The sequence below is a fragment of the Streptomyces ovatisporus genome (assembly GCF_042653885.1).
In the GTDB taxonomy this organism is placed as follows: Bacteria; Actinomycetota; Actinomycetes; order Streptomycetales; family Streptomycetaceae; genus Streptomyces; species Streptomyces ovatisporus.
The window spans coordinates 457476-515146 of sequence record NZ_JBHSFH010000004.1; the positions used below are offsets into that span (position 1 = coordinate 457476).

General features: G+C 70.0%; 46 protein-coding genes, 1 pseudogene and 1 riboswitch (1 of these 48 only partly in view). Of the genes and pseudogenes, 26 read left to right on the plus strand and 21 right to left on the minus strand.

All coding sequences use genetic code 11. From position 1 onward, the window contains the following. On the plus strand, nt 1-647 hold the 3' portion of the coding sequence (gene manD, locus ACFPA8_RS06860; RefSeq protein ID WP_386443804.1) for a D-mannonate dehydratase ManD. The gene continues 595 nt to the left of window position 1, outside the view; the window shows 647 of its 1242 coding nt (coding positions 596-1242); its start codon lies beyond the left edge, outside the window; it ends in the stop codon at nt 645-647. A 61-nt stretch (nt 648-708) separates the two neighbouring features. Here manD and ACFPA8_RS06865 read toward each other — a convergent pair whose 3' ends face one another. From ACFPA8_RS06865 to ACFPA8_RS06900, 8 genes and pseudogenes are all read right to left on the minus strand, one after another. Next, nucleotides 709-2061, minus strand: a complete 1353-nt coding sequence (locus tag ACFPA8_RS06865; RefSeq protein WP_386443807.1) for an ABC transporter substrate-binding protein — start codon at nt 2059-2061, stop codon at nt 709-711. 392 nt (nt 2062-2453) lie between these two features. After that, nucleotides 2454-3152, minus strand: a complete 699-nt coding sequence (locus ACFPA8_RS06870) for a class I SAM-dependent methyltransferase (RefSeq protein ID WP_386443810.1) — start codon at nt 3150-3152, stop codon at nt 2454-2456. A 320-nt stretch (nt 3153-3472) separates the two neighbouring features. After that, nucleotides 3473-3736 (minus strand): annotated as a pseudogene (locus ACFPA8_RS06875) (sulfite exporter TauE/SafE family protein); the annotation flags it as partial. A gap of 26 nt (nt 3737-3762) precedes the next feature. Beyond that, nucleotides 3763-4875: a PP2C family protein-serine/threonine phosphatase gene (locus ACFPA8_RS06880; protein ID WP_386443813.1), complete on the minus strand. Its 1113-nt coding sequence runs from the start codon at nt 4873-4875 to the stop codon at nt 3763-3765. Nucleotides 4876-5048: 173 nt separating this feature from the next. Then, complete coding sequence (locus ACFPA8_RS06885) at nt 5049-5807, minus strand: class I SAM-dependent methyltransferase (RefSeq protein ID WP_386443816.1); 759 nt, start codon at nt 5805-5807, stop codon at nt 5049-5051. A 151-nt stretch (nt 5808-5958) separates the two neighbouring features. After that, complete coding sequence (locus tag ACFPA8_RS06890; protein ID WP_386443819.1) at nt 5959-6537, minus strand: hypothetical protein; 579 nt, start codon at nt 6535-6537, stop codon at nt 5959-5961. After that, nucleotides 6534-8348, minus strand: coding sequence for an alpha/beta fold hydrolase (locus ACFPA8_RS06895; protein WP_386443822.1), 1815 nt, complete (start codon nt 8346-8348; stop codon nt 6534-6536). Before ACFPA8_RS06895 ends, ACFPA8_RS06890 begins: the two co-directional genes overlap by 4 nt. Before the next feature lie 381 nt (nt 8349-8729). Beyond that, nucleotides 8730-8879 (minus strand): hypothetical protein, encoded by a 150-nt coding sequence (locus ACFPA8_RS06900; protein WP_386443825.1) that lies wholly within the window; start codon nt 8877-8879, stop codon nt 8730-8732. A 901-nt stretch (nt 8880-9780) separates the two neighbouring features. Between ACFPA8_RS06900 and ACFPA8_RS06905 the strand changes: the two genes are divergently transcribed. Then, entirely contained in the window at nt 9781-10383 is a 603-nt protein-coding gene (locus tag ACFPA8_RS06905) for a response regulator (protein WP_386444688.1), read from the plus strand. Nucleotides 10384-10470: 87 nt separating this feature from the next. On the opposite strand, the gene ACFPA8_RS06910 is transcribed toward ACFPA8_RS06905, so the two are convergent. The 4 genes from ACFPA8_RS06910 to gcvT form a co-directional block, all read right to left on the minus strand. Further along, nucleotides 10471-11868: an L-serine ammonia-lyase gene (locus ACFPA8_RS06910; RefSeq protein ID WP_386443828.1), complete on the minus strand. Its 1398-nt coding sequence runs from the start codon at nt 11866-11868 to the stop codon at nt 10471-10473. 202 nt (nt 11869-12070) lie between these two features. After that, entirely contained in the window at nt 12071-13345 is a 1275-nt protein-coding gene (glyA, locus tag ACFPA8_RS06915; RefSeq protein ID WP_386443831.1) for a serine hydroxymethyltransferase, read from the minus strand. A gap of 115 nt (nt 13346-13460) precedes the next feature. After that, nucleotides 13461-13841 carry a glycine cleavage system protein GcvH gene (gcvH, locus tag ACFPA8_RS06920; protein ID WP_386443834.1) on the minus strand — a complete coding sequence of 127 codons (381 nt, stop codon included), beginning with the start codon at nt 13839-13841 and terminating at the stop codon, nt 13461-13463. Between the two features lie 203 nt (nt 13842-14044). Further along, complete coding sequence (gcvT, locus tag ACFPA8_RS06925; RefSeq protein ID WP_386443836.1) at nt 14045-15199, minus strand: glycine cleavage system aminomethyltransferase GcvT; 1155 nt, start codon at nt 15197-15199, stop codon at nt 14045-14047. Between the two features lie 142 nt (nt 15200-15341). Further along, nucleotides 15342-15453, minus strand: a riboswitch (glycine riboswitch). A gap of 313 nt (nt 15454-15766) precedes the next feature. Between gcvT and ACFPA8_RS06930 the strand changes: the two genes are divergently transcribed. Continuing rightward, a complete protein-coding gene (locus ACFPA8_RS06930; RefSeq protein WP_386444690.1) occupies nt 15767-16354 on the plus strand; it encodes an AAA family ATPase in 588 nt (195 codons plus the stop codon). Nucleotides 16355-16541: 187 nt separating this feature from the next. Here the strand turns inward: ACFPA8_RS06930 and ACFPA8_RS06935 are convergent, their stop codons facing one another. Next, on the minus strand, nt 16542-17603 hold the full coding sequence (locus tag ACFPA8_RS06935; RefSeq protein WP_386443839.1) for a hypothetical protein: 1062 nt from the start codon (nt 17601-17603) through the stop codon (nt 16542-16544). 237 nt (nt 17604-17840) lie between these two features. Between ACFPA8_RS06935 and ACFPA8_RS06940 the strand changes: the two genes are divergently transcribed. The 7 genes from ACFPA8_RS06940 to ACFPA8_RS06970 all read left to right on the plus strand — a co-directional run bounded on the left by ACFPA8_RS06940 (nt 17841) and on the right by ACFPA8_RS06970 (nt 26318). Then, nucleotides 17841-18611, plus strand: a complete 771-nt coding sequence (locus ACFPA8_RS06940; RefSeq protein ID WP_386443842.1) for an enhanced serine sensitivity protein SseB — start codon at nt 17841-17843, stop codon at nt 18609-18611. 221 nt (nt 18612-18832) lie between these two features. Then, nucleotides 18833-19606: an enhanced serine sensitivity protein SseB C-terminal domain-containing protein gene (locus ACFPA8_RS06945; RefSeq protein ID WP_386443845.1), complete on the plus strand. Its 774-nt coding sequence runs from the start codon at nt 18833-18835 to the stop codon at nt 19604-19606. 538 nt (nt 19607-20144) lie between these two features. Then, nucleotides 20145-21146, plus strand: coding sequence for an ABC transporter permease (locus ACFPA8_RS06950; protein WP_386443848.1), 1002 nt, complete (start codon nt 20145-20147; stop codon nt 21144-21146). An 85-nt stretch (nt 21147-21231) separates the two neighbouring features. Further along, a complete protein-coding gene (locus ACFPA8_RS06955; protein WP_386443851.1) occupies nt 21232-22998 on the plus strand; it encodes an ABC transporter substrate-binding protein in 1767 nt (588 codons plus the stop codon). A gap of 124 nt (nt 22999-23122) precedes the next feature. Further along, on the plus strand, nt 23123-24121 hold the full coding sequence (locus ACFPA8_RS06960) for an ABC transporter permease (RefSeq protein ID WP_386443854.1): 999 nt from the start codon (nt 23123-23125) through the stop codon (nt 24119-24121). Further along, nucleotides 24118-25218: an ABC transporter ATP-binding protein gene (locus ACFPA8_RS06965; RefSeq protein ID WP_386443857.1), complete on the plus strand. Its 1101-nt coding sequence runs from the start codon at nt 24118-24120 to the stop codon at nt 25216-25218. Before ACFPA8_RS06960 ends, ACFPA8_RS06965 begins: the two co-directional genes overlap by 4 nt. 14 nt (nt 25219-25232) lie before the next feature. Next, nucleotides 25233-26318, plus strand: coding sequence for an ABC transporter ATP-binding protein (locus tag ACFPA8_RS06970; RefSeq protein WP_386443859.1), 1086 nt, complete (start codon nt 25233-25235; stop codon nt 26316-26318). Nucleotides 26319-26453: 135 nt separating this feature from the next. Here the strand turns inward: ACFPA8_RS06970 and ACFPA8_RS06975 are convergent, their stop codons facing one another. Continuing rightward, a complete protein-coding gene (locus tag ACFPA8_RS06975; RefSeq protein ID WP_386443862.1) occupies nt 26454-27233 on the minus strand; it encodes a transglycosylase SLT domain-containing protein in 780 nt (259 codons plus the stop codon). A 441-nt stretch (nt 27234-27674) separates the two neighbouring features. On the opposite strand from ACFPA8_RS06975, the gene ACFPA8_RS06980 reads away from it, so the two are divergent. Together ACFPA8_RS06980 and ACFPA8_RS06985 are read left to right on the plus strand one after the other, a co-directional pair. Continuing rightward, complete coding sequence (locus ACFPA8_RS06980; RefSeq protein WP_386443865.1) at nt 27675-28343, plus strand: trimeric intracellular cation channel family protein; 669 nt, start codon at nt 27675-27677, stop codon at nt 28341-28343. A 119-nt stretch (nt 28344-28462) separates the two neighbouring features. Then, nucleotides 28463-29302, plus strand: coding sequence for a thioesterase family protein (locus ACFPA8_RS06985; protein WP_386443867.1), 840 nt, complete (start codon nt 28463-28465; stop codon nt 29300-29302). 43 nt (nt 29303-29345) lie between these two features. Here ACFPA8_RS06985 and ACFPA8_RS06990 read toward each other — a convergent pair whose 3' ends face one another. Both ACFPA8_RS06990 and ACFPA8_RS06995 read right to left on the minus strand, forming a co-directional pair. Beyond that, complete coding sequence (locus tag ACFPA8_RS06990) at nt 29346-30527, minus strand: acyltransferase family protein (protein ID WP_386443870.1); 1182 nt, start codon at nt 30525-30527, stop codon at nt 29346-29348. Between the two features lie 292 nt (nt 30528-30819). Further along, a complete protein-coding gene (locus ACFPA8_RS06995; RefSeq protein ID WP_386444693.1) occupies nt 30820-31713 on the minus strand; it encodes an alpha/beta fold hydrolase in 894 nt (297 codons plus the stop codon). A 178-nt stretch (nt 31714-31891) separates the two neighbouring features. On the opposite strand from ACFPA8_RS06995, the gene ACFPA8_RS07000 reads away from it, so the two are divergent. After that, the gene (locus ACFPA8_RS07000) at nt 31892-32368 is read left to right on the plus strand and encodes a Dps family protein (RefSeq protein ID WP_386443872.1); all 477 of its coding nucleotides are present in this window, start codon (nt 31892-31894) and stop codon (nt 32366-32368) included. Nucleotides 32369-32593: 225 nt separating this feature from the next. Then, entirely contained in the window at nt 32594-34015 is a 1422-nt protein-coding gene (locus tag ACFPA8_RS07005) for an ATP-binding protein (RefSeq protein ID WP_386443875.1), read from the plus strand. 131 nt (nt 34016-34146) lie between these two features. Here ACFPA8_RS07005 and ACFPA8_RS07010 read toward each other — a convergent pair whose 3' ends face one another. Together ACFPA8_RS07010 and ACFPA8_RS07015 are read right to left on the minus strand one after the other, a co-directional pair. Beyond that, entirely contained in the window at nt 34147-35043 is an 897-nt protein-coding gene (locus tag ACFPA8_RS07010) for a helix-turn-helix transcriptional regulator (RefSeq protein ID WP_386443878.1), read from the minus strand. 193 nt (nt 35044-35236) lie between these two features. Next, the gene (locus ACFPA8_RS07015) at nt 35237-36697 is read right to left on the minus strand and encodes a hypothetical protein (RefSeq protein WP_386443881.1); all 1461 of its coding nucleotides are present in this window, start codon (nt 36695-36697) and stop codon (nt 35237-35239) included. Between the two features lie 239 nt (nt 36698-36936). Between ACFPA8_RS07015 and ACFPA8_RS07020 the strand changes: the two genes are divergently transcribed. From ACFPA8_RS07020 to ACFPA8_RS07040, 5 genes are all read left to right on the plus strand, one after another. Next, nucleotides 36937-38115, plus strand: a complete 1179-nt coding sequence (locus ACFPA8_RS07020; protein ID WP_386443884.1) for a cysteine desulfurase family protein — start codon at nt 36937-36939, stop codon at nt 38113-38115. A 377-nt stretch (nt 38116-38492) separates the two neighbouring features. Next, on the plus strand, nt 38493-39956 hold the full coding sequence (locus ACFPA8_RS07025) for an MFS transporter (RefSeq protein ID WP_386444696.1): 1464 nt from the start codon (nt 38493-38495) through the stop codon (nt 39954-39956). Nucleotides 39957-39969: 13 nt separating this feature from the next. After that, entirely contained in the window at nt 39970-41502 is a 1533-nt protein-coding gene (locus ACFPA8_RS07030) for a pyridoxal phosphate-dependent decarboxylase family protein (protein WP_386444699.1), read from the plus strand. A 205-nt stretch (nt 41503-41707) separates the two neighbouring features. Beyond that, complete coding sequence (locus tag ACFPA8_RS07035; RefSeq protein ID WP_386443887.1) at nt 41708-42922, plus strand: hypothetical protein; 1215 nt, start codon at nt 41708-41710, stop codon at nt 42920-42922. A gap of 414 nt (nt 42923-43336) precedes the next feature. Then, nucleotides 43337-46105 carry a penicillin acylase family protein gene (locus tag ACFPA8_RS07040; protein WP_386444702.1) on the plus strand — a complete coding sequence of 923 codons (2769 nt, stop codon included), beginning with the start codon at nt 43337-43339 and terminating at the stop codon, nt 46103-46105. Nucleotides 46106-46167: 62 nt separating this feature from the next. Here ACFPA8_RS07040 and ACFPA8_RS07045 read toward each other — a convergent pair whose 3' ends face one another. Further along, the gene (locus ACFPA8_RS07045) at nt 46168-46815 is read right to left on the minus strand and encodes an N-acetylmuramoyl-L-alanine amidase (RefSeq protein ID WP_386443890.1); all 648 of its coding nucleotides are present in this window, start codon (nt 46813-46815) and stop codon (nt 46168-46170) included. 102 nt (nt 46816-46917) lie between these two features. On the opposite strand from ACFPA8_RS07045, the gene mnmA reads away from it, so the two are divergent. The 5 genes from mnmA (at nt 46918) to ACFPA8_RS07070 (ending at nt 51515) form a co-directional block, all read left to right on the plus strand. Next, a complete protein-coding gene (gene mnmA, locus ACFPA8_RS07050) occupies nt 46918-48135 on the plus strand; it encodes a tRNA 2-thiouridine(34) synthase MnmA (RefSeq protein WP_386443892.1) in 1218 nt (405 codons plus the stop codon). 609 nt (nt 48136-48744) lie between these two features. Then, nucleotides 48745-48873: a hypothetical protein gene (locus ACFPA8_RS07055; protein ID WP_386443895.1), complete on the plus strand. Its 129-nt coding sequence runs from the start codon at nt 48745-48747 to the stop codon at nt 48871-48873. 5 nt (nt 48874-48878) lie between these two features. Continuing rightward, complete coding sequence (locus tag ACFPA8_RS07060; RefSeq protein WP_386443898.1) at nt 48879-50138, plus strand: WXG100 family type VII secretion target; 1260 nt, start codon at nt 48879-48881, stop codon at nt 50136-50138. A 14-nt stretch (nt 50139-50152) separates the two neighbouring features. Further along, nucleotides 50153-50869, plus strand: a complete 717-nt coding sequence (locus tag ACFPA8_RS07065; RefSeq protein ID WP_386443900.1) for a hypothetical protein — start codon at nt 50153-50155, stop codon at nt 50867-50869. A gap of 31 nt (nt 50870-50900) precedes the next feature. Further along, a complete protein-coding gene (locus ACFPA8_RS07070) occupies nt 50901-51515 on the plus strand; it encodes a hypothetical protein (protein WP_386443903.1) in 615 nt (204 codons plus the stop codon). A gap of 133 nt (nt 51516-51648) precedes the next feature. Here ACFPA8_RS07070 and mreB read toward each other — a convergent pair whose 3' ends face one another. Continuing rightward, nucleotides 51649-52662 (minus strand): rod shape-determining protein, encoded by a 1014-nt coding sequence (gene mreB, locus ACFPA8_RS07075; protein WP_386443906.1) that lies wholly within the window; start codon nt 52660-52662, stop codon nt 51649-51651. A gap of 228 nt (nt 52663-52890) precedes the next feature. Here mreB and ACFPA8_RS07080 point away from each other — a divergent pair, with 228 nt between their 5' ends. Beyond that, the gene (locus ACFPA8_RS07080) at nt 52891-54609 is read left to right on the plus strand and encodes a glycine/sarcosine N-methyltransferase (RefSeq protein ID WP_465270230.1); all 1719 of its coding nucleotides are present in this window, start codon (nt 52891-52893) and stop codon (nt 54607-54609) included. Between the two features lie 98 nt (nt 54610-54707). On the opposite strand, the gene ACFPA8_RS07085 is transcribed toward ACFPA8_RS07080, so the two are convergent. After that, a complete protein-coding gene (locus ACFPA8_RS07085) occupies nt 54708-57032 on the minus strand; it encodes an NAD-binding protein (RefSeq protein ID WP_386443911.1) in 2325 nt (774 codons plus the stop codon). Nucleotides 57033-57054: 22 nt separating this feature from the next. Here ACFPA8_RS07085 and ACFPA8_RS07090 point away from each other — a divergent pair, with 22 nt between their 5' ends. Continuing rightward, nucleotides 57055-57579, plus strand: a complete 525-nt coding sequence (locus tag ACFPA8_RS07090; RefSeq protein ID WP_386444705.1) for an LOG family protein — start codon at nt 57055-57057, stop codon at nt 57577-57579. Nucleotides 57580-57671 lie beyond the last annotated feature (92 nt).

Here is a 57671-nt window from a genome sequence, read left to right on the forward strand (position 1 = left end):
GCCATGTGCCGAGCGTCTTCGAGGCCGTGCGCGAGGAGTTCGGGCCGGAGCTGCCGCTGCTGCACGACGGGCACCACCGGATGACGCCGATCCAGGCGGCGAAGCTGGGCAAGTCCCTCGAACCGTACGACCTGTTCTGGCTGGAGGACGCGACTCCGGGCGAGGACCAGGCGGCGCTGCGGCTGATCCGTCAGCACACCACGACGCCGCTGGCCATCGGCGAGGTCTTCAACTCGGTGCACGACTACACCACGCTGCTCGCGGAGCGGCTGATCGACTACGTACGCTCCGCGGTCACCCACACCGGGGGCGTCACCGCCATGAAGAAACTGCTGGACCTCGCCGCCGTGTACGGGGTCCGCTCCGGCATGCACGGCCCGACGGACATCTCCCCCGTCGGCATGGCGGCGCAGCTGCATCTCGACCTGGCGGTGCACAACTTCGGCATCCAGGAGTACATGCGCCACTCGCCGGAGTCCCTGGAGGTCTTCCGCACCTCCTGGACCTTCGACGAGGGCCTGCTGCATCCGTCCGACGCCCCCGGCCTGGGAGTCGACCTCGACCTGGACGCCGCGGGCCGCTTCCCGTACGAGCCGGCGTACCTGCCCGTGAACCGGCTTGCGGACGGCACCGTCCACGACTGGTGAACCGGGCGTCGGGCCCGGTTCACCAGTCGGGGCGGCCGACTGCGGTCGAGCGGAGGGGAGTTCAGCGCTTCCTGTACTCGGCGCCGACCTTCTCCGCCTCCCGCTGCCCCTTGCGCAGCGCGGCCCCGACACTCTGCTCGCCCGCGATCGCCGCGCTCAGCTCCTCGGACACTTTGTCCCCCAGCGTCGTGAACTCGGGAACGCCGACGAACTGGATGCCGGGTGCGGGACGTTCCTGCACCCCGGGGTCGCGCGGATCGGCGTTGCTGATGGCCTTCTCGGTCTCCTCGTCGAACGCGCCCGCGGCCTTCTTGTACTCGGGCCTGTCGAACGTCGACCGGCGCTTGCCCGCGGGCACGTTGGCCCAGCCGAACTCCCGGCCGACCAGCGCCTCGTACTCCTTGCTGGAGGCCCACGAGATGAACTTCCACGCGTCGTCGGACTTCTCCGAGGACTTCTGGATGCCCCATGCCCAGGTGTAGAGCCAGCCCGAGGAGCGGGTCTTCTCGACGGGAGCCGGTACGTACCCCATCTTGCCCTTGACGGGTGAGGTGTCGGCCTCCAGGGAACCGGCGCCGGCGGTCGCGTCGTACCACATGGCGGACTTGCCGCGTTTCATGTTGCTCAGGCAGTCGGCGTAGCCGGTACGGGACGCGTCCGGCTCCCCGTACCGGCGTACGAGACCGACGTAGAACTCCGCGGCCTCCCTGAATCCGGGGGACGTCAGCCGGGCGTTCCAGCGTTCGTCGAACCAGGTGCCGCCGAAGGTGTTCACGACCGTGGTGAACGGGGCGGTCATCTCACCCCAGCCGGGAAGCCCACGCAGGCAGATGCCGGTCATGCCCGTCTCCGGGCGGTCGGCCTTCTCGGCCAGTTCGGCGACGTCCTGCCAGGTGGGGTCGGCGGGCATCTTCAGGCCCAGCTGTGCGAAGACGTCCTTGCGGTACATCAGGAAGGAGGATTCGCCGTAGAACGGTTCTGCGTAGAGCTTGCCGTCCCTGCCGCTGAGGGAGAGCTGCAGCGGGAGCAGGATGTCGGACTGGTTGAAGGCACGGTCCCGGGCGATGTACGAGTCGAGCGGTTTCAGCCAGCCTCGGTCGGCGTAGGTCCGCGTCTCGTAGTTGCTGACGGTGGCGACGTCGTAGCGGCCGGACTGGTTCGCGAAGTCCCTGTATATGTGCTTCCGTACCTCGTTCTCGGGCAGCGGTGTGAAGTCGACCTCGATGCCGGTCTTCTTCGTGAAGTACCGGGCGGTGAGCTTCTCCAGCTCCAGCATCTGCGGGTTGTCGACCATCAGGACCCGGATGACTCTCTCGTCAGGGGAGTCGTCGTCCAGGCCGCACGCGGTGAGCAGGCCGGCGAGGACGACGGCCGCCGCCGCGCTCCGTGCTGCTCTTCCTCCGAGTAAGGACATATCCACCGCTCTCCTCGTCGTGATCGTTCCGCGGTCCCGCGAGGGCGTCCGGCGGCTGCCCGGGTGCGGGATGCCAGGCCGTGCGGAGAGTTCTACAAGCCCGAACGCGGCGTGATCTGGCCCGGATCGCCCTCAATCGTGCCTGCTTCTGCCCGCTCCGGACTGCTTCGCCTCCGCTCCGACCTGTGTACAACTCCCTGACGGCGCTGAACAGTTGCCCGACCACGCTGCTGCAGTTGCCCGTCGGCGGTCCGACGGGCCGTCCGCGGCGGAACCGGCGTGACTGGCTGATAAGAGCGGTCGCGCCGCCCCGCGGCCGGACCTGAGCGGCGCCTCGTGCGGCGGCCTCCCGTATGCGGTGCATGCCTCTCATCCGGACGCCGTCCAGGGCGTCAACCGGCCGAGGACGTACGGGCGTCGGCGGCATGCACCGGCCGGAGGGCGCCGGCCGTGAGACCCGCGGGGGAGGAGCACCCGGAGGAGCTGCCGACGACAGGTGCCGTCTGCCGCGCACGCCTGCCGTGATAGACCAGCGCCGGCGGCAGGTTGCCCCACACGGTGCGTCCTGCGACCACCTCCTCGAACGCCTCGTGGAGCATCCGCCGGAAGCGCAGAGCCGGTGCGAGACGTCTCGCGTGCACATAGCCGAACGTGGTGAAGGCGCCCTCCGGCGCGAGTACCCGGCTGATCGCCGAGAGGGTCTCGGACTGCACGTCCTTGGGGAAGGAGGCCCAGGGCAGCCCGCTGACGACGACGTCTGCCCTGTCGTGACCGTGCTCGGCGAGCAGCTGCGGCAGCTGTGCGGCCTGTGCGTTGAGCACGTCGACACCCGGGAAGCGCTCGCTGAGCCTCTCGGCGAGCTGCGGGTTGATCTCTATCGCGAGGTGCCGGCCGCGCCCGCGCAGCTGCTCCTGGATGGTGCCGGTGAACGCTCCCGTGCCGGGGCCAAGCTCCACCACCACGGGATCCCCGCGTTCCGGTACGGGGGCCGTCACCGCTTCGGCGAGTCTGCGGGAGCTCGGGGCCACTGCGCCGGTGTCGATGGGCGACCGCAGGAATTCGCGGAGCATGGTGCCGGTCTCGCTCGTCAAGCTCATAGCCTCTCGGGATCGTTCGTCGGTGGCGTTCCGGGAGTCTGGCTGGGCGCACAATCCCTGGCGAGACGGCCGGCCCGCGCGCAGCCCGCAGCAGTTGCAGGACGACGGCGCGGAGCGGCCCAGTGCGCTTGCGGGCACCACCGTACCTACGGTCCGGGGGCCCACGAAGACGGGTCGCAGTACGGAGACGAGACCCACACGCACCCCCCTCCGGTCGCCGTCGCGACTGCTGCTCCGGCCCCCGGTCCGGCTTCCGCTTTCCGGCTGCCGGGCAGCGGCGGGAGCAGGCGGGGCGCCGTCCCGTGACGGCGCCGTCAGCGCAGGAGCAGTTGCAGCCCGCCCAGCACGGTGGCTCCGATCACGAGCCGCTCGAACAGCACCTGATCGATACGGTCCACGCACAGCTCCCCCACGACTGCGCCCGGCAGGACGAAGAGGGCGAGTGCGGCGTCCAGCAGCAGGGAAGGGCCGTCGATGAGACCCGGACCGGCGCTGAAGGGCACCTTGACCACGTTGACGATGAGGAAGAACCAGGCGGCGGTGCCGAGGAAGCCGAGTTTCGCGAACCCGCCGTCGAGGACCGGCCCGCTCGGGGACGCGGCTCCTACGCGGACGCGGGCTGCCGCTCCACCGCGACCAGGGCGGCGTCGTCCCCGAGGCGCCCGCCGACGTGGGCGAGCAGGTCGCGCTTCAGATGGTGCAGAAGCGCCTCGACGTGGCAGTCCGTCCAGCTCTGCATGCGCTCGGCGAGCGGATAGAAGGTTCCGGCGGAATCGCGGGCCTCGGTGACGCCGTCCGTGTACAGCAGCACCTTGTCCCCGGCTTCGAGCGTGAACTCCTCCACGTGGTAATGCGGGGTGGCCAGTTCGCCGAGTCCCATCGGAGGCGCGGGCCGGCGGGCTTCGACGGTGGAGACTCGGCCGTCGCGCACCACGAGGGGCGGAGGGTGGCCGCAGTCGACCATGCGGACGGTGTCGTCCTCGTCGGGGATGTCGAGGATCGCAGCGGTGATGAAGCTTTCACCGGATCTGCCGCCGTCGTCCTTGTCGCTGAGGTTCCACGTGACGCTCCCGTTGAGGTGGGCCGCCAGAGCATCGAGCGGTGCCTGGCGGGGCCCGGCGAGGTGGAACGCGTCGAGCAGCAGCGCGGCGTCCCCGACGGTCGGCATGCCCTTCCCGCGGGCGTCGCCGATCAGCAGGCGGGTGCCGGTGCTGGTGCGTTCCACGGCGTAGACGTCGCCGCCGATCTGGGCCTCGGCCTCGGCGGCGAGGTACAGGGAGGCGACCCGGAGGGGGCCGATCTTCTTCGGCAGGGGCCGGAGGATGAGGCGCTGGGCGGTCTCGGAGATATGCCGGACCTGCCTGAGCTCCCGGTTCCGCCGCTCCCGCAGCACGCAGAACAGGACGAGGCTGGCGCCGACCAGGACCAGGGCGACGATCTGCGCCTGGTGGTTGGCGGAGAAGAGTTCGTCCTTGTCGCGCAGCAGCGCGATGATCACCTGCGCCGCCACCGCGAGGACCGCGACGAGGGCGGTCGTGCGAGGTCCCCCGAAGGCTGGAGTGATCGCGGGTGCCGCGATCAGCAGGGGACCCAGGTGGATGTGAGGTGGCGCGAGGACGTCGACCACCACGACGGTCATCAGCAGTGCGACCGGGAGGAGCACCATCGCCGGACTCGCCCGGAGGGACCGGCGGAGATCAACGAACCGTTGCGCCATACCTCTTCTGTACACCGCCGGTGACGGGGGCGCACCGTGAGGCCGGAGCACCCGCGGGCCCGGCTCTCCGGGGCCGGTGTCCGGCCCGGACGCCCGCGGTGCCCGGCCCCGGCCCGGTGCTGTCACTCCGGCCCGGCGCTGTCACCCGGCCCGCCCCTCGGCCCGGCCGCCGCTCAGGCCTCCGGCTTGCGGCAGGTGACGGTCACCATGGGGGCCTGCTCGCTGTACTCGGCCCCCGCCCAGTCGCTGAAGCGGCCCTCGGGGACGAGCCCGGCACGGCGTGCGTACGCGTCGATCTCCTCCGGGGCCGTCAGCCGTGACAACTCCGACCCGATCCGGTTGCGACCGTCCTCGTACCAGATGTGCGAGCAGTGCCACAGGTCGTCCCCCAGCAGGGTGGAGTGCGTCTCCAGACCGGTGTCGGGCTGCGGGAACGGCACGAAGAAGCTCGTGCGCCTGCGGCCTTCGTGCAGCGCGAGCACGGCGGGCTTGTTGTGGGTCTCGATCACCAGCAGACCGCCGGGCGTGAGCATGTCGGAGGCCCGCTGAAGCACCTTCTGCTGATCCTCAGGGCTGGTGATCATGGAGAGGGTCGCACAGACGACGTAGACGAGCCCGAACTGCTCGTCGCTCACCCACTCCCTGATGTCGGCGTGCACCGGCACCACGAGTGACGCGTCGGGGTCGGCCTCCAGACCGGCCAGCATCTCGGGGGAGGAGTCGACGCCGGTCACCTTCCCCACGTGCCTGGACACCGGTACGGCGATGCGCCCCGTGCCCACGCCGAGCTCGCAGGTGCCCGCGTCCGGGTCCGGGTGCAGGGCGGCGAGCTGGGCCGCGGAGTCCGCCGCGGACTCGTCCTTGGGGAAGAGCCGGTCGTACCAGCCCTCGAACTGCGCTCCGTACCCGACGTCCGCTACGTCCTCTGCCATGCGCAATACCTTCTCTTCCGGCTCTTCCGGCTCTTGCGGTTCTTCTGGCTCTTCCGGCTCTTCCGAAGCAGGCGGGGCGCGCGTTCCGTGTGTCCCCGACGGGGGGCGGGGGACCCGGGCACGCGCGCCCCTGTTCCCGAGGAACCGCCGGTCAACGCGCCAGCGCGGGGCTGGGGACCGGGTCCATCGGGGTATAGGGGGAGATGAACATCATCTCCGGCTCCTCGCTCATGTCGTAGCCGGTGGAGCGGGCGAAGGCGAACTGGAATCCCTTCACGCGCCCGCCGTCCCCGGATTCACGGATCTCGCGGCGGAGATAGCCCACCAGCGTGCGGTACGAGGGCAGCTTCGTCAGCATCTGGAACCCCTCTTGGAGGAAGCGGACGAGCTCGTCACCGACGTCGAAGATCGACTTGCCGAGTCGGCGGTCGGGGAACCAGAACGCTTGCAGCAGGGTGCGTTCCGGGTTCAGCGGGAGCTGAATCCACTCCGAGGTCTCGTCGTCGACCGAGAGCGTCCGGTAGAGGAGGTGGGAGTCGTGAACCCCCGGATTGGGTGCGAAGAAGCGCCAGTTGGGGACGACACTCAGCGCGTCCCTGGACCGCATGCGGTCGAAGAGCTTGTTCGGGTGCTGTGCGATCACCGTGGTGGCGAGCATGGCGGCACCGGCGAGACGCCATCCGGCGCCGGGCCCCTGCACTGCTTTCCTCAGCGTGGTCGTGATGCTCACTGGACGGCCTCCTGCTGCTGGTCCGAGGTCTCGACGCTCCCGGCTGCGAATCGGGCGATCGCCCTCGCCGCACGGATCGCGTGGTCGGCAGTGGTGAGGATCCCGTCGTGCGTCGCACCCTCGACGACGAGCGACTGCGCGCCGTTCACATGCGCCTTTGCCAACTCGTCGTGCATGAGGAGCTGTTGGGGGTCACTGTCCACGGTGCCCTGTGCGGAGATCACAAGACCCCGGCCCGGTGTCGGCGGGAGGTCGCCCCGGAAACTGCGGAAGTCCTCCTCCAGGGCCGCCCATTCACGTGCCGCGGCCGACCACAGCCTGCTGTCGGCGTACTGCGCGAACGCGCTGTCGCCCGCGTACTTCGGCAGCTGATGGACCCAGTGGGGGCGTTCGAGCAGGGCGCCCGTCCCCAAGCGCAGGAACCACGTCATGTGCGTGAACAGCTTCCGCAGCATTGCCGCGCTCTCCGACTGCTGGGCGGAGCGGTTGAGTTCGGCCGGATGGGAGGAGTCCAGGTAGACCACGCCCTCCAGTTGGTCGCCGAGCAGCGGTGCCGCGCGCCGTACGAGTTCTCCTCCGAGCGAGTGGCCGGCCAGGATGACCTTCCGCTCCTCGCCCACCGTGGCACGCACGAGGTCCACCAGATCGTCGACGGATTCCCGCAGACGGTACGGACCTTCGGCGTTGCGGGAGGAACCCGCGTAGCCGGCACGGGCGTACGAGACCAGTCCCAGTTCGGTCTCGGTCGCCAGGTTGCCGGTTATCCAGGCGAAGTGCTCCGGTGTGGCGGACAGCCCCGCCTCGAAGACGACCACCGGCTGTCCGGCCTCTCCATGGGTGTGCACCCGGTACTGGAGGGTGTTGCCGGAACGGGCAGTGTGCTTGCGGCTGTCGGGAGGTCCGTCGATGACGGCGGTACGGCGCTGCGCGGCGAAGAGCACGGCCCTGGCCCCGGCCACGGCGAGTGCGGCTGCGAACAGGGGGAGTATCCGGTCGTCGCGTTTGGCTCCCACGGGATGGGATTTCGGGACGGCCGTGTACGCGACGAGCGGGTGCATCGAGGTGAAGGCGGTGAGGAACCGTCCGAGCCCCATCAGGTAGGCGTTGGCCCCGTGGAAGAGGACCGCCGACCCGATCACGGGACGGATGAGGCGGCCGCCGAAGGCGTAGAGGACGGGGAACCCGCATTCCAGGGCGAGCACCGAGTGCGTGAGGTACTTCGCCGTCCTCGGGTGCCTCTGCGTCCAGGCCCACATGCCCTCGTGTCCGTAGGTGCGCGTCCGCATGATGCCCGGCAGTGCTGAACCGTCGCGCCATGCCGGGCCGAAGAGCTTCACCCAGCCCGAGATGGAGTAGGAGAGGCAGGACTGGAGGGCGACATACCACGCCAGGGCGTCCTTGGCCTCCTCGGAGCGCACGAGCCGCGCCGCGCCGGTAGCGCCCTGCACGGTGAGGGAGACCTGGTCGGTTCCGTCGGTGCCGAAGATGTGACGGGGGTAGATGAGCATGCCGCTGACCGAAAGGTACAGATTGGCCGCTCCGCGCCATCGGTGGTTGCCGGGGAGAAGCAGGGATGCGGCCACCGCGGCACGGCTGGCGTGGATTGCGGTGGTGGCACGGGGCTCGGACACCGCGTCGAAGACCTTGCGCAGAAGGGGGTTGCTGCTCCGCCGGCTGCCCCGGAGGATCGCCCAGTCGTTCATTCCTCCGGGGAGGATCTGCTTCCGCTGGGTGAGGTATTCGAGCGAGGAGTTGAGGGTGGTGAGAGCACCGAGACGTTCGGAGAGTCCGATGGCCCGGTCCCGCTCCATACTCGGGCTCTTCAGCACGGTTTGTGCAATGCGGCGCAAAGGCCTCAGGTTTCTTCGCATGTTCTGCGTCCCCTTGGTGTGAATTCAGCGGTGGCGGGGTGAAGATCCCAAGGTCGCTTGCGGTGGCGTCGCGTCCCCTTCCGGGCGGTGCCGGGAGGGCGGGGCCCGGCTTTCGCGTGGCCGTCGCGTCTCTGCCGGAGTTCAGCCCATGCCGATCGGTGCGCATACGTGCTCGGGCGGGCGCCTCACCGGTGCCAAACGACCCCGATTTGCGGCGGTATTCTCCTGCGGGTGGGGCCTGTGTGCACTTCGACTGCACACAGGCCCCTGGATGTCACATCAAAGCCGGGCTCTCAGGAGAGCCGGCCCAGCGGCATCCGCTCAGCCGTTGGCCTGGGCGAACGTGTAGCCGCCGACGAACGCGGCGACGGCGACGGCCGGGGTCGCCAGCACCGGGGTCTGGCCCGCGACGACCTGACCCTTGTCGGTCTCCGACAGCTTCTCCTCGGCCTTCACGATGATCTCGCGCATAGCGATCGCTCCTTGTGTGAGAGAAAGACGTTGCTTTACCCCGGCCCCCGTGATGTCACGCGAACGAGAGGGATCCCGGCGCCAGTTACCCCTACCACCGGTAACGAGTGACGCCGGTCACGGAGTGGATGAAAGCAGCACGGAACCGGGGTGCGTATGACGTGGATCACAGCACGAACGGACAGGTCTATTCCACTTGCCTGACGTCGGTCACACGTCGCGTATGACAGGTGTCAGGGTGCTCCATGAGTCAACTCATGCCTTGAGCATGGGATTTGAGGTTGCGGCGAGCGCGCCTGAGTGCCTCGCAGGCGTGAATGTGACTGACGCCACAGCCCCGGATGTGCCTCCGAGCTCATAAGTGGACAATCCTGTTCCGCTTAACTGGCAGATGTCATAGGCCCGTTGTGACATTCGGCAGGGCGATTGATGACCCTCCTCACCTGCCACCCCCGACTCGCTGGCAAGAATGTGTTGCGTGAAAACCACGGAGACTGAGTACGCGTCACGAGCCCGGATCGCGGGGCGAGGGGCCGGTACGGAAAGAAGGCGGCAGGTGGTTCCGCGGGTGACCGCGGTGCCGTCGAACCCACCCTCCCCACCGGGCCCTTCCTCGCTTGCGGCGGCGAAATCCGGGAGTCCTCCGCTCCTTTCGGCGGGAACCCCGTAGCGCCTCTCCCGCGCTCTCCCGTGTTTTCACGGCGCGTCCGGGGATGGGCGCGCCGGCGCGAAACCCGGTGCCGACCGGGTTGTGAGTTCCGTCCCCACCGGCCAGGGGACGGCACGATCCCGGCTGGAATCGCGAGGCCGCGATGCCGTAGGACCGCATCGCAGGATCCGGGTCCAGCCCTCTCATCGCATCGCTCCTGCTCCCCACTCCGACAAGGACTGAGCTGTGGCAATACGAGTCCTGCTGGCCGACGACGAGAACATGATCCTGGGGGCCCTCTCGGCCCTGCTCTCCCTCGAGGACGACATAGAGGTGGTGGCCCAGGCCGAGGACGGCACGAAGGCATTCGACCTCGCCTGCATACACAGTCCCGACGTGTGCGTCCTGGACCTGCACATGCCCGGCAAGGACGGCATCACCGTCACCCGCGACCTGCAGCGCGCCGTGCCCGGCACCCGCTGCATGGTGCTCACATCCCACGCGGCACCCGGTTATCTCAAGCAGGCCCTCCAGGCGGGGGCAAGGGGCTTCGTGCCGAAGACGACCTCCGCGCAGCAGCTCGCGGGCATCATCCGGGAGGTGCACCTCGGCGCCCAGTACGTCGATCCGGGCATGGCGGCGGACGCGCTCTCCTCGGGGGACTCCCCGCTGACCCGGCGTGAGGCGGACATCCTGGGCCTCGCCGCCGACGGGGCGCCCATCTGCGAGATCGCGCAGCGTGCTGCCCTGCGGCCGGGAACCGTACGCAACTACCTGTCGGACATCATGGGGAAGCTGAACGTGGCCAACAGGCACGAAGCCGTGCACGTGGCCCGCCGCTTCGGCTGGATCTGAGGCCCCGGCCCGCCGGCGGGCAGCGCCTCTGCCCCGGCCCGCCGGCGAGCCGGGGCACCCCGCATCCAGCCGGAGCGCCGCGCCGCCTCAGCACTCGATGACGTTGACGGCGAGCCCGCCCCGCGCCGTCTCCTTGTACTTGACCTTCATGTCGGCGCCGGTGGCCTTCATGGTCTTGATGGCCTTGTCCAGGGAGACGTGGTGGCGGCCGTCGCCGCGGAGCGACATACGGGCCGCGGTGACGGCCTTCACCGCCGCCATGCCGTTCCGTTCGATGCAGGGGATCTGGACGAGGCCGCCGATGGGGTCGCAGGTCAGGCCGAGGTTGTGCTCCATGCCGATCTCCGCGGCGTTCTCCACCTTCTCGGGGCCGCCGCCCAGCACCTCGGCCAGGCCGCCGGCCGCCATCGAGCAGGCGGAGCCGACCTCGCCCTGGCAGCCGACCTCGGCGCCCGAGATCGACGCGTTCTCCTTGAACAGCAGCCCGATCGCCCCCGCGGCCAGCAGGAAGCGGACGATGCCGTCCTCGTCGGCCCCCGGCACGAACTCGGTGTAGTAGTGCAGCACTGCCGGGATGATGCCCGCCGCACCGTTCGTCGGGGCGGTCACGACCCGGCCGCCCGCCGCGTTCTCCTCGTTCACCGCCATCGCGTAGAGCGTCAGCCACTCCATGGCGTGGACCTCGCGGCTGCCCTCGGCGCGCAGCTGCCGGGCGGCCGTGGCTGCCCTGCGGCGTACCTTCAGCCCGCCCGGCAGGATGCCCTCCCGGGTGAGGCCGCGCGCCACGCACGCCTGCATGACCCGCCAGATCTCGAGGAGATCGGCGCGGATCTGCTCCTCCGAGCGCCACGCCTTCTCGTTCTCCAGCATCAGCCCCGAGATGGACAGGCCCGTCTCCCGGGTCAGGCGGAGCAGTTCGTCGCCCGTACGGAACGGATGGCGCAACCCGGTGTCGTCGAGCTTGATGGGGCTGGCGGCGCCGTCGCCCTCGTCGAGCACGGACTCGTCGACGACGAAGCCGCCGCCCACCGAGTAGTAGGTCTTCTCCAGCAGCAGGCTGCCGGAGGCGTCGTGGGCGAAGAGCTTCATCCCGTTGGCGTGGTACGGCAGCGACTTGCGCCTGTGCAGGACCAGTTGGGACTGCTCGTCGAAGGCGATCTCGTGGGCGTCCCCTATGTCGGCGGCCAGCAGCCGCAGCCGCTTCGAGGAGCGGACGGCCTCCACCCGCCCGTCGGCGGACTCCACGTCGACGTCCCGCGGGGTCTCGCCCTCGAGCCCGAGAAGCACGGCCTTGGCGGTGCCGTGCCCGTGCCCCGTCGCACCGAGCGACCCGAACAGCTCCGCCCGTACGGACGCCGTGTGTGCCAGGACGCCCTCGTTCTTCAGACGCCGGGCGAACATGCGGGCTGCGCGCATCGGACCGACCGTGTGCGAACTGGACGGGCCGATGCCGATGGAGAAGAGGTCGAAGACGGAGATCGCCATGGCGGCGGCCTCCTTTCCTTGCGTGCGGTTCGGTGCGGTGGAGGAGGCCCCGGCGGGGACCGCCGGGACGGCGGGGGAGTGGCCGGGGCCGCCTCCGTCACAGGCCGGGGGGGGGCGCCGCGGCGGAATGCCGACGGCGTGCCCTCCGGCTGCGGTGCCGCGACGCGACGCCGCGTGGTGACGTTCGGTCACCCGTTCCCGGCTACTTGCCCAGCCCGGGGTAGAGCGGGTGCTTGTCCGCGAGAGCCGTGACGCGTGCGCTCAGCGACTTCGCCTTGTCCTCGTCGAAGGCGGGAAGCAGCGCCTCGGCGATGATGTCGGCGACCTCCCGGAAATCCTCCTCCTGGAAGCCGCGGGTCGCCAGCGCGGGCGTACCGATGCGCAGACCCGAGGTGACCATGGGCGGACGGGGGTCGTTGGGGACCGCGTTCCGGTTGACCGTGATGCCGATCTCGTGCAGCCGGTCCTCCGCCTGCTGGCCGTCCAGTTCGCTGTTGCGCAGGTCGACGAGGACGAGGTGGACGTCCGTGCCGCCGGAGAGCACGGAGACGCCGGCGTCGACCGCGTCCTGCTTCAGCAGCCGCTCGGCGAGCAGCCGGGCGCCGTCCAGGGTGCGCTGCTGGCGCTCCTTGAACTCGTCGGTCGCCGCGATCTTGAACGAGACGGCCTTCGCCGCGATGACGTGCTCCAGCGGGCCGCCCTGCTGGCCGGGGAAGACCGCGCTGTTGATCTTCTTCGCGTACTCCTTCTTGGAGAGGATCACACCGCCGCGCGGGCCGCCGAGCGTCTTGTGCGTCGTGGTGGTGACGACGTCCGCGTAGGGCACGGGCGAGGGGTGCAGCCCGGCTGCGACCAGACCGGCGAAGTGCGCCATGTCGACCATCAGCAGCGCGCCGACCTCGTCCGCGATGCGGCGGAAGGCGGCGAAGTCGAGCTGACGCGGGTACGCCGACCAGCCGGCGATGATCATCTGCGGGCGGTGCTCGCGGGCCAGGCGCTCCACCTCGGCCATGTCGACCCGGCTGCTCTCCTCGTCGACGCGGTACGCGACCACGTTGTAGAGCTTGCCGGAGAAGTTGATCTTCATGCCGTGCGTGAGGTGCCCGCCGTGCGCCAGGTCCAGACCCATGATCGTGTCGCCCGGCTTGAGCAGCGCGAACATCGCTGCGGCGTTGGCCGAGGCGCCCGAGTGCGGCTGCACGTTCGCGGCTTCGGCGCCGAAGAGGGCCTTGATGCGCTCACGGGCGATGTTCTCGATGACGTCGACGTGTTCGCAGCCGCCGTAGTAGCGGCGGCCCGGGTAGCCCTCGGCGTACTTGTTGGTGAGGACCGAGCCCTGGGCCTCGAGGGAGGCCACCGGAGCGAAGTTCTCCGAGGCGATCATCTCGAGAGTGGACTGCTGGCGGTGGAGTTCGGCGTCGACTGCGGCGGCGACGTCCGGGTCCACCTCGTGGAGAGAGCTGTTCAGAAGCGACATGGAACCATCCCTGGTGGCGGGCCGGGCAGGCACTTGGCGGGCACTTGGGGCACTGAGCGGGCTGTGGGCGGGCTGTGAGCGGAGGAGGGCAGGCCGGCGGAGCGGTCCGCGGGGATCAGCCGCCCGAGGTGAAGGCGGTGTACTCCTCGGCGGAGAGCAGCCCGTCCGGCTCGTCCGAGATCTTGACCTTGAACAGCCAGCCGCCTTCGAAGGGTGCGGAGTTGACCAGGGCCGGGTCGTCCACCACGTCCTGGTTGATCTCGGTGATCTCACCGGAGACGGGGGCGTACAGATCGCTCACCGACTTCGTCGACTCCAGTTCACCGCAGGGCTCGCCCGCCGTGACGGACTCGCCGGCCTCGGGGAGCTGGACGAAGACGACATCGCCGAGGGCGTCGGCGGCGTGCGAGGTGATGCCGACCGTCGAGACGCCGTCCTCGGCGGCCGACAGCCACTCGTGCTCCTTGCTGTAACGCAGCTGCTGGGGGTTGCTCATAGTGCGATTCTCCTGGATGTGAAGGGGACGGAGGAAAACAGTCTTGGTCAGTGGGACGGGCGCCGCGCACAGGTCCGTACGGCCTGCCGCACGCACCACGCATCCGGCACGGGCACGGGGATGATCCTTCCCACCCGTCGCTGCGGCCACGACACCCGGCACTGTGGGATCGGCGACTCCCGTCCGCAGGGCGGAACCGGGACTCAGCGCTGCCGCTTGTAGAAGGGGAGCGCCACGACCTCGTACGGCTCGTGCTTGCCGCGGATGTCCACCGCGACGCCGCCGGTGCCGGGCTCGGCGTGCGCCGGGTCGACGTAGGCGATGGCGACCGGCTTGCCGAGAGTCGGCGAGGGGGCGCCGGAGGTCACCTCGCCGATGACCGAACCGTCCGCGGCGGAGACCACGGCGTACCCGGCACGCGGTACGCGGCGTCCCTCCGCGATGAGTCCCACCAGCTTCCGCGGGGGAGCCTCCTCGGCGCGCGCGGCGGCGGCCTCCAGGGGCTCGCGTCCGACGAACGCGCCGTCGTTGGTGGTCTTCTCGAACTTCACGATGCGGCCGAGCCCGGCGTCGAAGGGCGTTGTCGCCGTGGACAGTTCGTGTCCGTACAGCGGCATGCCGGCCTCCAGGCGGAGGGTGTCCCGGCAGCTCAGCCCGCACGGCACAAGCCCGGCCGGGGCGCCCGCCTCGGTGAGCGCCTCCCACACCGCGACTGCGTCGTCGGGTGAGACGAACAGCTCGAAGCCGTCCTCGCCGGTGTAGCCGGTGCGGGCGACGAGCGCGTCGCGTCCGGCGACGGTGCCCGGCAGGCCCGCGTAGTACTTCAGGCCGTCGAGGTCGGCGTCGGTGAGCGTCTTCAGGATGCCGGCGGCCTCCGGGCCCTGGACGGCGATGAGCGCGTACGCGTCGCGGTCGTCCCGCACGGTCGCGTCGAAGCCCGTGCTGCGCTCGCGCAGCGCGTCGAGCACCACCTGGGAGTTGGCGGCGTTCGCCACGACCATGTACCGCTGCTCACCGGTCCGGTAGACGATCAGGTCGTCGAGGATGCCGCCCCGCTCGTTGCAGATCATCGTGTAGCGGGCGCGGCCCTCGGACAGCTTCGAGAGGTTGCCCACCAGGGCGTAGTCCAGCAACTCGCCCGCCTGCGGGCCTTCGAGGGTGATCTCGCCCATGTGGGAGAGGTCGAAGAGCCCTGCGCGGGTGCGTACGGCGACGTGCTCGTCACGTTCGCTGCCGTAGCGCAGCGGCATGTCCCAGCCTGCGAAGTCCGTCATCGTCGCGCCGAGCGCGCGGTGAGTGGCGTCCAGGGCGGTGGTGCGGGGGCGGTCGCTCGCGGTGGTTCCGCCGGTGTCGCTCATGTCAGGCTCCCGTGACTCGGTGACGCGGATGTCCTCCCCATCTGTCATCGGAACCTGAGAGGTTCGCCACGAGCCCTGAACAGGGTGGTGGCTTGCACCTTGGGTGGAGCCGCACCGGGGCGGCCCGCTTTTCAGATCTGCCTCGTCCTGCGCGGTAATCGGTGCCTGAGAGATTCAAGGGAGGACTTGCTCCTTCGGCGCCCCGGCGGACCCGCGTCGCTGCGCGCGGCCGGGAACTCTCCCGCGTGGATTCAAACGGCCGGTATGCAGTTGGCCTGCACATCATGGCATGGCACCGCAGACGCGTCGACGGTGCGGACAACGGGGAGAACAGCGGGGGAGCGGGCGAGGTCCGGCGGCGGGCGCCGAACGGACACGGACAGGGGCAATCGCCGCCTTGATGCGCATTACCGTTTCTTGACACTCTCGGAGACGAGCCGCCGTACGGCGGCGTTATTCGGGGAGGGCGATCAGGTGGGCAGCCTGCGCAGTACGTACGCGACGGTGACGGGCTGGGGATACTCCCAGCCCGGCTCCCGGCAGGAGCGGACCGTCTCCGCCACGAAGATGTCCACGCCGGTCGTCCGGCACGATCTGCGCGGCACTGCGGCCAGACGGACACTGCGCTTCCCCACGGGCGACAGGGTGGTGGTCTCCGGCCTCCCAGGAAGCGGTAAATCGACGCTGATCCGCCGCGTCGTCGCCGTGGCCGACACGGTCCGCCGCATCGACTCCCAGGACGCTCGGGAGCGGTGGTCGGCGCTGCTGCCCCGCTGGCTGCCCTACGCCGTCTACCGGCCGCTGGTGCGTCTCGCGCACTACGCGGGGCTGCGCGGCGCGCTCGTCTCCGGGGCGAGCGTCGTTGTGCACGACTGCGGAAGCCAGAGCTGGGTGCGCAACTGGCTGGGCAGGGACTCGCGCCGGCGCGGCCGGGCCATGCACCTCGTCCTGCTCGACGTACCGCCCTCCGCCGCGCTGGCCGGTCAGGCCCAGCGGGGACGACGGGTGTCCGACTACGCCTTCCTGCGGCACCGCAGGGCCGTCCGGCAGCTCCTCGCCGACGCGGAGGCCGGGCGCCTGCCGCGCGGATGCGCGTCCGTGGTGCTGCTGGACCGGGAAGCGGCGGCGGCCCTGCGGGGCGTGGCCTTCGAATAGAGCGACCGACGGACGAACAGGGCGACCAACGGACGAACAGAGCGACCGACGGAGCACCGAGGCGTCCGGTGTGCGACCGCTGAACGGCGGTTTCCGCGTGCCGGACCCGATGCGCCCGGCCGCCCCACCGTCCCGCTGGACGGGCGGGACGGCCGGGCGCATCCGAGTGCCGGCACGGCTGCGGCGTTCAGTCCAGCAGGGGGGAGAGCAGCCTCCCCGTGAACAGCCGCACGCCGTCTGCGCCGTCCATGCCGTCTGCGCCGTCCAGGTCATCCAGGTCGGAGTCCTCGTCCGAAGTGGCCCGGCCGTCGGGCGCGGTGGCGAGAAGCTTCACCGTCTCCCTCGCCAGCCGGCGGGCCTCCGCGCGGCTCTGCCGTGCGTCGCCGCCCCGGGAGGTCTCCAGCAGCGCCTCGGCGCGGTCCTCCAGCGCGGTGAGGGCCGCGCCGTCCCGGTTCCCGCCGCGCAGCCGCAGCTCCGCCAGCGCCTCCTGTACGTCCTCGGCGTGCTCCGCGGAGTCCTCCCGGGAGAGGCGTCCGCCCGGTGACTCCTGGACGTCCTCGAGCAGGTCGCCGACCTCGTCGACGAGACCGTCGTACCGCTCCAGACGGTCGGAGGAGAGGGTCTGACGGTCGATCAGCGTCGTCGTCACCGCGGACCTCGGCGAAGCGCCGTCCGCGGACCGGGGGGAGGACTTCTCCGACCCGCTCTGCTCCGCGACGAGTCCGAGGTCCTTCATGGCTGCCGTGTTGACCGCTTCGAGCTGCCCGAGCAGCGCCTTCGACGCCGCGGTGCGCGCCTTCGCGTCGTCACGGGGACGGTCGGCCAGCCGCTGCACCGAGGTCTGGAACCCCTCCGTGGCGCCGGTGATGTGGACGACCTTCGTGCTCCTGCGCTGCTGCACCTCGCCCGTGGCCGGAAGAGTCCGCGCGGTACGCGCCCTGGCCACGGCGTCCCGGACGCGGCGCAGCTGCGAGTCCAGCTGCTGCCGCTGCTCGCGCGACATCTCCACGTCGTCGTTCTGGACCGTCGAGCCGGTCAGGTCGGAGAGCCGGCCGAGGCCGCCCAGTGCGCGGATCTGCAGTACGTGGATGTGGTCCGTGTCGTGGTGCGCGGACGTGGCGCCCCGGCTGCTGGAAGGGGCGGTCGGGGCGTTGTCCGTGGCGGCGGCGGCCGGGCCGGCCAGGCCGGCGGCCAGGGATCCCGAGAGCGCGAGGGTGAGTGCGGCGGATGCCGCGTTGGTGGCGCGCATGGAGCAGTTCCTCCCGTGGGCGATGCAAGTCGATGGGACGGTGACCACGATTCGCAGGCCCGTCGCACTGTGCAACCGGAGAGTGGCCATACGTGAACGGGCCCCGCCGTACAAGGGCCGCGGACCCTCCGCGAGAGGGCTTCCGGCGTCCTCACCCGCCGCGTCCGGACAGGTCGGGCCCTCTCGCAACAGCTCCCTGTGACCGAGGCGTTCGACTGCTCATCTAGGGTTGCCGCCATGACCATTCCGCAGCAGTACGGACCGGGCCACGGCGGAGGCTGGCCCGGCAACGAGCTGGAGGAAACCCTCGCGGCCTCCCTCGACGTGCCCAACGCGGGCGCCCGGCTGCTGGAAGTGCTCGCCCGCAGCAGCGTCTGGGTGCCCCTGCCCGAGGGCGGCGGCCCCGCGAGCCCCGCTCTCGACCTGCCGACCGTCGAGCTGGACGGGGCTCCGTACGTCCCCGTCTTCAGCTCCGAGCAGCAGTTCCTGCACGTGGTCGGCGGCCACATGTCCTTCACGGTGGCGCCCGCGCGGGAGTTCGCCCGCGGCCTGCCGCCCCAGGTGGGCATCGCCGTGAACCCGGAGGGCACGGTCGGGATGCCTCTGCCGCCCGAGGCGGTCGCGGAGCTGTGCGCCAACACCCCCAACGAGCAGGCGTCCTGGGGCGTGGCCCGGGGTGCCCGGGTGCGGCTCTTCGAGCCGGACTGGCAGGACGAACCGGTGGACTTCCTCGGTGCGGCGGCAGGCGAGTTCTCGATGCTGCCCGCCGTCAGGACCGCACGGCGCGCCCTGGCGAGCACCGAGGGCGACGCCCCGGCGCTCTTCGTCGGCATCGAACTCGACCACCTCGACCCCGAGATCCGCCAGTCCGCGCACGAGGCGCTGGGCCGCGCCCTGGGACGTGTCCCGGTGGGGTGGCTGGTGCAGCTGGTGCTGCTGGACGCGGCGCAGGATCCGGTCGTGGAGTGGATGCGCCAGTGCGTGCGCCCCTTCTACACGCGGGCCTGACGCCCCCGCACGCCGGCCGGGAACGGGGCTCTCGCACCTGAGGTGTAGCGCTCCGGGACGAGGCGTGATGTCGGTCCCTGCTCGTAAGCTGGTTTGATGACGGGGACAACGGGGAGGGCCGCGCGTGCGTGCCCGGAGCAGATCATCGAGCAGGACCGCTTCCCGGCCGGCCGTGCAGGCACGGCGTCCGGGCAGGGCGGCAGCGGAGAAAGGGCGGCCAGGTGAGCGCGGGTGCAGGCCTCGAGCAGCTGCTGGGGCAGGTGACGCCGGGGAGGTACGAGACCTACGAGTCGCTGCTCGACGCGCTCGCCGACAGTCAGGTGTGGATGCTGCTCTGGAACGGCCGGCCGGGCTCCCCCGACGCCCAGTACGGGAACATGGAGGTCGGGGGGTACGGCTACGCGCCGTGCGTGACCTCGCCTCAGGAGCTGGCCGCCTCCGGCTGGGACCGCGCGCACGAGGTGGTCCCGGGCCGTGAGATCGCCGCGGCCCTCTTCCCCGAGCGGTGGGGGATCTGGCTCAATCCGCACGCCCCTGGCGGCGGTGTCGGCGTGCCGTGGCTCGACCTGCGCCGCGTCGCCATGGGCCTCGACCAGCTGCCCGCCGGGCCGCTGCGCATCACCGAACCGAGCCTGGACATCGCCCAGTTCTACGCCCTGCTCAGCCAGAACGCGCACCGCACGCCCGCTGTGCGCTCGCTGCGCCGCTGCTGGGTGCAGCCCGCGCTCGGCGCCGCGTATCTCGCGATCGGCCTTGACCTGTACGACACGGGGCGTCAGGCCGTGGAATCGGCCCAGCAGATGATGCGCGAGTCGGTCGCCGCCGTTCCCGACGGGCTGCCCGTGTCGAGCGTCGCGATGTCGGACGACTACGACCCGGTGGCGATGTGGCTGCGCCGCAACAGCCGGCCGTTCTTCGACCGCGACGTCCCCGCGGCCCACGCCGCGCAGCAGGCCGGTCCGGGTCAGGGCTACGGCTATCCGCGTCCGTACTGAGCGCGCCGGGCCGGGAGTCGGTACGGCGCGCTCAGTCCTGAGCTCGCAATGGGCGCGCGCCGTCCTGAGCGCGTCCGCGCGGTGTCCGTGCCGCAAGTGAACGTGCGGGCGGGTACCCGAGCGTCCCGACCTCCGTTCCCCGTGCCTCCCGGGGCCCCAACGCGGCGCGCCCCGGGCCCAATTCGGACGGGACCGGAACGACGGTCGACTGCCTTGCCGCGTGGGGCGCGTGAGGGGCCCGTCGGACGAGCAGCCGACGCGCGTAGAGCCGACGGACGGGTGAGAACCCGCAGGTGGGCAGGGCTGCACGTCGGCCGCTTCGGCTCCGATAGTCGCCAGCTTCCGTTCGTATAACGGAACCTGACGCGTCACATCACAGTTAGGCATCCTTTCCCCAGGGGGACTGGCGGGTGATCGCGGGGCCGATGAAGACTCCCGACCGTTGAGGCCGATGGCCTTCTGTAGGCACTGCTTGCGAACTGGCCGCTACAGCGGCGGGCGTGGCCGGTCACCGCCGGCCGAGAGAGGGTCCCCCACGATGACGGCACCACTGCACGACACGTCCGCGGAAACCGCGCCCGTCGATCCTGCTCTCGGTGACGGCTCCACCGACAAGGCGATCGAAGGCAGGTCTCTCGGACGGATCGCGTGGAACCGTCTGAAGCGCGACAAACTGGCGCTCACCGGCGGCATCGTGGTCCTGGTGCTCATAGCGGTGGCGGTCTTCGCGCCGCTGATCGTGGGCCTGCTGGGCCACCCGCCGGACCAGCACCACGAGGACAAGATCGACCCGCTCTTCCAGACGCCCATCGGAGCGCTGGGCGGCATCAGCGGCGAGCACCTGCTGGGCATCGAGCCGAGCACCGGCCGGGACATCTTCAGCCGCATCGTCTACGGCGCCCGCGTCTCGCTGCTCGTCGGCTTCCTCTCCGCCATGGTCGCGGTCGTCGTCGGCACCGTACTGGGCGCTCTCGCGGGCTACTTCGGGGGCTGGCTCGACGCCGCGATCAGCCGCGTGATGGACATGCTGCTGGCCTTTCCGCAGTTGCTCTTCATCATCTCGCTGATCTCCGTGGTGCCCAACCAGATGTTCGGGCTGACGGGCACGGGCGTGCGGCTGACCGTGATGATCCTCGTGATCGGCTTCTTCGGCTGGCCCTACATCGGACGGATCGTCCGCGGCCAGACCCTCTCCCTCCGCGAACGGGAGTACGTGGAAGCGGCCCGCAGCCTCGGCGCGGGGCGGCGCTACATCCTCTTCAAGGAGCTGCTGCCGAACCTGATCGCGCCGATCACCGTGTACACGACGCTGATGATTCCCACCAACATCCTCACCGAGGCCGCGCTCAGCTTCCTCGGTGTGGGCGTCAAGCCGCCGACCGCTTCGTGGGGGCAGATGCTCTCCCAGGCCGTGCGCTACTACGAGGCGGATCCGATGTTCATGGTGGTGCCGGGTGTGGCCATCTTCATCACCGTTCTCTCCTTCAACCTCTTCGGCGACGGTGTGCGTGACGCGCTGGACCCCAAGGGGACACGTTGACCCCCCACCCACAGGGCCGGAAGGTCCTGACCCCCGGGCCCTGCGCAGCCGTGCGGGCCGTGACCAACACGGAGGATTCGAGATCGTGACAACCCAACGCACATCGAGGCGCAGAATCGCCGCGTCGGCCGTCGCGGTCGCGGCGCTGCTGTCCACCGCCGCCTGCGGCGGCGGCAGCGACAGTGACGGTGAGGGCAAGGCCCCCGGTTACAACGCGGCCAACGGCAAGCTGGCCAATGCGTCCGACAAAAAGGGCGGCACGCTGAAGTTCATCGGTACCCAGGACGCCGACTCCTGGGACACCACGCGTGGCTACTACGGCTTCGCCTGGGACTTCATGCGCTACTACAGCCGCACGCTCATCACGAGCAAGCCGGCCCCGGGCAAGGAGTCCTCGGAGCTGGTCCCGGACCTGGCCAAGGCGAAGGCCAAGATCTCCGACGACGGCAAGACCTACGAGTACGAGCTGCGCGACGGCATCACCTGGGAGGACGGCAAGCCCGTCACCTCCAAGGACATCAAGTACGGCATCGAGCGCCAGTGGGCGCAGGACGTGCTGTCCGGTGGTCCCATCTACCTCAAGGACGTGCTCGACCCGGACGAGAAGTACAAGGGCCCCTACAAGGACAAGTCCAAGGACAAGCTCGGCCTGGACGCCATCGAGACGCCGAGCGACGACAAGATCATCTTCCATCTGCCCAAGCGCAACGGTGACTTCGAGCAGATGCTCGCGATGCCGTCGGCCTCGCCGGTGCGCCAGGACAAGGACACCAAGTCCAAGTACGGCCTGAAGCCCTTCTCCAACGGCCCGTACAAGTTCGAGTCGTACACGCCGAACAAGAAGCTGTCGCTGGTCCGCAACCCGGAGTGGAAGAAGTCCTCGGACAACATCCGCAAGGCCCTGCCGGACAAGATCACGCTCACGCTGCTGACGAACGCCGACGAGATGGACAAGCGTCTCATCAACGGCGACTACGACCTGGACATCAACGCCACCGGCATGGAGGCGGCGGGTCGTCAGACAGCCCTGAAGGAGCACAAGGGCAACATCGACAACCCGAGCACCGGCTACATCCGCTACGCGGTCTTCCCGCAGACGGTGAAGCCGTTCGACAACATCCACTGCCGCAAGGCGATGATCTACGGATCGGACCACAAGTCGATCCAGAACGCGCGCGGCGGCCCGCTCGCCGGCGGTGACATCGGCACGAACATGCTGCCGAAGCTGGTGCCCGGCTCGGACCTGAAGTTCGACCCGTACGGCATCGCCAAGAACGAGGGCGCGCCGAACGTGGCGAAGGCCAAGGCCGAACTGAAGAAGTGCGGCAAGCCGAACGGCTTCAAGACCACCATCGCCGTCCGCAACAACAAGCAGGTCGAGGTCGCTTCGGCCGAGGCCATGCAGGCGTCGCTGAAGAAGATCGGCATCGAGGCCGAGGTCGACGAGTACGACGGCGCGCAGACGACCGGCATCATCGGCAACCCCGAGGTCGTCAAGAAGAAGAACTACGGGATCATCATCATGGGTTGGGGCCCGGACTTCCCGTCCGGTCAGGGTTACGGCATGCCGCTGTGGCACAGCAAGTACATCCTGGACAACGGCAACAACAACTACGCCATGATCGACGACCCGAAGATCGACAAGATGTTCGCCGACGCGATCGCGGAACTCGACCAGGACAAGGCCGCGGAGAAGTACGCCGCCATCAACGCCGAGGTCATGAAGGGCGCTTACTACCTGCCCTTCACGTTCGAGAAGAACATCATCTGGCGCTCCAGCCGTCTGACGAACGTCGCCACCACCGACGCGTTCAGCGGCAGGTACGACTACGCCACGCTCGGTGTCAAGTGACCGTCCGACCGCTCCGCCGGCGCACCCGCCGCTAGGCACGAAGGGCAGGTGAGGGCCTCAGCGTGGGTCCGGCGAACTCCCCGGTGAACCCGGGGAGTTCGCCGGCCGCGCCGGGCCGGAAGCAGTGCTCACATATCTCATCAGGCGGCTGTTCGCCGTCGTAGTGATGCTCGCCGTCGTCATGCTGGCGGTGTTCGGCATCTTCTTCCTCATCCCGGAGTGGACCGGGGTCGACCCGGCGACGATGTTCGCCGGCAAGCAGTCGGACGCGGCCGCGCTGGAGGGCATCCGGCAGAAGCTCGGACTGGACGACCCGATCCTCGTCCAGCTCTTCGACTTCTTCAGGGGCATCATCGCGGGCCGCGACTACGTCAGTGCCGGGGACACGCTCCACTGTTCCGCGCCGTGCTTCGGCTACTCCTTCAAGACCGAGCAGGCGATCTGGCCCGTGCTGGCCGACCGTCTTCCGGTCACCCTGCAGCTGGCCGCCGGTGCCGCTGTCATCTGGCTGGTCATCGGCCTCACCGCGGGTGTCGTCTCCGCGCTGCGCCGCGGCACCGTCTGGGACCGCGTGACGATGAGTCTCGCCCTCGGCGGCGTCTCGCTGCCGATCTACTTCACCGGCCTGCTGTCGCTGGCGATCTTCTCCTACGGGCTGGGGCTGGTCAGCAACGAGTACACGCCGATGGCGGAGAGCTTCCCCGACTGGTTCAGCGGGATGATCCTCCCCTGGCTGACCCTCGCGTTCCTCTTCGGCGCCATGTACGCCCGGCTCACCCGCGCCACGATGCTGGAGGTGATGGGCGAGGACTACATCCGCACCGCCCGCGCCAAGGGCGTACGGGAGGCGGTCGTGATCCGCAAGCACGCCATGCGCTCCACCATGACCCCCGTCATCACCCTCCTCGGTGTCGACCTGGGTGCGCTGATGGGCGGTGCGATCCTGACCGAGACGACGTTCAGCCTGCCCGGTCTGGGCCAGGCCGTACTGAAGGCGATCAGCGAGAAGGACCTGCCGCTGATCCTCGGCGTCACCCTGATCACCGCCTCGGCCGTCGTCGTCGCGAACCTCATCGTGGACCTGCTGTACGGCGTGATCGACCCCCGAGTGAGGCTCGCATGACGGAACTGCACAAGACCGGTGCCGCTGCGGTCGGTGAGCCCGCGGCGGACGCCCGTCCCCCACGCTCCTTCCTGGAAGTACGCGACCTGAAGGTCCACTTCCCCACCGAGGACGGGATGGTGAAGTCCGTCGACGGTCTCTCCTTCCAGCTGGAGAAGGGCAAGACGCTCGGCATCGTCGGCGAGTCCGGCTCCGGCAAGTCGGTGACGTCGCTCGGCATCATGGGCCTGCACACCGTCGGCCAGTACGGGCGGAAGAAGGCGCAGCTGTCGGGCGAGATCTGGCTCGACGGCCAGGAGTTGCTGAGCAGCGAGCCGGACCGGGTGCGCAAGCTGCGCGGCCGGGAGATGGCGATGATCTTCCAGGACCCCCTCTCGGCGCTGCACCCGTACTTCACCATCGGCCATCAGATCGTCGAGGCGTACCGGGTCCACCACGACGTCGACAAGAAGACGGCCAAGAAGCGTGCCGTCGAACTCCTCGACCGGGTCGGCATCCCCCAGCCCGACCAGCGCGTCAACAGCTACCCGCACGAGTTCTCCGGCGGTATGCGGCAGCGGGCGATGATCGCCATGTCGCTCGTCAACAACCCCGAGCTGCTGATCGCGGACGAGCCGACGACCGCGCTCGACGTGACCGTGCAGGCGCAGATCCTGGACCTCATCCGCGATCTGCAGAAGGAGTTCGGCTCCGCGGTGATCATCATCACCCACGACCTCGGCGTCGTCGCCGAGCTCGCCGACGACATCCTGGTGATGTACGGCGGACGCTGCGTGGAGTACGGCACCGCCGAGCAGGTCTTCTACGAGCCGCAACACCCGTACACATGGGGCCTGCTGGGCTCGATGCCGCGCATCGACCGGGACCAGACCGAACGTCTCATCCCGGTCAAGGGCTCCCCGCCCAGCCTGATCAACATCCCCGACGGCTGCGCCTTCAACCCGCGCTGCCCGTACGCGGACGTGCCCAAGGGCAATGTCAGCCGCACCCGACGCCCCGAACTGCGCGACGTGGGCGGCGGCCACCAGTCCGCGTGCCACATGGACACGGCGGACCGGGAGCGGATCTGGAACGAAGAGATCGCGCCGAAGCTGTGAGTGAGGACGAGCAGATGACGATCCCATCCCAGCAGCAGGCGTCCGACGCGGTGCTGACGAAAGCCGATCCCGAGCCCGGTGAGGCGCTGCTGAGGGTCTCCGGCCTGAAGAAGCACTTCCCGATCACCAAGGGCCTGCTCAAGCGTCAGGTCGGCGCCGTCAAGGCGGTCGACGGCATCGACTTCGACGTACGGGCGGGGGAGACCCTCGGCGTCGTCGGCGAGTCCGGCTGCGGCAAGTCGACCATGGGCCGCCTCATCACGCGGCTGCTGGAGCCGAGCGCCGGCACCATCGAGTTCGAGGGACGGGACATCACGCACCTCGGCGTTGCGGGGATGCGCCCGATGCGGCGCGACGTCCAGATGATCTTCCAGGACCCGTACTCGTCGCTGAACCCGCGGCACACCGTCGGCGCCATCGTCAGCGCTCCGTTCAAGCTGCAGGGCGTCGAGCCCGAGGGCGGTGTGAAGAAGGAGGTCCAGCGGCTTCTGGACCTGGTCGGGCTCAACCCCGAGCACTACAACCGCTATCCGCACGAGTTCTCGGGCGGGCAGCGGCAGCGCATCGGCATCGCCAGGGCGCTGGCACTCAACCCGAAGCTGGTCGTCGCGGACGAGCCGGTCTCCGCGCTGGACGTCTCGATCCAGGCGCAGGTCATCAACCTGCTCGACGACCTGCAGGACGAACTCGGCCTGACGTACGTGATCATCGCGCACGACCTGTCGGTCATCCGGCACGTCTCCGACCGCATCGCCGTCATGTACCTGGGCAAGATCGTGGAGCTGACCGACCGGCAGTCGCTCTACGCGTCGCCGATGCACCCGTACACCCGGGCGCTGCTCTCCGCCGTACCCGTGCCCGACCCCGGCCGCCGGGCGCAGGGCGGACGCGAGCGGATCCTGCTGCAGGGCGACGTGCCCTCGCCGATCAAGCCGCCGAGCGGCTGCCGCTTCCACACCAGGTGCTGGAAGGCGACCCAGATCTGCAAGACCCAGGAGCCGCCGCTCGTCGCCCTGGCCGAAGGTCACGAAGCGGCCTGCCACCACCCGGAGAACGCGCCGGACCAGCACCCGGAGGACGCTCAGCCGCTGGCGGGCTGAACCGCGGGCCGAGCGTCCGGGTCCGGACCCGGACCGGAAGGACGCCGGAAGGGCGGCTGCCGTGGCGCAGCCGCCCTTCCGTCTGCCTTGTGCGTGTTGTCGCGCTCACGCGGTACTGCCGTGAGCCGTGCCGGCTCAGTACGCGGAGTTCACGTTGTCCATGGAGCCGTACTTGTCGGCCGCGTAGTTGCAGGCGGCGACGATGTTGGCGACCGGGTCGGTGACCTCGTGCTTCGTCCCCTCGACGTGGTAGGCGTCGAAGGTCGGCTGGATCGTCTGGAGCAGACCCTTGGAGGGGGTGCCCTTCTTGGCGTTGATGTCCCAGTCGTTGACGGCGTTCGGGTCGCCGCCGGATTCACGGATGATGTTCTTCTTGATCCCGTGGTACGAGCCGGGGATGCCCTCCTCCTTCATGATGGAGCGGGCCTGCTTGATCCAGCCGTCCAGGTTGTCGGCCTTGGTGGCCCGGTCGGCGGCGCGGCTGGCGCCCCTGTCGGCACGGACCTCCTCGGCCTTGTTCTCCTGCTCGGCCTTGACCTCGGCCTTGGCCCTGGCCTCGGACTTGACCTTGGCCTCTGCCTTGGGCTCTGCCTCTGCCTTGGGCTCGCTCTTCTGCCCGGCCTCGGCATCCTTGCCCTGGTAGGCCTTGGTCTGGTGGCCCGCGCTGGCGCCGGCCAGCTGCAGGGGCCTGGTGTCGTTCGCGTGGTCACCCTTCGTCGCCGCGGCGGGCTTCTTGCCCGCGTCCGCGCTCGCCGAGTGCCCCGCGACCGGCTTGGCGGGACTTCGGCCGGCGTCGCCGCCGTCCGAGCCGGGAGCGATGCCGGCGGTCAGTGCCGTGATGCCTGCGGCCGCGGCGAGGCCGATGGTCGTGGTCTTCTGCTTCCGGTTCAGGCGGGTGTAAGCGGAACTACGCATGGAGGAGCAAATACCTTTCGCTTGCCGTGTGTCGCGGGAAGGCCGGAACGGCTGTGGCGCCGAGTTCTGGTCCCCGGCGAATGCGACGCTGGCATTGGTAAAAGCCCACTCGGCACAAGTCCAAATAAGGGATGTACTAACGGGCATGGTCGTACGGAGTCGGGCGAGCGGAACGAGACGCCCGATTCGGGCATTGGGGGCGGGGCGGGATACTAAGAGAACTACTAAGAGAAGTGGTATGTGACGTGGCTCCTATGTGCCGCCTCACATTCCAGCGGCTCCGGATCGACGTGCTGTAACGACTCGTACACGCGAATGTGGGGCGTGTGCGGCGCCCTTCGCGGGGGTCGGACCGCCGGTTCCGGTGCGGGTGCCGAGTGGGAGTGCCGCAGTCCCGTACCTGCCGTCTCCGGCCGCCGGTGCGCCCGTGACAATGGGCCGGTGAACCACCAGCTACTCGATCCGGATCTGCAGCACTGGCTCGACCTCGTCGGAATCTTCGTCTTCGCCATATCCGGGGCGCTGCTCGCCGTGCGCAAGAACTTCGACGTCTTCGGAATGGCCGTGCTCGCCGAGGTCACAGGGCTGGGCGGCGGGCTTTTCCGGGACGTGGTGATCGGGGCGGTGCCGCCTGCCGCGTTCACCGACGCCGGCTACTTCCACGCCCCGCTCATCGCGACGGTCCTGGTCTTCTTCCTGCACCCGCACGTGGAGCGCATCAACAAGGCGGTGAATGTCTTCGACGCGGCGGGGCTGGGCCTTTTCTGCGTCGTGGGGACGGTCAAGGCGCACGAGTACGGGCTGGGGCTCTTCGCCTCGGCCGTGCTCGGCCTGGCCACGGCGGCGGGTGGCGGCGTGCTGCGGGACGTCCTGGCGAACGAGGTGCCGTCGCTGCTGCGCTGGGACCGCGATCTCTACGCGGTGCCGGCGATCGTCGGAGCCACCGTCACCGCGCTGCTGCTGGACGCCGGGGCACTCGACGCGACGACGATGACGCTGGCCGCCGCTCTCGCGTTCGCGGTGCGGCTGCTGGCCATGCGCTTCGGCTGGCGCGCTCCGCGGGCCTGGCACCGGCGCTCGCAGGTCGAGGACGCGGAGCCCACCACCTGACGTGGGCTCCGCGTCCTCGGCCTTCCCCGTCAACCGGGCTGTGGCCTGCGTTCCCTGTGGCGTGAGGACGCCAGGGGGCGACCATACCCGCTGGTAACTTCTCCGTGTACGGTACTCGCATGTCCGACACCTGCACCGAAGCCACCCTCAGCGAGTTCGACCGGGACACCGCCGTGAGGCTGCGCGAACCCGGTGTCCACGACGTGAACCTCTCCCCGGGCTGGGCCATCGGCCACGCCCTCAACGGCGGCTACCTGCTCGCCGTCCTCGGCCGCGCGCTCGGTGAGGCCCTGCCGCACCCCGACCCCTTCACGATCACCGCGCACTACCTCTCCGCGAGCACCCACGGCCCGGCCGTCGTCCGCACGCACACCGCGCGGACGGGACGTACGCTCTCCTCCGGCTCGGCGGGCCTCTTCCAGCCCGACGCCGACGGCAACGAGGTCGAACGCATCCGCGTCCTCGCCACCTACGGCGACCTGGACACGGTCACGGACGACGTGCGTACCAGCGCCGAGCCGCCGGCCATGCCGCCCCGTGAGCAGTGCTTCAGCGCACACGACAACCCGGCAGGGCCGGACGCGGGCCCCGAGATGGGCAAGCGACTCGATCTCCGGCTCGACCCCGCCACCTGCGGCTGGGCGGTCGGAGCGCCCAGCGGCCGCGGCGAGATGCGTGCCTGGTTCGGCCTCGCCGACGGCAGGGATGCGGACCCGCTCTCCCTGCTGATGGCCGTGGACGCCCTGCCGCCCACCGCGTTCGAGCTGGGTCTGAGCGGCTGGGTGCCCACCGTCGAACTCACCGTGCACGTCCGGGCCCGCCCTGCGCCCGGGCCCCTGCGGGTCTCCGTCACGACAGCCAACCTCGCGGGGGGCTTCCTGGAGGAGGACGTGGAGGTCTGGGACAGCGCCGACCGCCTCGTGGCCCAGTCCCGGCAGCTTGCGCGGGCGAAGGCCTGACGCGGCCGGAGCGCCCCTGGCAGGCGCCTCCGCCCGCACCGCGTCACGGACTCCTCGCGGGGACGGTCGGCTCCGCGCGCCCGGACGGGCCGGCGCCCGCGGCGGGGGAGTCCGGCGACGCCCCGGGCGCCCCGCCCGTAGGGGAGAGCTCGGCGGTGCGCGCCGGAGGGGCGTGCCCGGGCGGCTTCGCCCCTGAGTTCGCCTCGCTGCCGAAGAACCACCCCATGCCCGGCTCCAGCACCCAGCGGACGGTCCGCCGTACGGGCGCGGTGCACAGGCCCGTCATCGCGGCGCCCGCGAACACCGTGATGCCGATCCGCGCGAGCGGACTGCCGGTCCAGGCCGTCTCGTACCAGCCGAGGTGCTGGGAGAGCTGGACCGGGAAGATGTGCAGCAGGTAGGCGCAGAGCGTCCCCGCGCCCAGCGCCGTGAACCACGTGCGCCGCCGCGGCACCCAGGCCAGGAAGCACCCGGTCATCACCAGGGCGCAGGCGAAGGAGCCGAGCGTCATAAGTCCGCCCGCCCAGGCCGGGAGGCCCAGTCCCTGCGCGTCCTGGTCGTGCAGGAAGGGCGCGGCGGAGATGAACGGCACCGCCGCGTACGAGACGAGCAGAGCACAAACCGCGACGGGGAGTGCGAGCAGACGTACCGGACGCCGGCGGAGCGCATCGAAATGGTCCGGCCGCAGTTGCAGGCCCAGCACGAAGAAGGGGAGGAACTGCGCCACCCGCATCAGACTCAGGTCGTCGTCGATGCTGGGCGTGACGCTCGCCGCCACGCCCACGGCCACCGCGACGGGCAGCGGATGCCGCAGCACCTTCCACAGGGGGGTCGTCAGCCGCCACAGGAAGAGCGCGACGAGGAACCACAGGGCGAACCCCGGCTCCTGGTACCGCAGTTCACGGTCCGGGTCCGCGGTATGGCGGATGTGGAGCGCGTAGAGCGTCTGGAAGACGAGGTAGGGCACGAGGACGCCCGTGACCAGCCGCTTGATCTGCCGTGGCGTGCCCTCGAAACCGCGCGAGAGGTAGCCGGAGACGACGATGAACGCCGGCATGTGAAAGGTGTACAGCAGGTAGTAGAGGGCGCTGGCGACGCGGCTGTCGGCCGTCAGCGGCGCCCATGCGTGACCGACCGCGACGAGCACGATCGTCAGGTACTTCGCGTTGTCGAGGTACGGGTCGCGTCCGGGTCTTCGCCGGCCACTCCGCGCGGTCTGCTTCACCCGCACCCGGTGGTCCGGCGTTTCCGGCAACCCGGGTGCGGGAGGGGGAGATTCAGTGCGGAGCGGGGGCAGGGGCGCCCGCTCGACGGCGACCCGCGACATGGCCCGAACGGTAGGAGCGGGGCGCGTCGTGTGAAGTTTTTCTGTGGGAAGTCGCGTTTCCGGTTGGGCAGTCGGGGCGTTGCGGGTACCTTCCGCGGCGGCCTGTGGCCCTCCGGCAGGCGTCTTCGGCGCCCGTGATCCGGCCGCCCGTGTGCGGGCGTACGGACGGCCGTCTGTACGGGGCGTACGGTCAGCTGCGGAGGAAGTCCTGGAGCACCGCGGTGAGTCGGGCCGGTGCGTCCTCCTGGACCAGATGGCCGGCGCCCTCGATGAGCTGCAGTCCGGCGCCCGGAATCAGACCGGCCAGCCGGTGGGCCCGGTCGACGGGGATCCAGGTGTCGGCCGTCCCCCAGCAGATCAGCACCGGCAGCGCCAACTCCCCGTAACATCCCTCGATTTCGTCCGTCCAGCGCTGGTCGTTCTGGGCGATCTGCCGGTAGAAGGCGCCCTGCCCGTCCTTACCCAGCCACGGGGCGACGAGCTGGTCCAGCACCCTCGGGTGGAGTCCCGCTGCGCTTGCCGAGCCGACGTACTCCCGCACCAGCGCCTCATGCAGCGCGGGAGGCAGCTGCTCGAACACCCCGGCGTGACTGCCGAGCAACCGGTAGGACGGGGAGCCCCAGGGCGCCAGTGCCACGACGTCGACGAGTGCGAGCCGCGCATAGCTCGCACCGTGCAGCAGATGCGCGCGGAGCGCGACGCAGCCGCCGAAGTCGTGGGCCAGGACGGCCGGTTGGCGGCCCTCCCCGGTGCCGTCGTGATCGTGCGGGCCGTCCTGCCGCAGGCCGTCTTTGTGCAGGTCCCAGTGCCGCAGCAGCTCCGCGAAGATGCGCGCCTGAGCCGCGAGGGAGACGTCCTGGCCGTCGTACTTCTGCGAGGTTCCGTAACCCGGCATGTCCCACACGAAAACCCGGAAGCGCAGCGCGAGCGCGCGGGCGAGGCCGCGCCAGGTGTAGGAGGACCACGGCGTCCCGTGGAGCAGCACCACCGGCGGGCCGTCCTCCGGGCCGAGAACGCCCCAGCGGACGACGCCGGACGAGCTGTCGAAGGTGCGGTTCAGCGTGTCCGCCCAGTTGTCGCTCATCCGTCCAGTCTCGGTCACCTGGCCTCCTCCCGGTGACGCGGCACCGGTGGCCGGCTGTCTGCGTGCGAGTACGCGGCGTATGCGGACCGGGTGTCCGCCGCGGCATGAATTGCCCGCGCTCATCCGGTTACACGGTCGGTGGGAATCACAGGGCCGGCCGAGAGAAAGCGAGACAGCCGTGACCTATGCAGTGAAGAGCACGCTTCCGGACGACGACCTCAAGACCGTCGGCGAGGCCCTGCAGGGCGCCCTCGTCGACCTCGTCGACCTCTCACTCGTGGCCAAGCAGATCCACTGGAACGTGGTCGGGCCGCGCTTCCGCTCGATACACCTGCAGCTCGACGAGGTCGTCGAGACGGCCCGCAGCTACTCCGACAAGGTCGCCGAGCGTGCGTCCGCGCTCGGCCTGCCCCCGGACGGCCGTTCGTCCACGGTGTCCGCGGCGAGCAGCATCGAGCGGGTCAAGGAGGGCTGGCAGCCCGACGGCGAGGCGGTACGCACGATGGTCACCGCGCTCGAAGCGGTCATCGCCGGCTCCCGCGAACGCATGACGTCGGTGAGCGAGCCCGACCCGGTGACGGAGGACATCTTCATCCAGCTCACCGGCGACCTGGAGAAGCACCACTGGATGTTCCAGGCGGAGAACGGCAGTTGAGCAACCCTCGCGGGCCCCGCTGACGACGGGGTCCCCGGCGGCCACCGGGGCGCGATGCACAGCACCGCGCCCGGGTGGCCGCCTTCTCGCGCCACGGTGAGCGGGCCGTCCCGGGGGCCTCCCGTACAGCCCGTGACTTGCGTGAGAGCAACTTTCATTTGCGCAAGTTGCACGAATGCAAGTACCGTCGAACGACGTGTCGACGGTACGGGAGGCGACCTCGCTGTGAACGGGTTCGTGGGCAGGCGCAAAGAGCTCGGCTTCCTCGATGACCTGCTGGAGTCCGTGCGGACCGGAGGGCGGGGCGGCCGTCGGGGCCGGGCAGTGCTCATCCGGGGGCGCAGACGCGTGGGCAAGTCGCGGCTCGTCGAAGAGTTCCTGGAGCGCACAGGGCTTCCCCACGTCTTCTTCACCGCCGTGGGCGGCTCGAAGGAAGGGGACCTGGCGGGATTCACCGACGAGCTGGCCGCTTCCGCCCTCCCCGATGCCTCACGGTTCGCGGATTTCGCCACGCCGCAGACCTGGGACGCCGCTCTGGGGCTGCTCGCGGGCGCGCTCCCCGCGGACACGCCCAGCGTCGTCGTCATCGACGAGATGCCCTATCTCGTCCGTGCGGATCCGAGCTTCGAGGGCGCGCTGCAGAAGGCGTTCGACCGGACCCTGTCCAGGCTTCCCGTCCTGCTCGTCCTCATCGGCTCCGACCTGGCCACGATGGAACAGCTGAACACCTACGGGCGCCCCTTCTACCAGCGCGGCACCGAGATGGTCGTCCCGCCGCTCGACCCGGCCGAGGTCGGCGCGATGCTGGACCTGCCGCCCGCCGACGCCTTCGACGCCTACCTGGTCACCGGCGGGCTCCCGCTGATCCTCGAGGAGTGGCCGCAGGGCGCCGGCATGTGGGACTACCTGGAGGAGGCACTTCGCCGCCCCACGTCGGCCATGCTCGTCAGCGGCGAACGCACCCTGGCCGCCGAGTTCCCCCACGAAGCCCAGGCGCGGACGGTGCTCGGAGCCATCGGGCACGGAGAGCGGACCTTCACTCTCATCGGACGCGCGGCAGGCGGTCTCAATCCGGGCTCGGTGAAGCGCTCGCTGGAGCTGCTGACGGCCCGCCGCGTCGTGGCAGCCGACCTGCCGCTGTCCACCCGGCCCAGCCGCGGGACCCGCTACCGGATCGACGACCCGTACCTGCGTTTCTGGCTGTCGTTCCTCGGCCCGGGGATTCCGATGGTCGAGCGTGGTCGGGGCGACCGCGTCCTCGAAGCGGTCCGGGCCGGCTGGACGAGCTGGCGGGGCCGGGCCGTCGAGCCCGTGGTCCGCGAGGCGCTCTGGCGGCTCGGGGACGAGCAACTGCCGCCGGGCACCGATGCCGTCGGCGGGTACTGGACCCGCAGCAACGACCCGGAGATCGACATCGTCGGAGCCGACCGGGCGCCCATCGCCAAGAAGATCACGGTCGTCGGCTCCGTCAAGTGGCTGGAGAACAGGCCGTTCGACAACCGCGATCTCGCCCGGCTCGTCAAACACCGTTCCCAGCTGCCCGGCGCGGCCGAGACCACGCCGATGATCGCCGTGGCCAGGAGCGGGTGCACGGCGGAAGGCGTCCGTCACCTCACTCCGGCGGAGCTACTCAGCGCCTGGGCGTGATCCCGGCAGGCGAGCAGGCGGGGCCGAACAACTCCCGTTCGCGCAGCGAGCCTTGACGCCGACGCACAGGCGGGCGCAGCGGCGGGAGCCATGCCGGAGGCGCACCTGGTGACGGACGGTCACACCGGGGCTCAGGCGACGGCCAGGGGCGTGGGCGACGGGTCCTCGTCGTCGCACTGCGCCAGTTGGAGAAGCAGGTCTCCCACCGTTGCCTCCGGGCTGAGCCCCAGCTCCGAGATGGGACGTGTGCCGGGCAGGTCGCGCGAGGCGACCCCGATCAGCTTGAGTTCGCCTTCCCCGACACGCGTTGCCAGGAGCCCACCCACGTCGGCGGTGGCGATCTGCTCCAGAACCGTTCCGAGCTTGTCCGCGGGCAACGCGCACGCCACCACCAGCCGGCTCTGCTCCATGCGTGGCAATGCCGACACCGTCCGCATGACGGAGGCGTCCTGCAAGGCGCCGTGCAGGAGTTGAGCGGTGGCCACCCGTTCGTCGGTGCGGTCGTCCTGCGGAACGACCACGGCGACGACGGGCCTTCCCTCGTCCATGGCCTTCTGCCACTGGGGCAGCATCACGTCGATCGCGAGAGCTTCTTCCCGCAGCGGAACGTGCACGTCATCGCCCTCGCCGAGCGCTCTGAGCCACGCGTTGACCTCGCCCCAGCGCCACACCAGGGAACGACCCGCGGTCCCCTCCGGCTCCGGGAAGGGCGGGTGGCTCCGCCGCTCACCCTTGATCCATTGCAGGACGTTCTGACGGCTGCGGCCGGTCCGCTCGGCGATGTCCGCGACTCCGACCAGATCCGGGTCGAGCCGCAACAGCCGCACGGCCGGGAGCGCCCGGCGGAGACGGACGCTCAAGCGGTGTGCGGCGTCCACGGCGCCCGCGCCGTCGCCGGAGAGCGTCAGCAGCTGACGGCCCCTGTGCGAGGCGAGTAAGCCGTCGAACTCGTCGAAGACGACGCCGGAATCGAGGTCGCTCTCGGCCGAGACTCCCTCGACGACGAAGAGAAACTCGTAGTCCGTCATTCAAGCCCCCTGCTTGCCGTGCGCCCCTCAACGCCGATGTTTCTACGGGTAATTGATGGTCCATCAGGCAGTCACACCGGGCGGCGATGTGCGTGTGACGAACATCAGGCCACGCCGTTGCGGCAGGACCACCGTCAGACGCATCTGCCGGAGGACGGTACGAGCGCGGGTGTCCGCCCTCGGAGCACACGCGTCAGGATGCCGGACCGGGAGGCGACGGGGGAGGTCCGAAGGAGCCTCCCGGCGGGCCGGGGTTCTGCTGAGGCGGGTAGCCGTATCCCGGTCCGGACCCGGACGGGGGCGGTGAAGGCGGCGACGCCGGAGGGCCCTGCTGGTCCGCGGCACCTGGCTGCGGCGGGACCTGCGGCTGCGGCGGAGCGCCCGGCGGCGGACCGGACGGCTGCGGCGGTGCGTACGGATGAGGGGCGGACGACGGCTGGGGCGGCGCGTACGGCTGGGGCTGGGCCTGATGCTGCGGTGCTCCATAGGGTGCCGGGCCCGCACCGAACGGAGCCCCCTGCTGCATCGGCATCCCCTGCTGCATCGGCATCCCTTGCTGCATCGGGGCGCCCGGGTGCGTGGCCGCCCCCGGCTGTGCGGGTACGCCCGGCCGCAACGTCAGTACCAGCAGGGCCACTCCGCCCACCAGCGTGATCACCTCGTACGCGAAGCTGAAGTACGTGATCGCCGCCGTGCCGCCGGACTTCAGGAGCGTGCCGGAGGCGACCTGGTTCCACAGGCCGAGCAGCGCGGGGGGCAGTTCGGCGAGCACCACGCCCAGCGTGAAGCCGCGGGCGGAGAGACCCCGGGTGAGCGCGAGGACCGCGGCGGCTCCGCCGGCGGCGATCATCGTCAGCCATCCCCAGACCGCGGAGACTCCGAGGATCGCGTTCAGGCTCGTCGCCCCGGTGAAGGAGCGGACCCAGATCCCGGCGCCCGCCTCGGCGAACAGGTAGATGTTCCAGCCGATGTTGAAGAGCACCGTCAGCCCGAAGTAGACCGCGGCCACGGCTACGTGCGCGCCCACGGGCCGCTGCGGCGTCTCGCTGGGCAGAGGCGGTTCCGGGTACGGCGGCGCGGGCGGCTGCGGGGGCTGCATCCCGTAGGGCTGAGGCGCACCGAAGGGAGGTGCCTGGCCCGGCACGGCCGCCGTTCCCCACGGGCCGGGCTGAGCCTGCGTGCGCGGCCACGGCCGGATTCCCGCCAGCAGCACGACAGCCAGTGCGAGACAGAGGAGCGTGACGAGCAGGGAGGTGCCCGCGGCCGTGTTCCCGGCGCCGTCCGTCTCGAAGCTGCGGTCCAGGTAGAACGGATCGGTGCCGGAGTGCAGCATCACGTGCCAGATCACGGGCAGCCGGAAGGCGAAGGTGAGCGCCGCCGTGGACGCCAGCAGACCGCCGGCCGCCCAGGCCCCGGTGAACGCGGCGAACGTGGCGGCGAGCTGCAGCAGGAGCAGGCCGAGGTCCGTGGCGGACGTCGCGGGCAGTTCCACCGCGCTCGCCGTCCCGGTCGGGACGGCGCCCGTCCACACGTCCCACAGGTCGCCGGCGCCCAGTTCGGAGACGTCCCGCACCATCCAGAGCAGGGTGTGCAGCGCGAAGAGGAGGCTGAAGACGCCTCCTGTGACGCGTGCACCCTTTGTCAGAACCCGCACCTGTGGCATCCAGCCATCCCCCTTGCCCCCTTGGAATACGTCCGGACGCCCGGACGTTGTCGTCGGCTGTGCCCGGGCACGGCGCCCGTGAAGGCGTCGGACGGGCAACAACAGCCCGGCGGGAGCGTACTCCTGGACCCTGCTCCCGCACACGTCCGGGGCTCGCGCGCGCCCACGGGTGCGCAGAGCCCGTACCGCGCCGTACCCGTCTTGTCAGCCGCTCGTAGAATCGAGGCATCATGGCCCGCTCCGCCTACCTCGACCACGCTGCGACCACGCCCATGTTCCCCGAGGCGGTGCAGACGATGACCGCCCAGCTCGTCCTCGCCGGGAACGCCTCTTCGCTGCACGGTTCGGGGCGTCGCGCCCGGCGCACTGTGGAGGAGTCGCGGGAGGCGCTCGCCGCGTCGGTCGGGGCGCGTCCCAGCGAGGTCGTCTTCACGGCAGGGGGCACGGAGGCCGACAATCTCGCGGTGAAGGGCCTGTTCTGGTCCCGGCGCGACAGCGATCCGGCCCGTACGCGAATCCTGGCGAGCCCCGTCGAGCATCACGCCGTCCTGGACACCGTCCACTGGCTCGCCGACCACGAGGGCGCAGAAGTGGAGTGGCTGCCCGTGGACGCCCACGGGCGGGTGCACCCGGAGGCGCTGCGGGACGCGGTCGAGCGGGACCCGGCGAGCGTGGCGCTGGCCACCGTCATGTGGGCGAACAACGAGATCGGCACCGTCATGCCGGTGGCCCGGCTCGCCGAGGTCGCAGCCGAGTTCGACGTCCCGCTGCACGCGGACTCGGTGCAGGCCGTCGGCCAGACCGAGGTGGACTTCGCCGCGTCCGGACTGGCCGCGCTGACCCTGACCGGCCACAAGATCGGCGGTCCGTACGGGGTGGGAGCGCTGCTGCTGCGCCGGGAGCAGACGCCGGTGCCGCTGCTCCACGGCGGCGGGCAGGAGCGTGACGTACGGTCCGGGACGCTGGACGTTCCCGCGATCGCCGCCTTCGCGACGGCCGCCGAGCTCGCCGCCGAGCGCCGGCCGGATTTCGAGCGCGAGATCGGCGCCCTGCGGGACAAGCTGATCGAGCAGGTGCGCACGGCCGTGCCCGACGCCGTGCTCAACGGCGACCCGGACCCGGCGGGGCGGCTCCCCGGCAACGCGCACTTCTCCTTCCCGGGCTGCGAGGGCGACTCCTTGCTGCTCCTGCTGGACGCCCAGGGCATCGAGTGCTCGACGGGCTCCGCCTGTACGGCCGGGATCGCGCAGCCGAGCCATGTGCTCCTCGCGACGGGCTCGGACCCCGGGCTCGCGCGGGGGACGCTCCGGTTCTCCCTCGGACACACCTCCACCGAGGACGACGTGGAGGCCGTGGCCCAGGCCATCGGCCCGGCGGTCGAGCGGGCCCGCAGCGCGGGGCTGAGCTGAGAGATCCGGCGGGGCCGCGTGCCGCTGCGCGGGGTCGTCCTGCGATCAGACTCTGGACGTCCGGCCCGCAGTGCCGTTGACTGATGCGCCGACAGCGCGGCGAGCGCCGCACGATCCGCCGTACGCCCCGCACGTACGGCAGCACATACGGCCGGACGGCCCGGCGCGGGGCGGAGCGGGACGCACGGCCTCGCGCCCGCCGACCCGGAGCCCCGCCCCGGAGCCCCGGTCCGCCGCGTCGGTGCGTTCGGCGGTCGCACCCCCCGAGGAGGCCATCAGTGGTTGCCGGCGGTGAACTCCCCGGCCCGGCACGTCCGGCGGCGGGCGGAGGCCGGGACGACAGCGGCGACGGCGCGACGGCGTCCGCCGCCTCCGCGCTGCCCGCTTCCGTACGCGTCGGATACGGCCTGGGCTCCCTGTGCACCGGCACGTTCGCCACCGTCCCGGGGCTGCTGCTGCTCTACTACCTCACGAACGTCATGGCCGTACCCGCGGCCGCAGCGGGAGTGGCCCTCTTCCTGCCGAAGGCGTGGGACGTACTGATCAATCCTGTCGTCGGCGCACTCTCCGACCGCAGCCGGTTCCGCGGCGGCCCGCGCCGTCCGTTCCTGCTCGCCGGAGCGTGCACGCTGCCGCCGCTCTTCGCGCTCATCTTCGCCGCTCCGCCGCTGCGGGGCATGGCCGCGGCGGGATACGCGGCGCTTCTCTTCCTGCTCGCGGCGACCGCCTACGCCGTCTTCCAGGTCCCGTACGTGACGATGCCCGCGGAGATGACGGACGACTCCGAGGAACGCGGCAGGATCCTCGGCTGGCGCGTCGCCTTCCTCGGGGCGGCGATCCTGCTGTCCGGCGCGGTGGCGCCGGCGATCGCCCACGCGGGCGGCGACACACCGTCGAGCTACCGGCTGATGGGTCTCGCCGTGGCCGCGCTGCTCGCGGCCGGCATGTTCGGGGCGTGGTACGGGACGCGCAGGGCACCTTCGGTCGCGCGCAGCACCGCCGAGCCCTCTCTCCGGAGCCAACTGGCCGCGGCGCGCGGCAACCTGCCGTTCCTGTTCCTCGCCGGGATGTGGACCGCACAGGCGCTGGCGATCGGCGTGATGCTCGCGGGAGTGCAGTACTTCGCTACGTACGTCCTCGGCTCGGCGAGTGCCGTCACTCCGCTGTTCGCCTGCATGATCGGCCCGTTGGCGCTCGTCATGCCCCTGTGGAACCGGCTGGCACGCAGCCGGGGCGTCAAGTCGGCCCAGTTCTGGGCCTCTTCGCTCTTCCTCGCGGCGACGCTGGTGCTCACCGCGACACCGTGGGCGGGGACGTGGGCTGCTTACGGAGCGGTCGCCGCCGTCGGAATCGCCTACGGCGGGCTGCAGTTGCTGCCGCTGCGCATGCTCGCGGACAACCTGGCTGCCGACGCCGCCCGTACGGGACGTCAACGGGCCGCGACTTTCACCGGGTTGTGGACGGCGGCCGAGACGCTGGCCTTCGCCCTCGGGGCGGGTGCCTTCGCCGCGGTGCTGGCCGTCAGCGGCTTCCGGTCCTCCGAGGCCGGACACCAGGCGGCACAGCCCGGCTCCGCGGTCACCGGCATCACGCTGGGGATGAGTGTGCTGCCCGCCGCACTGGCGCTGGCCGGTCTGTGGCTGCTCCACCGCTACGAGGAGCCGGTGCCGCCGGCCACCACCGCGGGGTCTGCCCGTGCCGAAGCCTCTGCGCCTGCCCCGCCGCCGGCTCCCGCTTCCGCCCCGGCTCCGGCTCCTGCGCCCGCCCGCGGGACGGGGCCGCAAGCCGAGGGCTCCGACCGTACCGACACCCCGGAGGACGAGACCGACCGTGCCGAGTGAACCCGCACCCCACATACACAGCTCAGCCCCGGCCCCGGCCCCGGCCCCCACCCCGGCCCCGCCGCCGCACGCCGCGCTGCCCGACGGTCTGCCCGCGGCAGACGTGCTGGAGGAACTGCGCGCCCTGCGCGGCTCGGACGCCCCCACCCGCGGCGGCCGTACCTTCGCCTACGTCTACGACGCGGGCATCGAGGGCCTGGACGAGCTCGCCGCCGCCGCGTACTCGGCGTACGCCACCGTCAACGGCCTCGACATGACGGTCTTCCCGAGCGTCGCCCGGCTGGAGAACGATCTGATCCGCACCGCCTCCTCCCTGCTGGGCGCACCGGGCACGCAGGGCACCTTCACCAGCGGCGGTACGGAGAGCATCATGCTCGCGGTCAAGACGGCCCGCGATCACGCCCGAGCCGAACGGGGCGTCCGGCAGCCAGAGTTGGTGCTGCCCTCCACCGCGCACGCCGCCTTCCACAAGGCGGCGGCCTACCTCGGTGTGGAGCCCGTGGTCGTACCGGTGGACGGGCACACCTGCAAGGCCGACGCCGCAGCGATGGCCGCCGCCGTCACGGAACGGACCGCGCTGGTCGTCGCCTCCGCACCCTCCTACGCGCACGGCGTCATCGATCCGGTGGCCGACATCGCGGGCGCCGCCGCCGAACGGGGAGTGCTGTGCCATGTGGACGCCTGCATCGGCGGCTGGCTCCTGCCGTACCTGCGCCGTGCGGGACGGGAAGTGCCGCCCTTCGGGATGACGGTGCCGGGCGTCACCTCGCTCTCCGTCGACCTGCACAAGTACGGATACGCCGACAAGGGCGCGTCGGTGGTGCTGTACCGCGACGCCGAGCTGCGCCGCCACCAGTACTTCGCGCACGCCGGATGGCCCGGGTACCCCGTGGTCAACCCGACGGTTCAGGGCACGAAAGCGGCGGGACTGCTCGCACAGGCGTGGGCCGTGCTGCGGCACGTGGGGGAGGACGGCTACACCGAGCTGGCCCGGCAGGTCGCCGACGCCTCCGACCGGCTGCTCGCCGGGCTGCGCGCGATCCAGGACGTCCGGGTGCTGGGCGAACCGGAGGCGGGGCTCGTCGCGTTCACGCTCGCCGGGCCGGGGACCACCGCCGGCGGCGGGGACTTGAGCCTGCTGCTGCATCTCGCGGACGAGATGCGCCTGCGCGGCTGGTATCTCCAGCCGCAGCTCAGCTTCGAGGGCATGCCGCCCAATCTCCATCTGACGCTGACACCGGCCACCGTCGGCCAAGTCGACGCGCTGCTGGGCGACTTGGCCGAAGCGCTGACCGCGGCGCGTGCGCTGCCGCCGGTACAGGCCGATCCCGGCCTGGTCGAACTCGCCGCCGGGCTGGACGCGTCCGCGCTGGGACCCGACGAGGTCTCGGCCGTCCTGGCGTACGCGGGACTCGACGGCGGCACCGGTGCCGCTGCCGCACTGCCGCAGCGGATGGCGCCCGTACTGGTGCTGCTGGACGCGCTGCCGCAGGCCCTCAAGGAGCGGCTGCTCTCGGAGTTCGTGGGCTCGGTCTTCCGGATCTGACGAGGACGGCGGCGGCAACTCGTGCGGTGCCGCGCGGTACCCGTCGCCTTTCCGGAGCCCGTATGCGCGGGCGTTCCCTCTGCAACCGCCGGACTCCCGGTGACGTCCGGTCAGTTGACCGCAGACGCTGCTGCGTCGGGGGAGCCGTGCGTGACCGGCACGGCGACGGCGTGTGCGAACGACCGGGAACTCTCAGAGGGGAAGCATGAAACCGTTGCATCTCAAGGGCGCCGCCGCGCTCGCTGTGGCAGCCCTGGTGGGCGTCGGGTACCAGACGGCCTTCGCAGGCGAGCCGTCGCCGGGGAAGTCCGCTTCGGCCGGGCCCGCTTCGTCCGAGGCCGCCGCTGCCATGGACGTTGCGTACTACAGCGAGTCGCTGAACGCCGAACTGACCGACGTCGCCGCTGTCTCGAAGAACGAGGGATGGGCGATAGGCACCTCCCGCGAGGACGACGGTGGCGGCTCCCAGGAGATTCTGCTGCACCGCGCCGGCGGGAAGTGGGAGCAGAGCGAACTGCCGGAGGAGGCCGCGGACGCCTCGCTGAGCCAGATCGAGGGTTCGGGTCCGGACAACGTGTGGCTCTTCGGCCGGAAGGCCGACCAGTCCGGCTCGCTTGCGTTCCGGTGGAACGGCGAGAAGTGGCAGTCCATGCCCGCCCCGGCCTTCGAGGGCTCGCCGGCCGACCGCGGGGCAGCCGTCCTCGCAGCCGACGACGCCTGGGTCCTCGGCTCCGGCAAGAGCGCTCACCACTGGGACGGCACCAGGTGGACGGAGTCGCAACTCCCCGCCGACGCCGCCTCGTTGGCGGGCATCAGCTCGGACGACGTGTGGGCCGTCGGCTTCCGCGAGACCTCCGGGGACGGCGGCGGGCCGATGAGCCAGCCCGCGGCGATGCACTGGGACGGCAAGGAGTGGAAGCTGGAGAAGACTCCGGAGTACCACTTCCCCGACCCGGCGCCGCCGGAGGAGTCGGCGAGTCTCGACTCCGTCGTCGCCGTGTCCGGGGACGAGGTGTGGGCCGTGGGCCTGCACACCTTCAACCACGGAGAGGGCGGCCCGGAGCCGGAGGAGGAGAAGATCCTGCTGCGCTGGGACGGCGGCGAATGGCAGGAGGGCCCCGCCGACGCGGCCGGGAAGGCGTCGACGGAGCTCGCCCCGGACGGTGCGGGCGGACTGGTGCTGGGACGCTACTGGCACATGACGGCCGACGGCGACCTGCGCGAGATCCCCCGGCACAAGCCGGTTCCCGGCAGGTCGGGCCAGGTGGAAGAGGTCGACAAGAAGCAGCGGTTCTGGCCCGGCGAGACGGTTCACGTGCCCGGCACGAAGCAGGTGTGGAGCACAGGTGTGATCGAGCTCGGGGCGTACGGCGACGCCAACTTCCGCCGTGGCGCGATCCTGAGCTACGACGCGGAGTGAGCCACGACGCGGAGTGAACTGAGGCGCGCGGCAAGCCTGTCGAGGGGCCGTCCGGCAAATGCCGGGCGGCCCTTGCGCGTTGCCCGGGGCGGACGGAACATCCGGCGCACGTCCGGCGGACGTTCCGCCCGGCGGGGACGGAACGGAGAAAGGGGATTCCCACTCACTTTCCGTCAATGGCCCGTTGTGGCTGTGTGAATAACGGCGGCAGGACTCTACCCAGGGGTAGTAACGCGCATTAACGTTCCTCGCACGCTTGCCGCGTCTCACCCCCCACAGGAGATCCCGGTGATACCTTCCCGCGCTCCGTCCGTCAGATCCCGCCTCACGAGGGCCGCCGTCACGAGGGCCACCGTCACGAGGGCCACCGTCACGAGGGCCGCCGTCACCAAGGCCAAGGCCGCCGTCATCGGTGTGGCAGCCGCCGCATTGCTCGCCCCCCTCGCCGGCGGATCCGCGCCGGCCTTCGCGGCGGCGGCTGAGGAGAAGGCCGCAGCCGAAGCCGCCGCAGCAGCCGACGACCCGTGCCAGGGGCAGTGCAGCGACATCCTCCCGGCCGGCCAGAACGGGCACGCCACGCTCGCGGCGATCCTGCTGCACAAGACGATCGGCACCCGCCCCAAGCATTCGGCCGACCAACTGGCCCCGTACGACAACCTGTTGCACGACTACTCGGGGCTCACCGAGGAGCAGCTCTCCGACTACTTCAACGACGCCTCCTTCGGCGTCGCCGAAGACCAGGTGGAGAGCGTGAAGTCGCCCCGATCCGACGTCACCATCACCCGCGACAAGGCCACCGGCACCCCGCACATCAAGGGCACCACCCGCGAGGGCACCGAATTCGGGGCCGGATACGCCGCGGGCCAGGACCGGTTGTGGCTCATGGACATCCTCCGGCACGTGGGCCGCGGTGAGTTGTCCTCCTTCGCGGGGGGCGCCGAGGGCAACAGGTCGCTCGAGCAGAGTCTCTGGGCCGTGGCGCCGTACACCGAGAAGGACCTGGAGCAACAGGTCGAGCGGATCCGTGACTCGGGCGAGCGCGGGGCCCAGGCTTACGAGGACATCCAGAACTACGTCAGCGGCATCAACGAGTTCATCGACGACACGGTGGGCGCGCTGAACTATCCCGGCGAGTACGTACTGACCGGCCACGGATCGAAGATCGCCGACTTCAAGATCACTGACGTCGTGGCCATCGCGTCCGTCATCGGCTCGATCTTCGGCAACGGAGGCGGCGGCGAGGTCGGCAACGCGCTGGCCGAGCTGGCGTTCAAGAGCCAGTACGGAAAGGCGGAGGGCGAGAAGGCGTACGCCGCCTGGCGGGCCCAGAACGACACCGAAGCCACAACCACCGTGCAGGGCAAGGAATTTCCCTACGCGGAATCGCCCCGCGACCCCAAGGGCGTGGCGACTCCGGAAGCGGGATCGGTCACGGCCTTCGACCACTCCCAGAACGAGACCGGCACCGGCGGCAAGAAGTCCACCGGGAAGAGGAAGTCGGAAGGCGTGCTGCCGGCCGACCTGATCACGTCCAAGAAGGGCATGTCCAACGCCCTGATGGTCTCCGGCAAGCACACCGCGTCCGGCAATCCGATCGCCGTGTACGGACCGCAGACCGGCTACTACTCGCCACAGATCATGATGGTGCAGGAACTCGACGGGCCCGGCCTCCGCTCCCGCGGGGCGTCCTTCCCCGGTCTGAGCTTCTACGTCGAACTGGGCCGCGGCCTCGACTACTCGTGGAGCGCGACCTCGGCGAGCCAGGACATCACCGACACCTTCGCGGTCGAACTCTGCGAGGAGTCCGGTGAGGAACCCACCACCAACTCCCGCAGCTACATGCTCCGCGGCAAGTGCACGCCCTTCGAGACACTGACCAAGCACAACGAGTGGAAGCCGACGCTCGCCGACTCGACCGAAGCCGGTTCCTACGACCTGGTGAGCCTGCGGTCGGCGTACGGACTGGTCAGCCACACCGGCACGGTGAAGGGCAAGCCCGTCGCCTTCACGGCGCTCCGTTCCACCTACCACCACGACGCCGACTCGGTCATCGGCTTCCAGAAGTTCAACGACCCCTCGGCGATCACCTCGGCACGCAGCTTCCAGGAAGCCGCGCAGGACATCGGCTACACCTTCAACTGGTTCTACGCCGACGCCGAGCACACCGCGTACTACAACTCCGGTACGAACCCCGTGCGTTCGCCGGGTACCGATCCCGACAAGCCGATCCTCGCCGAGCCCGGGAACGAGTGGAAGGACTGGGACCCGACGCTCAACACCTCGGCCGTCACCCCGCCCGAGGAGCACCCGCACTCGGTCGACCAGGGCTATTACGTCAACTGGAACAACAAGCAGGCCAAGCGCTTCTCCGCAGGCTGGGGCAACGGCTCGGTGCACAGGGGCGACCTGCTGGACAAGCGGGTCTCCGCGCTCGTCGAGAAGGGCGGAGTGACTCGCACCGACCTCGTCAAGGCCATGGAGGAGGCGGCCGTCGCCGACCTGCGGGCGGAGAAGGTCCTCCCCGAACTCCTGGACGTCATCGGCTCCGGCGAGATCACCGACCCCCAGCAGGCCGCCGCGGTCGAGAAACTGCGCACCTGGGAGAAGTCCGGATCGCTGCGGCGCGAGGCAGCGAAGGACGACGGCGAGTACGAGCACGCGGAGGCCATCCGGACACTGGACGCCTGGTGGCCCCTGCTGGTCGAAGGCGAGTTCAAGCCCGTACTGGGTGAGGAGCTCTACAAGTCGCTCACCGGGCTCGCACCCGTGAACGAGTCACCCTCGGGCGGCCAGAACGGCGGCGGAGAAGGGGGAGGCGGAGTCGGCGCGAGCCAGCCGCACAAGGGCTCGGCGCTGCAGCACGGCTGGTGGTCCTTCGTCGAGAAGGACCTGCGCGCGGTGCAGGGCGAGGACGTCGCCTCGCCGCTGGACCGGCCCTACTGCGGCAAGGGCTCACTCGCCGAGTGCCGGAAGATGCTGCTGAGCACGCTGTCCGAGGCCGTCGCCACCCCCGCCGAGGAGACCTACCCCGGCGACAAGGAGTGCGACGCGGGCGACCAGGTGTGCGCCGACTCGATCGTGCACCGAGCCATGGGCGGCATCACCGCTCCGCGGATCGCCTGGCAGAACCGGCCCACGTATCAGCAGGTGGTCGAGTTCCCGTCCCGCCGCGCCGGGCGGTAGCCCCGCGCGCGGGCCCGCAGGCCGTGCCACCGCCACCGGACTCCGGACCGGCGGTGGCAGGGTCACCGGGCGCCGAGACCCCCGCGCGCCTCCCGCACGTAGCTCATGTAGCGCTTCCAGTCCCAGTGCGGACCGGGGTCGGTGTGGTCCGCGCCCGGGACCTCGTTGTGCCCGACGATGTGCTCGCGGTCGACCGGGATGTCGTACTTCTTGCAGATGCGGGCCGTCAGCCGGGCCGAGGAGCGGTACATCTCCTCCGTGAAGTTCTCCGGGCGGTCGACGAAGCCCTCGTGCTCGATGCCGATGCTCCGCTCGTTGTACGAGCGGTTCCCCGCGTGGTACGCGACGTCCAGCTCCCGCACCATCTGCACCGTCCGCCCGTCCCGGGCCCGCACCACGTAGTGGGTGGCCGAGGCGTGCAGGGGGTCGCGGAAGACCTTCACGGCAGTGGGGAAGTCGCTCTGCGTGACGTGGATGACCACGCGGTCGACGGTGTAGTCGGCGGGACGGTCGGCGAAGCGCAGGTTCGCCTCCGACGCGGCGATCCAGCGCACCCCCGGCTGGTCGACGTCCCCCTCCGTGCGCTGCTTGTCGATCCCCGGTACCCGCCACCACAGCCGGGACGTCTCGTCCCAGGTCAGCGCCCCTGCGGTGACCAGTGTCGCTGCGCCGCCGGATATGAGAAGGGTGCGCCGGGAGATCGAAGCCATACAGATCACAACGCATCCGGGGGCCGGGCTGGTTCCGGCCCCGGGGGACCACATGCCTCTCCGTGCGGGCTCCCGGGCGATTCCCTCTACCCTGGACGGGTTATGACTGACGCTTCCAGCAGCCCCACGTCCCCCGGCCGCGCCGCCCGTCCCCAGCCTCCGGCTGCGGCCCTCCCCCAGCCTCCGGCGGGGGACGCCCCCAGGCTGCGCGTGCTCGCCGCCATGTCCGGCGGTGTCGACTCCGCCGTCGCCGCCGCCCGCGCGGCCGAGGCGGGACACGACGTCACGGGTGTGCACCTGGCTCTCTCCGCCAACCCCAAGTCCTTCCGCACGGGTGCCCGCGGCTGCTGCACGATCGAGGACTCACGCGACGCCCGCCGCGCCGCCGACGTCATCGGTATCCCGTTCTACGTGTGGGATCTGGCCGAGCGCTTCCGTGAGGACGTCGTCGAGGACTTCGTCGCCGAGTACGAGGCGGGCCGTACGCCCAACCCCTGCCTGCGCTGCAACGAGAAGATCAAGTTCGCGGCCCTGCTGGACAAGGCGCTGGCCCTCGGCTTCGACGCGGTGTGCACCGGCCACTACGCGACCGTCGTCACACGCGACGACGGCACCCGCGAGCTGCACCGCGCCAGCGACGCCGCCAAGGACCAGAGCTATGTCCTGGGCGTTCTGGACGCCCGGCAGCTCGCCCACGCCATGTTCCCCCTCGGCGACACCCTCACCAGCAAGGACGAGATCCGCGCAGAGGCCGAACGCCGCGGTCTCGCCGTCGCGAAGAAGCCCGACAGCCACGACATCTGCTTCATCGCGGACGGCGACACCCAGGGCTTCCTCGCCGGCCGCCTCGGTACGGCCGAGGGCGACATCGTGGACGAGGAGGGCCGGAAGCTGGGCACCCACGAGGGCGCGTACGGCTTCACGATCGGCCAGCGCAAGGGCCTGCGCATCGGCCACCCCGCACCGGACGGCAAGCCCCGGTACGTCCTCGACATCTCACCTGTCGACAACACGGTCACCGTCGGCCCGGCCGCTTCGCTCGACGTCACCGGACTCACCGCGGTCAAGCCCCGCTGGTGCGGAGCGGCCCCCGACGGCCCCGGCACGTACACCGCCCAGCTCCGCGCCCACGGCGGCGAGACCGAAGTCACCGCCGAACCGGCCGAGGACGGGCAGGAGTTGCGGGTCCGCTTCACGGAACCGGTGCGCGGGGTCGCGCCGGGCCAGGCGATCGTCCTCTACGACGGCACCCGCGTGATCGGCTCGGCCACGATCGCCACGACGGAACGGGCCCGGACGGCGGGCGCGGTCAACGGCTGACGCGGGCCCGGCACGCCACGGGAACATCCAGACAACGCTTGCGAGTGACATTCGAGTGAACGCTGGCACTCCTCTGCTTACTGCAGGAAAGCCGACCGTCCGCTTTTTTCGCGGGGCATGACGCAACGCCGAATCCACTCACGTCGCGGCGCCCGGTCGTCGTAAGCGAGCATCACCAACGCCTGCGTGCCACCACGGCCACTTTGGCAAGGCGAACTACCGTATGCGCGCCCGGTCATCCGTTGCAACGACGCAAATCGGGGTAGGGCATCTCCCAAGTGCCGCCCGTCGCGGGCTTGATAGCGTCTCTGACAGGTTTAGGCAGTGGGACACTGTGGGCGCTGGACGGTTCTTTCGCATCGACACAGATCCGTCACGGAACCAGTTCCGAATATTCACGAGGGGCGATACATGGGGGGAAAGTTCAAGGCGGACACGGACCAGTTGGGGCAGTTCGTGAAATCCCTGGAGGGATGCGTCCGGGACCTCAACGAGGCACGGTCTGCCCTCAGTCACGTACGCGCTGATCAGATCGGTACCTCTGAACTGGATGAGGCGTGCGACGGGTTCCAGGAGCGATGGAAGTACGGGGCCGAGCAGACGAAAGAGATGATCGACGCCATTAGCGAAGGCGTGAAGGTCAGCAAGAAGAACTACCAAGAGGTCGAGGACGCGCTGGAGAAGACGCTCAAGGCCATTGAGCAGAAGTCCACTTCGGCAGGCAACAACGGGGGATAGAAACGATGGCTGCCAACCCATACCCGCACCTTGGATGGAACCCGGTACCTGGAGTACCCCAGGAAGTCGACAGGTTGCGGCAGAAGGTCACATCGGCGGCGTCTTCGCTGCGCAGCTGCCACAACCAGATCGAGAAGCTGCTCGGTGAGAGCAGCTACTGGGAAGGCGACGCGGCCGAGAAGTTCCGCGAAACGCTCGACGGGGACCTGCCGACGTACGTGAAGAACGCCGCTCGCTCGCTGGAGAAGGCGTCGGCGCAGCTGAAGAAGTGGGACGGGGAGCTTACTTCGAACCGGGATCTGGCACGGAAGTACGACGACGAGGCCGGAGAGAAGCAGAGCGCTGCAAAGAAGGCCAAGGCGCAGGTCGAGACTGCTGGGAAGCACCCCGACCTGAAGCTGGGCGGTAAGAACTACCCCAGCCAGGAGGAGGCCGACGCTGCGACGGAGCGGCTGCGCGCCGCCGAGCGTGAACTCGCCTCCGCTCAGGCCTCGTTGACCAAGGCGAACGAGTCGTACGACGACGTCATCGCCAAGGCCAGGAAGCTGGAAGCGCAACACGAGACCGAAGCGAAGGCGGTCGCGGAGAAGCTCAATGACGCCACCGACAAGCTGGCCCCCAAGTCTCCGCTGACCAAGATCCTTGAATCGATCTGGAACGGTATCAAGGACGCTGGCCAGTTCCTCCTGGACCATGCGGGGACCATCGGCGCTATCGCCGGCTTGCTCGCGCTCTTCCCAACCCCGCTGACCCCATTGTTTGCTGGCATCGCGATCGCTGCGAGCGCGGCGTCCATGGCCAAGAATGTCACCCACCCCGAGTTTCAGGACCAGTTGCTGGGCAAGGGGTCCGGCATGGATACGTTCAGCGCCTATGCCTCTCTGGCGGGTGACTTCGTGGGCATGGTCCCAGGAGGCAAGGTACTGGCCACCGCGGGACGAGAAGCAGCGCTTGCTATCCGCACAGCCGATGAAGCGGGTGAGGTCGTATCTCGGACGGGCACGTTCACGCGAGAGCTTGGCACCGTCCTGAGGTCGGAGACATCCGCACAAGGCGCGTGGGACGCTGCTGGGGAGAGCGCAAAAGGGTCTGCCAAGCTCATGGGGAGCATCTCGGCCAATGGTCTCAACGTAGGCGCAAACGTCATCTCCTCACTGGAAACCGAGGGAAAGTTGCCCGAAGACGGTGCTGGTCACAACGCCGCAGAGACAACCAAGGCTGCAGCAACGGCACACAGCATCGCGGAAATGGCGGGAATACTGTGACGCGCCATAGTCGTATGGAGAGTAGGCCCCTCACGACGACCGAAACATCATCGCCGAAACCCGCATTCTGGTACGGAATCCCGCACGGGTATCACTCTGTCGACCTGACTCCCTCAATTGCACAGCTTGGCTCTCTGATCGAGCAGGTGCGCGAGCTTCCCAGGGTGATGAGGGGGCAGGCAGAGGGGGTCCTGCGCTTCTACTCGAGTTTCGCCATTTCGATGAAGAGGCAGCATGTCCAGGTGTGCTTGGTCGGCATGCATCCGGACGGAAACGGCGGCTTCCCACTGTCGGTTCTTACCGTGTCGACTATCCCGGCACAGGGCACGAACGCTGAGATGGTCGTTGCCAACATGGCGGGGATCGGTGCTGCCGAACGCCCTGAAGATGGCATTGTCCCCCTGAGGCTTCCGTGTGGCACGGGTTTCCTCGCTGAACGGCAGCTGCGCACGACGGCGCCGGGTGGGTCGCCTGAGGGGGATGGCCGCCCTCTGACAGGCGTCGTCTGGCAGGGCACCGTGGCGGTTGCGGAGCCTGACCGGTCATCGGTCATCCTGCTCCAATTGGTGACGCCTGCTACCGACCAAGCCGACGACTACCGGGACATCCTCGTCGGAGTGGCGCACACGGTTACCTTCACCGACCCATATGCCGAGGGCTCGGGAAGAGTCTGCGATGGCGGTGGGCCAGAGGGGCACGCCGCCGAGGCAATACGAAACGACTTCGGATGAGCTCCGATTAATCGAATCTGGAGGAACGACCATGCCGGTGTCACCGGAGACGTCGCACGATGCGTTGGATCCGCATCAGGTACTTCGCCATAACTACGGCCTGTTTGCCCGTCGCTTGGGTCTGCGTGTAGGGATTTCGGGGTTCCTACTCGTATTGCCGCTGATCCTGGGCGCGCTGGGAGTTCCCAGCGCTTTCTTGTCTGCTGCTCCGGCAGCTATCGGTGTCATCGGACTCGGGTTTACTTTCGTCAACTTCAAGGGTCACCCCCTCCGGCTCCGCAAGTGCAGCAAGGTGCTGGACGCGTACCCCTTGGAGCCGGGAACGGTCACCCGGCTCGGTAAGCCCACGCAAACCCACAATCAGACCTTTTACACGCTGGACGTACGCCGAGGGGAAGGTGCGGAGGGTGGAAAGATGCGTGCGGTCGAACCCCAGGGGCTGAACAGGTGGCCCAAGGGAATGGAAGAAGGCGTGTACATGGCCGGGGACTTGGCGTTCGGCGGTGTGATCGTGGTGCCCGGCAGCAAGGCCCTGCTTCTCATGCGTCCCGAGCCTTGGGACGAGGCTGCGCCGAAGCGGAACGCCGCCGCACCCGACCGCATCGAGCGGGCCAGGCGGGCCGGGATCGAGTTGATCCCCTTCTAGCGGCAACAGGCTGGAAGTCCCGCCGCCGACGGTCAGTTGATGGCGGGCGCCAGGTCTGGGACGTCAACCACGCCCGGCCCGCTCGCAGTTGTGGGCCCGGAAGAGCCCCGGGCCCACAACTGCGAGGCAGAGATCAGGATCCGTACACCGACCCGCTGAAGACCTTTTCCAGCTTGTCGAACTCCTCCAGGCAGCGACCCGTGCCGATGGCGACGCAGCTCAGCGGGTCGTCGGCGACGAAGACGGGCATGCCCGTCTCCTTCGCCAGCCGGTCGTCCAGCCCGTGCAGCAGCGCGCCGCCGCCGGTGAGGACGATGCCGCGCTCCATGATGTCGCCGTACAGCTCCGGCGGGCAGGCGTCGAAGGCCGTGCGCACCGCATGGACGATGGCGGCGACGGGCTTCTCCGTGGCCTCCCGGATCGCCTCCTCGCTCAGCTCCACCGTCTTGGGCATGCCGGTCTCCTTGTCACGGCCGCGCACCGGTGCCGAAGTGCCGCTGCCCAGCGACATCTTGACGTCCTCGGCTGTGCGCTCGCCGACCGCCATCGAGTGATGCTGTTCGATGTAGGAGGCGATGGCGGCGTCCAGGGCGTCCCCCGCGACCCGCGCGGAGTGTGTGACGACCGTGCCGCCCAGGGAGATGATCGCCACCTCGGTGCTGCCGCCGCCGATGTCGACGACCATGGATCCGCGCGCTTCGTGCACCGGTAGCCCGGCACCGATCGCGGCCGCCATCGGCTCCTCGATGAGGTGGACGGAACGGGCACCCGCCCGTGCGGCGGTCTGGAGAACGGCCCGGCGCTCGACCCCGGTGACACCACTGGGCACGCAGACGACGACCCGGGGACCTCGGCCCCGCCCGACGCGTGCCGCGCGGATGAAGTGACGCAGCATGCCTTCGGTCGCCTCGAAGTCGGTGATGACGCCGCCCTTGAGGGGGCGGGTCGCGGTGATGGAGCCCGGAGTCCGGCCGACAGCCTGCTTGGCCTCTGTCCCCACGGCGAGCACCTTGCCCGTGCGTGACTCGACGGCCACGACGGAGGGTTCGTTGAGGATGATGCCGCGTCCGCGTGCGTAAACCAGCGTGTTGGCGGTGCCGAGGTCTATGCCGATGTCACGCGTGCTGAACGAGCTGCTCTTTGCCATGTGCTCTCGCCGTGTTAGGTGCGGGGGTGTGCCGAAATGTCTCGCTGCGCTTGCAGCATACCCAACTGTCCCGGTTTCAGGACAACTCGGCCCCCAGAAACCTGAGATCGCAAAGGCGCTGGTCGGAGCGGCTATTCGCATCGAACACGGGGCCGATCGTTCGGTTCGGTGGCATAGACCCCGGCGAGTCTGGATAGCTATGCGCTGGAGTCCGAGCGCGCGGTGCCCGTGACTGAAGCCTTGGCGTCCTGGGTCGGCCGCGCCGTAGGCCACCGTCTCAGCAACCGGAGGTTCCCCATTACCGCGCGACCGACGCAGGAATTCGGAGACAATCCCGTCGACGTCCGGGAGACCGGACATTACACGGAGGAATACGTCCCAAGTTTCGTGGACAAATGGGACTCTCTCATAGACTGGGAAAAGCGCTCACAGAGTGAGGGCAATTTCTTCATCGACCTGCTGCGAAAGCACGGCGTGAAGAGTGTACTCGACGTCGCCACCGGCACCGGATTCCACTCGGTGCGGCTTCTCGAGGCAGGGTTCGACGCTGTCAGCGCGGACGGCAGTGCCGACATGCTGTCGAAGGCGTTCAGGAACGGAATGGAGAACGGCGGCCACATTCTCCGGGTCGTCCAGGCGGACTGGCGATGGCTGAACCGGGACGTGCACGGGGAGTACGACGCCATCGTCTGCCTCGGCAACTCCTTCACGCACCTGTTCTCCGAACGTGACCGCCGCAAGGCACTCGCCGAGTTCTACGCGATGCTGAAGCACGACGGCGTTCTCATCCTGGACCAGCGCAACTACGACGCGATGCTGGACCGCGGATTCTCCAGCAAGCACACGTACTACTACTGCGGTGAGGACGTCGCAGTCGAACCGGAGTACCTGGACGAGGGGTTGTGCCGCATGCGCTACGACTTCTCCGACGGCTCGGAGTACCACCTCAACATGTATCCGCTGCGGAAGGACTACACCCGCAGGCTCATGAGCGAGGTGGGCTTCCAGCACATCGAGACGTACGGCGACTTCCAGCACACCTACCGTGAGGAACAGCCGGACTTCTTCGTGCACGTGGCCGAGAAGGAGTACCGCATGGACGAGGGTGAGAGCGCCTACTCGGCCGCTGTCAGCACCGCCCGCACGTACTACAACTCGGCCGACGCCGACGCCTTCTACCACTCGGTGTGGGGCGGCGAGGACATCCACATCGGCCTGTACGAGAGTTCCGCGGAGCCCATCGCGGACGCCAGCCGGCGCACCGTGCAGCGCATGGCCGACAAGCTCGGCCTCGACGAGTCCTCCGTCGTGCTCGACCTCGGTGCCGGGTACGGCGGTTCGGCCCGCTACGTGACCGAGACGTACGGCAGCCGCGTCATCGCGCTCAACCTGAGCGAGGTGGAGAACGAGCGGAACCGGCAGGAGAACGCCCGCCGCGGACTCACCGACAAGATCGAGGTGGTGGACGGCTCGTTCGAGAGCATTCCCTGCCCGGACGAGAGCGTCGACGTCGTCTGGTCGCAGGACGCGTTCCTGCACAGCGGCAACCGCCTCAGGGTCCTGGAGGAGATCGCCCGCGTACTGCGCCCGGGCGGGCAGCTCATCTTCACCGACCCCATGGCCGCGGACGGTACGTCCACGGGTGAGCTTCAGCCCATCCTGGACCGCATCCACCTCGACACGATGGGCTCGCCCGGCTTCTACCGGCGCGAGTTGGCCCGGCTCGGGTTCAGCCCGGCGAGCGAAGGCGGCTTCGAGGAGCACCGCGACCAACTCGTCAACCACTACGGCCGGGTGCTGGAGGAGACCGAACGACAGGAGGCCGAAGGGCTCGCCGGCAAGGTGAGCAGCGACTACCTCACGCAGATGAAGAAGGGGCTGAAGCACTGGGTGGAAGGCGGCACCGAACGCCGACTCACGTGGGGCATCTTTCACTTCAAGCGATGAGAAACGATTTTGCGGCGCCCTGAGGGCGTCGTCGGACGGCCCGTGCACACTCCGCTTTGCTGCAGACGCGTAGGCAGGACGCCGCGCGACCGCGCGCGTCAGGGGAGGCGCGGGCCGTCCCCCCGCGGCTCTTCGCGGTCCGGGCTCCGGCCGTCCTGTCCCGGAAGGGTGCCCCGGCTCCCTGCGGACCCCTGCTCCGGTGCCCGTGCCTGTGGAGGCTGCTGCGGCGGTCCCTGGCGTAAGGAGGACGGGAACTGCTGCAGCACGTCGCGGAACCGGTGCTCACCCGTACCCGGGACGGGCGGTATGCCGGAGGCCGGGCCCGCGGCGAGCAGCCTGCTCAGCCCCCGCCGCGTCGCGGCGACCACGACACGGTCGCCGCCCTGGAGCACGTAGCCGGGATGGAGGCGCCACTCCAGTTCGTTGGCGCCGGTCGCCGAGACGGACGACAGGTCCTGCCGCCGTTCGTCCTCGTCCGCGGTGTCCAGCGCGACGACGCGCCATGCCTCCGCCCGGAAGGCGGTGGCCACGGTGCGTCCCTCCAGCAGCGGGTTGCCGCGCACCTCGACGGTCGCGAAGACCAGCACGCGGCGGCCCACCGAGATCGCCCCCAGTACCTGGCGTCCCATCATGGCGCCGGCGAACGCGGGGGCGGCGAGCGCCGAGACGCTGCGGCTGCGGGTCTGCGCCGCCGGGTACGTGTCGCGCAGGGTGCGGTAGACCGTGGCGGCGAACTGGTCGTCGAACAGCCGCATCACGACGCGGAGTTCGGCCTTGATCTGGCGCGCGTTGAGTGAGGCCTCCAGATTGATGCCGTCGGTGCTGGTGAGCGCCAACAGGGCGCGGCTGCGTTTGATCTTGGCTTCCTCCAGCACGCCGTCGTCGGTGACGTCTGCGATGAGGGTGGGCACGCGCCGTCGGCGGGCGAGGGCTATTCCCCGCGCCTCCGGGTCCCGTTCGATGCACAGGACGGGGATGTTCAGCTCCAGTAGCCGCTCCAGGACGTGCTTGCCCACCTTCCCCAGGCCCACCAGCACCACATGGCCCGAGAGCCCGCGTGGCGGGTTCGGCAGCGCCGCCGCCTTGCGGAAGGCGCCGTAACTCTCCAGCACGACGGCGAGGAGCAGCGGCAGCAGCATCATCCCGGCGAGCGCGGCGAGCAGTTGGAGGATCTGCTCTCCGGCGGGCTTCTCCAGGTTGGGCTCGTTGATGGCGAAGACGTCGAGGAGCGTGACGTACCCGGCGTGCAGCGGGGTCTCGCCCGACATCGCCCAGCTGACGGTGGCGAGGGTGAGGACGACGGCCGTCATGGCGAGCAGCGAGTAGCGCAGCCGCCGCGAGAAGAGCTCCTTGAGAGCCAGCATCCGCGGCAGCCGCGGCCCGCGCACCGCACCGGCGCGGCCCCGCCGGGTGATGGCCTCCAGCACCACGGCGCCCCGCTCGGGCGACAGCCCGGCAAGGTCCTCCTCGTCGGGGAGGAGCACGGGGCCGTCGTGCGTACGGATGCGGTGACGCTCCCCGCGGTCTGCACGCGGGCCGGGTCCCGTGCCTCGTGCGGCGGCGTCTCCGTCTCCGGGGCGTTCTCCGGCAGCGTCCTGCCCGTCCGGCTCCGCCGTGCCGGCGGCCGCGCCCCCGGTGGGGCCGCCCACGCCGTCGCCGGTGCCGTCGTCGGTGCCGTCGGCCGGGTCCCGGGCTGTGTCTTCGGCGGAGTCGTCCACGCCCTCGTCCACGGAGCCACTGCCGCCGTCCTCTGCTGTGCCCTCCCCGTCCTCCGTGTCGTCGGTGGAGGGCAGGAGTGCGAGGGTGCACAGCGGGTTGCGGCGGTCGACCGTCCGCAGCGTGCGCTCCTTCGCCCGCAGCAGCAGCCCGTCCGCGTAGAGGATCTTGTCGCTGCCCACGACGGCCGCCGCGACGATGGACGGAGCCGCCGTGTCGGAGTCGGAGAGAACAGTCGTGGTGGCGTCGGCCATCGCCCCGCCGAGGACCGGGTCGGACGCCCTCGCTCCGCGGAGCCGGGCGGCGCGGTCGAGCAGGTCCGCCAGATAGCGGCCGAGGTTCTGGTTGAACATCCGGATGACCAGCCGGACTTGCGGGTTGAGCCGGCGCGCACGCAGCGCGATGTAGATGTTCAGCTGGTCGTCGCCGGAGGTGAGCGCCAGCGCGCTCGCCCGCTCGATTCCGGCGCTGATCAGCGCCGTGTCGTCGGGGACCCGGGCTTCGACAGCGTCCACGGAGAGTTCGCCCGCACCGACCAGTTCGGCGATCTGCGGGCCGTGGTTGCCGCCGCGCAGCGACGGCAGGACGACGGTCACGTGCTGCCCGTAGACCGTGGCCAGTTCCTTGCAGACCCGCTGTGCGAGAGCGTTGTCACCGCAGACGACCATGTGTCCGCGCAGGGCTCCGGGCTCTAGGCTGCTGTCCATGGCCGCCAAGGACAGTTCCCCCTTGAACATATGTGTCTTCTGCTCAGCCGCTGAACTCGACGCCGTCTACACGGAGTCGGCGCGCGAGTTCGCCGAGCTTATCGGCAGCCGCGGACACTCGCTGGTGTGGGGAGGATCGGACTCCGGACTGATGAAGGTCGTCGCCGACGGCGTCCAGCGGACCGGCGGACGGCTCGTGGGGATCTCCGTCGACTTCCTGCAGGGCCTGGCGCGGGAGAACGCGGACGAGATGGTCGTCACGGCGAACCTCGCCGAACGCAAGGCACAGCTCCTGGAGCGCGCGGACGCCTTCGTGGTCATGGTGGGCGGTACGGGGACGCTCGACGAGGCGACCGACATCCTGGAGCTGAAGAAGCACGGGCTGCACGCCAAGCCCGTGGTCCTGCTGAACACGGCGGGCTACTACGACGGTCTCCGCCAGCAGCTCGCCAGGATGGAGGCAGAGGGCTTCCTGCCCCTGCCGCTGGCCGAACTGGTCGCCTTCGCCGACGACGGCGTACGGGCACTCCAGCTGCTGGAGGCATGAGAGCGCCGCGGCCGGGGCCGGTCGCGGGCCCCCGCGGGCCGGGGGCGGAACCCGGGCCCACGGCGAGGGGCACCGCCGATCCGCCGACGGTG

Bases quoted from the DNA above. Each gene is read 5' to 3' on its own strand.
- ACFPA8_RS06865 (WP_386443807.1), bottom strand. From the start codon at position 2,061: ATGTCCTTACTCGGAGGAAGAGCAGCACGGAGCGCGGCGGCGGCCGTC.
- ACFPA8_RS06880 (WP_386443813.1), bottom strand. From the start codon at position 4,875: ATGGCGCAACGGTTCGTTGATCTCCGCCGGTCCCTCCGGGCGAGTCCG.
- ACFPA8_RS06885 (WP_386443816.1), bottom strand. From the start codon at position 5,807: ATGGCAGAGGACGTAGCGGACGTCGGGTACGGAGCGCAGTTCGAGGGC.
- ACFPA8_RS06895 (WP_386443822.1), bottom strand. From the start codon at position 8,348: ATGGAGCGGGACCGGGCCATCGGACTCTCCGAACGTCTCGGTGCTCTC.
- ACFPA8_RS06900 (WP_386443825.1), bottom strand. From the start codon at position 8,879: ATGCGCGAGATCATCGTGAAGGCCGAGGAGAAGCTGTCGGAGACCGAC.
- ACFPA8_RS06910 (WP_386443828.1), bottom strand. From the start codon at position 11,868: ATGGCGATCTCCGTCTTCGACCTCTTCTCCATCGGCATCGGCCCGTCC.
- glyA (WP_386443831.1), bottom strand. From the start codon at position 13,345: ATGTCGCTTCTGAACAGCTCTCTCCACGAGGTGGACCCGGACGTCGCC.
- gcvH (WP_386443834.1), bottom strand. From the start codon at position 13,841: ATGAGCAACCCCCAGCAGCTGCGTTACAGCAAGGAGCACGAGTGGCTG.
- gcvT (WP_386443836.1), bottom strand. From the start codon at position 15,199: ATGAGCGACACCGGCGGAACCACCGCGAGCGACCGCCCCCGCACCACC.
- ACFPA8_RS06930 (WP_386444690.1), top strand. From the start codon at position 15,767: ATGTCCACGCCGGTCGTCCGGCACGATCTGCGCGGCACTGCGGCCAGA.
- ACFPA8_RS06935 (WP_386443839.1), bottom strand. From the start codon at position 17,603: ATGCGCGCCACCAACGCGGCATCCGCCGCACTCACCCTCGCGCTCTCG.
- ACFPA8_RS06940 (WP_386443842.1), top strand. From the start codon at position 17,841: ATGACCATTCCGCAGCAGTACGGACCGGGCCACGGCGGAGGCTGGCCC.
- ACFPA8_RS06950 (WP_386443848.1), top strand. From the start codon at position 20,145: ATGACGGCACCACTGCACGACACGTCCGCGGAAACCGCGCCCGTCGAT.
- ACFPA8_RS06965 (WP_386443857.1), top strand. From the start codon at position 24,118: ATGACGGAACTGCACAAGACCGGTGCCGCTGCGGTCGGTGAGCCCGCG.
- ACFPA8_RS06970 (WP_386443859.1), top strand. From the start codon at position 25,233: ATGACGATCCCATCCCAGCAGCAGGCGTCCGACGCGGTGCTGACGAAA.
- ACFPA8_RS06975 (WP_386443862.1), bottom strand. From the start codon at position 27,233: ATGCGTAGTTCCGCTTACACCCGCCTGAACCGGAAGCAGAAGACCACG.
- ACFPA8_RS06985 (WP_386443867.1), top strand. From the start codon at position 28,463: ATGTCCGACACCTGCACCGAAGCCACCCTCAGCGAGTTCGACCGGGAC.
- ACFPA8_RS06995 (WP_386444693.1), bottom strand. From the start codon at position 31,713: ATGAGCGACAACTGGGCGGACACGCTGAACCGCACCTTCGACAGCTCG.
- ACFPA8_RS07010 (WP_386443878.1), bottom strand. From the start codon at position 35,043: ATGACGGACTACGAGTTTCTCTTCGTCGTCGAGGGAGTCTCGGCCGAG.
- ACFPA8_RS07020 (WP_386443884.1), top strand. From the start codon at position 36,937: ATGGCCCGCTCCGCCTACCTCGACCACGCTGCGACCACGCCCATGTTC.
- ACFPA8_RS07035 (WP_386443887.1), top strand. From the start codon at position 41,708: ATGAAACCGTTGCATCTCAAGGGCGCCGCCGCGCTCGCTGTGGCAGCC.
- ACFPA8_RS07045 (WP_386443890.1), bottom strand. From the start codon at position 46,815: ATGGCTTCGATCTCCCGGCGCACCCTTCTCATATCCGGCGGCGCAGCG.
- mnmA (WP_386443892.1), top strand. From the start codon at position 46,918: ATGACTGACGCTTCCAGCAGCCCCACGTCCCCCGGCCGCGCCGCCCGT.
- ACFPA8_RS07055 (WP_386443895.1), top strand. From the start codon at position 48,745: ATGATCGACGCCATTAGCGAAGGCGTGAAGGTCAGCAAGAAGAACTAC.
- ACFPA8_RS07060 (WP_386443898.1), top strand. From the start codon at position 48,879: ATGGCTGCCAACCCATACCCGCACCTTGGATGGAACCCGGTACCTGGA.
- ACFPA8_RS07065 (WP_386443900.1), top strand. From the start codon at position 50,153: ATGGAGAGTAGGCCCCTCACGACGACCGAAACATCATCGCCGAAACCC.
- ACFPA8_RS07070 (WP_386443903.1), top strand. From the start codon at position 50,901: ATGCCGGTGTCACCGGAGACGTCGCACGATGCGTTGGATCCGCATCAG.
- mreB (WP_386443906.1), bottom strand. From the start codon at position 52,662: ATGGCAAAGAGCAGCTCGTTCAGCACGCGTGACATCGGCATAGACCTC.
- ACFPA8_RS07085 (WP_386443911.1), bottom strand. From the start codon at position 57,032: ATGGACAGCAGCCTAGAGCCCGGAGCCCTGCGCGGACACATGGTCGTC.